Genomic DNA, 57,671 nt, shown 5'->3' with positions numbered 1-57,671 from the left:
ACACCAATTTATCTACTCGTCTTAATAAATATATCAGTGAAAGCGGGATCTGCTCACGTCGTGAGGCTGACCGTTATATTGAGCAAGGACTTGTCCTTATTAATGGCAAACGCGCCAGTATTGGCGACCAAGTATTTGCTGGCGATGAAGTCAAAGTCAATGGTCGATTGATTGAAGCACAGGATAATTCTGAGCTGGTGCTGATTGCGCTGAATAAACCCGTGGGTATTGTCAGTACCACAGATGATGGCGAAAAAGATAATATTGTTGACTATGTTAACCACAGCACCCGCATTTTCCCAATTGGACGTTTGGACAAAGATTCACAAGGATTGATTTTCTTGACCAACCACGGTGATTTAGTCAATAAAATCCTACGTGCGGGTAATGATCACGAAAAAGAGTACCTTGTGACAGTGAATAAACCGATCACTGATGAATTTATTCATGGAATGGGTGCGGGTGTTCCTATCATGGGACAAAAAACCAAGAAATGTAAGGTCAAGAAAGAAGCGCCGATGGTGTTTCGCATAACCTTAGTTCAAGGGTTAAATCGCCAAATTCGTCGTATGTGTGAATATTTTGGTTATGAAGTCACTAAGCTTGAACGTGTTCGTATTATGAATGTGAGCTTATCTGGATTACCAGTCGGTGAATGGCGAGACTTGACGGATGATGAGCTGATCAAACTCTTTGATGCGATTGAAAAATCAACGTCAGAAGCACCACCAAAAGCTAAGCAAAATAAGCCGAAGAAACAAATCAGCAGTAATGCAAAAGCTTTGGGTATTCATATTCCTCAAACAAAAACCAAAGAAACGGAAAATAACTCTCGTAAGCGTTTTGTTCAGCCGGGTCGAAAAAAGAAAAAACGTTAATTTCATTTTTGTAGATGCGATAAAAACAAAAAAACACCTGAAAGGGTGTTTTTTGTTTGTTCTATTTAGGCATCAATAAAGTTAGTCTAAATTCAACTCATCTAATTTATTTTGACGACGTTCAAGCACTATCGCGGCAAGTTCGGCATCCATAACTCGTTCAATTAAGGCGTCATAGTCTTCTTTAGAGAGGCAATAGAACAACGGAGTTTTGTTGTCATCACACACAAGCAGTGTGCTGTTATCTTCAAGTGCAGTTAAAGGAGATTGTTGAAACGTGTTTAAAGATATTTTTTCAGGGGAAAAATCTTCGTCAGACATGAAAACTCCACGATAAAGAAAAGGGCAATAGCGCATTGTAACGCTTTTTATTAAGGGAGCAATCCGTGCTCCTGCGAAAGATCAATATTATAGGTGATTAATTATTTCACCATTTTGTATTTCTGAATTGAGTATTTGTTGCTCACCTTTACTTCCAGTCAATGTGCCATTGAGTGTTGATATCACTGGGCTTGCACGTAAATTACCTTTCAATTTTAGTGTAAATTGACCTATTTCATCAGAGTAGGTTGTTTTTAAACCTAATGTATAAGGTATTGATAAAGGTACATTTAAACCATTAGTAATAAGTGAAAATTGGCGTTGTTGGTTAGATTGGATTAAGCCGGCTGAACCTCGAACAATGCCGTCACCAATAAATGCTGAATATTGCTCAATAATAGCGTTATCTTGCTGAGTGACAATTTTTAAATCAGGGCGACGTAATTCAATGCGATTTAATGTTCCACTATCTGCATTGAATACGGCTGAACCTTGCCATAATCCCCATTCACCTTCTTTTGCAACCATTAAATTTTGCAATTTTCCTGTTAAGTTGGTGAATTGAAATGGAAATTCCGGCGTGATATCAATCAAAATAGATTGGTTGATAGATAACTGTTCGATAGTGATATTTTGAATATTACTCTTGCTATCTATCGGTTTAGCTAAAAAATTGAGCCAATTTTCAGGTAACGTATATAAAAGACCTGATAGAGTGGCATCTTGGATCGTGATGGTTTTATTGTCTTTATTCCAATGACCAGCAAGCTTAATTAAGCCTTTTTCATAGCGCAAACTGAGGTTATCTAGATTGAGTTGATTGTTCTGCTGGTTGAGCTTTGCGATAAGATCAGTGAAATGCTCATCTTGAAAAACAAGGTCATTTGTATTGAGCTCGCCGGTTGTAAATGAAAGAGCGTTATCCCAATTAAATTGAGAAAATTGCCCATCAAAACCACTCATTGCCCACTGTTTCCCTTCGGCCGTAAAATCAACAATATTAAGCGCTCTTATGCTAATGCGTGGGTACTCAGAGAGAGACTGAATTAATTCATTAAAAGTTTGCGAAGATTGCCAGCGTAAGCCATTCATATAAACTTCATCAAACTTCCATTGATTATCTTGATACTGACCACTTAATGAGAGTGAGCCATTAAGTAAACGTGTTCCTAGTTTTTCTATTTGAATATTATTGGGCTGATATTGACCAGAAATAATAAAATTACTGAATTTATTATTATTTATCATTCCATCAGCAATAGAAAATTGAAAATGGCCTGCTCCAATAAAATCTTCCGATGTAGGTGCCCAAGGTGTAATTCCCCCCGTCACTTTGTTTGCTTCGAAAGAAAAATCCGCATTGGTGCTGTTTAAAATCATATTTTTAAATTGCAGAATATCAGCACTTAACGGTATTGATGGAGACTTATTGGTAAATTCAATATTGCCATTTTCTAATGTAATTTTTTGCAGATGGGAAGGAGTGGTAAAAAATTGCCAATCAAATCGGATTTGTGCTGATTTTGCCGATACTCTGGCTTTATCTTGTTTAGGATTAACGAGGAGATCATAAACAATAACTTGTTCGGGCTGCATAAGGTCATGTTCAATACCTGAGAAGCGAATATCGTAATCAGTGTATTCTGTTAGCCATTCGCTTGTCTTTTGCGCTCCCCACTGAGTCTGAATAAAAGCGTAAATTATAATAATAAATAAAATAACGATAAGTATCAGAGATATCATACTTTTCATCAGCCAGCGCATTGCCCTTCTCCTGTTTTATACTCCATCAAAACAGTATACAGTTATGCCTGAAAACTAGGCGATGCTCAAGTATTCATCACTAGATAAAACAAGATTATTTAACTGTCTATACATTTATGATAGCGGATATCTTGTTTCTCAATTCGATAGTGGATGGAGCCGTCTGATTTTGTAAATGGGTGCTGATATCCTCCAATATATTTTTTATAAAACTCTTACTCCATGGTTGTTTATTCTTTAATTCTTCGTTTATTAATTTATTGCCATAGTTAATCAGTTGAGAAATTAATTCATTAGGTTCAAGGCTACCTGAACGATAAGTATTGTAAAAATTAGGGAGAATACCCGCTTGTGTTGGTAAATATTGAAACTGATATGTTAGAAACCCTTCTTTATCTTTCTTTGTCTGATTATTAAGGTAAGGATTTTGTAAAAACGTCACCAAGTCTTTTTGAATATGTTCTAAGTTGAATTCAGGGATAGACTTATTTCCCAAATATGTAAACTTATGATTTGTATTAAATAACGATAAAATAGAATCTTTTAAATAAGTTAAAAATTGTCCTATTGTTTTTATATGATAGTTTTCAGTTGATGGGTGACTTTTAAGATATTTAAGTGCTTTATTATTAACAATATTAAGTGGTGTTGGCATAGTATCTCTCTTTTGTTGATAACGTGAGTAAACATACTAATTATCGCAATTTGAAGAGTGATGCATATGTAAAAAGACCCTATTTGAGGAGTAAAAATAATGCACTATTTTAATAACTGAAAAATAGCGCATTATTGTACTGTTGTAATTTATGACAACTACTTTTCTTGAGGGAAAATAAGATTAAGAATAATTGCCGTTAAGCCACCTGCAGCAATACCTGATGACAGCAATGTTTTTAGCCAATCAGGAGCAAATTGTAATATTTGAGGCTGCTGTGAAACGCCCAGCCCTACCGCAAGTGAAATTGCAAGGATCATGATGGCTCGGCGATTTAACGCTTCTTTAGAAACAATGCGTACACCAGACGCAGCTATCGTACCGAACATAACTAATGTAGCTCCGCCTAATACTGGTTCAGGAATTCTTTGCACAAATTCTGCAACAAACGGAAATAATCCTAAGATAATGAGCATTGCGGCAACAACATAGCCTACGTAGCGACTCGCAACACCAGTTAATTGGATCACACCATTATTTTGACCAAAACAAGAGTTTGGAAAGGTATTGAAAAATGCCGAAACCATAGAGTTAATTCCATTAGCCAATACGCCCCCTTTGATCCGTTTCATATACAAAGGGCCACTAACGGGTTGTTCTGAAACATCAGAAGTTGCCGTAATATCGCCTATGGTTTCTAGTGAAGTGATCATAAACACCAGCATTAAAGGAATAAGCAAGTGCCAATCAAATGACAGCCCATAATAAAACGGCTCAGGAATAGTCATAAAAGGTGTTTTTTGATGTTCTACTGGTGTGGGCAACATATCTAAAGCCCAAGCAAGAACATAGCCCACAGCCATTGCAATGACTAAAGAAGCAACGCGTAAGTAAGGATTTTTTTGTCGATTAAGTAAAATAATAACGATAAGAACAGAGCCTGCTAATAACAGGTTTTGTGGTGAACCAAAGGTATTATTTTCGATAGCAGCATAACCACCACCAATTGAAGTTAATCCAACTTGAATTAAAGAGAGGCCGATTATCATTACTACGACACCTGAAACTAATGGTGTAATGATACGTCTTGCTAAGTGAAGTACACGAGACAGGATGATTTCGGTTAATGAAGCGACCATTAATGTCCCAAAAAGGGCCGCCATCATTGTAGGAATATCTGCTCCACCATTTTTAAGTGCTAATCCTCCCATAATGAGCGGAGCAACAAAGTTAAAGCTTGTTCCTTGGATTGATAATAATCCTGAACCTATCGGTCCCCATGCTCGAATTTGAATAAGAGAGGCAATACCTGATGCAAATAAAGACATGCTAATAATACGTTGAGTATCGTGTGCAGGTAATCCTAATGCTTGGCAAATAAGGATCGCAGGCGTGATAACCGCGACAAACATAGCTAAAAGATGTTGGCAAGCAGCAAAAAGTGTTTGTGGTAATGGCGGTTTCTCTTCTAAAGCAAAAAGAAGTTCGCTATTTTTTTTAATTGAAACATCACTATTTTTAGGCAAATTTTGATTTTCTGAAGTAACCATGGTGTGAATTTCTTATTCGGCAAAAACAGTATTTTAATGATCTGCGCCACAAAAGCAATCGTTTGCGTGAAAATGATGTTATCAAAATGCATAAGAGGCGCTCACATTTTTATATGTTTTAACTTGTGTTTGTCTGCGTTTTTTTTTCTAATCGGGGATACCTGCTTTTGGCGTTGTTTATGGATGAACTTAGCGTCGTAGTATTTTTATATAAAATTAACAAATAAGACGGGGTACATAAATGTATCATCTTGATGTTTATGGCACGCTGGTTGCGGCCACTTTGGTTCTCTTGATCGGACGTAAACTAGTGAAATCTGTTCCTTTTTTAGAACGGTATACGATCCCAGAACCTGTTGCAGGTGGGCTACTTGTTGCAGTTCTTCTATTAGCATCTAAATCTTTTATGGATTGGGAAGTCAGTTTTGATCTCTCACTTAAAGATCCATTAATGCTAGCCTTCTTTGCAACAATTGGTTTAAACGCGAACCTTGCAAGCTTAAAAGCGGGAGGAAAAGCGCTTTTTATTTTCGTCTTCGTTGTTGTTGGGTTGTTATTAGTGCAAAACACGGTCGGTATTGCATTGGCGAAAATGTTAGGCCTTGATCCTCTTATGGGATTATTGGCTGGTTCTATTACATTATCGGGTGGTCATGGTACAGGGGCTGCTTGGGGTAAAACGTTCGTTGAAAGTTATGGTTTCATGAGTGCGTCTGAAGTCGCAATGGCGTGTGCAACCTTTGGGTTGGTTTTAGGTGGATTGATTGGTGGTCCAGTTGCGCGTTACTTAATCAAAAATATTCCAACACCAGGAATTGGTGCTGATGATCATGAAATGCCAACAGCCTTTGAGAAACCCACTACAGGTAGAATGATTACTTCAATGGTATTGTTAGAAACTATTGCGATGATCTCTATCTGTTTAATGGCCGGTACGTTCCTTTCTCAATTGTTAGAAGGCACGGCATTCTCACTACCAACCTTTGTGTGTGTTCTGTTTATTGGTGTTATTTTAAGTAATAGCCTTTCAATGCTTGGGTTCTACCGTGTTTTTGATAGAGCGGTGTCAGTTTTAGGTAACGTGAGTTTATCATTATTCTTAGCAATGGCATTAATGAGCCTGAAATTATGGGAACTGGCTTCACTGGCGATCCCAATGCTGGTTATCCTTGGTGTTCAAGCAGGTGTAATGGCACTTTATGCAATTTTTGTCACTTTCCGTGTCATGGGTAAAAACTACGATGCGGCGATTTTAGCAGCGGGTCACTGTGGTTTTGGTTTAGGAGCAACACCAACGGCGATTGCGAATATGCAAGCCGTTACAGATCGTTTTGGTCCTTCTCATCTTGCGTTCTTAGTAGTACCAATGGTAGGGGCATTCTTTATTGATATTGTGAATGCGATAGTGATCAAACTGTATCTACTATTGCCATTCTTTACGCCTATAGTTGCAGGATAGTTTGGTTGCTATAAATTAAAATAGCTTCAAAAACGTTAAAGAGCACCTCAATGTTGGATATCGGCATTGAGGTGTTTTTCTATGTGATATGTAACTTACTAATATTTCAAGATCGACCTGAAGCGAGTTTAAACGCACGCTAAGCCATGTAAAAGAGTAACTTTAAGCTTGGCTGTATTGTGTTTTAGCAGGTAGCCAGCGTTCGATTAAGGCTTGAGAATGTTTAGGATAGTGTTGATGCAGGTAACGAGCGATACGCTGAACTTCAGGAACAAGTCCTTGGTCGCGCAATAAATCAGCGACTTTAAATTGTGCATTACCCGTTTGCTTGGTACCTAAAAGCTCACCGGGGCCACGGATCTCAAGATCTTTTTGTGCAATCACAAAGCCATCATTGCTATCCCTTAATACCTGCAATCGCAAACGTGCCGTTTGAGTGAGTGGTGTTTTATATAACAAGACACAATGAGAGGCGATTGCGCCTCGGCCTACACGTCCACGTAGTTGGTGTAACTGTGCAAGGCCTAGCCGTTCTGGATTATCAATAATCATCAAACTGGCATTAGGCACATCAACGCCAACTTCAATCACTGTTGTTGCAACTAAAAGTTGGAGTTCATTTTCTTTAAATGCGGTCATTACGGCCTGTTTTTCTGCGGGCTTCATTCGCCCATGTACCAACCCTACTTTGATTTCAGGGAGTGCAATTGTAAGCTCATCATAGATAACTTGGGCTGCTTGCGCTTCAAGAACATCAGAATCTTCAATTAAGGTACATACCCAATAGGCTTGTCGCTTTTCTTCTGTGCAAGCCAACCTAATGCGTTCAATAATGTCATTACGGCGAGTATCAGGGATAGCGACAGTGGTAACAGGTGTGCGTCCCGGTGGTAATTCGTCGATGATAGAGGTGTCCATATCAGCGTAGGCTGTCATGGCTAATGTGCGAGGGATCGGCGTTGCTGTCATCACCAATTGGTGGGGATGAAAGCCTTGCTCTTCGCCCTTTTTCCATAATGCGAGGCGTTGATGTACACCAAATCGGTGTTGTTCATCAATAATCACTAAGGCTAGAGAGTGGAATTTAACTTGCTCTTGGAAAATAGCGTGCGTTCCAATAATGATCGATACTTCACCATTCGCAATGGCGTTTTGCTGTGCCTCGCGAGCTTTCCCTTTCTGCTTTCCAGCCAACCAACCCACTTGGATATCAAAAGGCTCAAACCATTTTCTAAACGTCAATGCATGTTGTTCTGCTAATAATTCTGTTGGAGCCATTAACGCCACTTGCTTACCATTTGCAATAGCACGTAATGCACTTAATGCTGCAACTAGCGTTTTACCTGAACCTACATCTCCTTGGATTAATCGCATCATCGGATAGTTTTTTTCTAAATCTGTTTCTATCTCATTGACGACACGTTGCTGAGCATTTGTCGGGGTAAAGGGTAGCATTGAGAGAAATTGCTGGCGTAATGTGGAAGTGCTTGGCATAAACAGTGGTTCTGCACGATAAGATTGCGCACCAGCTCTGGCATTGAGCATACCTAGATTGTGGGCGAGTAACTCTTCAATAATGAGTCTTTTTTGAGCAGGGTGCTGTCCTTTTTCAAGCTGTGCAAAAGCGATATCAGGGGGAGGATTATGCAGTGTACGTAATGCGGTGGCTAATGGAGGTAAACCATGAATAAATTGATCGGGCAATAATTCATTAATAGCACAGGTATCAAGTAATTCTAACGCTTGCTCTATCAGTTTTCGCAATGATGTTTGGCGTAAGCCTTCGGTTGTTGAATAAATCGGGGTGAGTGTTTCTTGTAGTTTAACCTCAGCACCTGCTACTTTGATTTTATATTCAGGGTGGATAATTTCAGGGCCGCGACTTCCTCGCTTTACTTCACCATAGGCGATGACTTGTTTACCTTGAGCAAGGTTATTTTTCATTGCAGCTGTAAAGTTAAAAAAGCGAAGCGTTAAAATACCTGAGCCATCAGAAATTTGGCAGGTCATCATTTTTCGTCGACCAAAACTGACTTCCGTTCTTAATACTTCACCTGAAACAGTGGCAGGGATACCGGGAAGAAGATCGCTAATAGCATAGAGGTGCGTTTGATCTTCATAACGCAAAGGAAGGTGGAGTAACAAATCCTCAATAGTCACAAGCCCTATTTTTGCCAGCTTGTCTGCCTGACTTGCACCTACGCCGTGAAGAGTGGTTAAGGGGATTGCATCAAGCAGTTTTCCTTTCATGGGATCAATACTCCGTCTTTTTTAATTTCCTAAGTTGCTTTTGTGTCATTTGCATTTCTGCCCACCATGACTCAGGTGCTTCAATTTCACCATGATCATTAATGTATGGGCGAGGCAGGCCTTTTCGACGAGAAACTTCTGCCAATACTGGGTATCCACCTTCAAATAGCAGAATTTGTTGTTCTTCTTCTGTTAAGGTGCTCTCTGTTCGATTATACATACCCGCAGCCTGACGTTGGCGTTGTGCTTCATATAAAATTAAAGCACTGGCAACTGAAACATTCAGTGATTGCACCATCCCCATCATAGGAACAATGATATCTTGATCGGCAAGCGCTATCGCATCTTGTGAGATACCGGTTTTTTCCTGTCCCATAATAATACAAGTTGGGCGAGTGTAATCAATCTCACGAAAATCGACGGCTTTATCTGAGAGATGTGTCGCAAGAACTTGCATACCTTGAGTACGAAAGACACCTACGGCATCAGTGATTGTGGGGTGTGTTTCTACATTAACCCAACTGTTACTTCCGGCTGCTGGTGATACGAGCATTCGCATTTTTTCTTCAGGCCAAATAGCATGAATTTTAGGAATACCCACGGCATCAGCTGTCCTTATAACAGCAGCCACATTATGGGATTTATGCACTTCTTCAAGGCAAATCGTCAGGTCAGGTTGCCGCATCGCCATCATTTGACAGATGCGGGCATATCGAATCGAATTCATGACTAGTTTTTATTACGGCTAACGCGCAGAACGTCTGGCATGATGCGAAGTTTACGCATGATATTGGCTAATTGAATTCGGTCTTTTGCTGTTAAGCGAATAAAAGCACAATACACGCGACCATCTTTCTCTTCTGTATTCATACTTTGAATACTTGAATTTGCATCATTAATAGCTGCGGTTAAGTTTGCTAAAGCACCTTGGTGGTTAATCATATCGACTTTAATTTCAGTAATGAAATCGCTGTTGATCTCTTTGTCCCACTCGACAGGCATGAATTTTTCAGGCTCTTTTTGGTAACCACGAATATTACGACAAGATTCATGGTGAATAACCAAACCTTTGCCCGGGCTAATATGTGCAACGATAGGATCTCCCGGAATAGGGCGACAACATTTAGCGAAGGAGATCAATACACCATCAGCACCTTTAATTGGGAGTTTAGGGGGGGCATCATTGGTTGTTTCAGTTTGTGCGTTTTCATCTTGATTTTGATTATCAATCAATAAATTACGCGCAACAACAACGCTCATGGTATTACCTAAACCAATTTCAGCCATTAAGTCGTCGATTGAATGAAGTTTCATCCGTTTCAACTCGCGCTCAATATTTTCTGCTGAAATATCAGCAAGCTTGTGCTCACCTAATGCGTGATTGAGTAAACGGCGACCTAAATTAATAGAGTCTTCACGTTTTAGGTTTTTCAGCAGTTGTCTAATTTTAGAGCGTGCTCTTGAACTGACGACAAAGTTTAGCCAAGCCGCATTTGGTCTTGCGCCTGGAGCAGTAATGATTTCAACCGTTTGTCCTGTGCGTAGCGATTGTGAAAGAGGATAAGGTTGTCTATCAACCCTTGCGCCCACGCAGGCATGGCCGATATCTGTGTGGACCGCATAAGCAAAATCGACAGGAGTCGCACCCGTTGGTAATTCAACAATGCGACCTTCTGGCGTGAAAACGTAGATTTCATCAGGAAAAAGATCGGATTTTACGTTTTCGATAAATTCAAATGAGCTACCTGCGCTTTGTTGCAATTCAAGTAGACTTTGCATCCAGCGTTGAGCTCTTACTTGTGCAGTTGTGCCCGGTTGTTCACCTTGCTCTTTATAAGCCCAATGCGCAGCAACCCCCATTTCAGCCATTTGATCCATATCTTCCGTACGAATTTGCACTTCAACGGGTACTCCATGAGGGCCAATTAGTGAGGTATGAAGAGATTGGTAGCCATTGGCTTTGGGGATGGCAATATAGTCTTTAACTCGACCGGGACGTGGTTTATAAAGACTGTGCATTTGCCCTAAAACCCGATAACAGGTATCGACTTCCTTCACAATAACGCGAAAGGCGTAAATATCCATGATCGAGTGAAAACGTTGCTCTTTTAACAACATTTTTCGATAGATAGAGTAAAGGTGTTTTTCACGACCGTTAACTTTGCATTCGATATGCGCTTCTGTCAGGCGACCTTCAATTTCAGAGAGGATTTTATTAATCATCTCTTTACGATTGCCTCGAGCAGCTTTAACGACTTCTTTGATTACACGGTAACGATTAGGATGTAGCGCCTCGAAACCCAGCTCTTCAAGCTCTGTTTTGATATGGTGTATACCTAAACGGTGTGCAAGAGGACTGTAAATTTCGAGTGTTTCGCGAGCAATACGGCGACGTTTGTCTGGACGTAATGATCCCAGAGTGCGCATATTGTGAGTTCGGTCTGCCAGTTTGATCAAAATGACGCGGATATCTTTTACCATCGCCATAATCATCTTACGGAAGTTTTCAGCCTGAGCCTCTTTTTTGTCTCTAAACTTCAATTTATCAAGTTTAGACACGCCTTCAACAAGATCGGCCACCGTACTACCAAATAGGTTTTCGATATCTTGGAAGGTTGCAGGAGTATCTTCGATAACATCATGCAATAGCGCCGCCATTAGCGTTTGGTGGTCTAATCGCATATCTGCAAGAATACACGCAACCGCAACAGGGTGAGTAATATAAGGCTCACCACTTGAACGAGTTTGCCCCTCGTGGGCATTTCGGGCGACGATAAAGGCTTTTTTAAGTTGTTCAACTTGCTCCGATGGCAAGTATTTTTGAACGATTTGATTCAGGCTTTCAAACAGGTACAAGGCAGACCTACCCCTATTTTATAAACGATTAACGACGACCTTCCGCAATCGCTGAAACAGCTTGTAATTCTGCTGCTTCTTGCTCTTGCTGCTCTTGACGTTCACGAGCATCAAGAATTTTACCGTTAATCAGGCCTTCTTCGATTTCACGTAGCGCGACAACAGTCATTTTATCATTTTCTTCTGGAACTAAAGGGTCTTTAGCGCCAACTTGTAGCTGACGCGCACGACGTGCTGCGACCAGAACAAGGTCAAAACGGTTACCAATTTTTTCTACAGCGTCTTGAACGGTTACGCGTGCCATATTTGTGTTACTCCACCATTAACGAAATGACTGGGCATAATACTGAAAGTTAACTCAGTCTGCCAATAATTTGCTGATTAAATCACCATGTCGTAGCGTTTGACGATCAAGGCGTAATTTTTCTGAACGAATAATTGATTGTAAATCAGCAAGCGCAGTATTGAAATCATCATTAATCAGCAAATAATCATACTCATTAAAATGTTCCATTTCCGATACAGCTTGTGACATACGTTTTGTAATCACTTCTTCGCTATCTTGGCCACGTCCACGAAGTCGGCGGTAAAGCTCTTCTTTTGACGGTGGCAGAATAAAAATACTGCGAGCTTCAGGCATCGCTTTACGCACTTGTTGTGCGCCTTGCCAATCAATATCTAAAAAGACATCAACACCACTGGCTAAAATTTCTTTGATAACTTTGCCTGATGTGCCGTAATAGTTACCAAAGACACAAGCATGTTCGAGGAAATCTCCGCTGTCTATCATGCTTTTAAATTCTTCTTCAGTAACAAAGAAGTAATGTTCACCATGGCTCTCTCCCGGTCGCATTGGGCGGGTTGTATGAGAGACAGAAACCTGCGTGTCATATAAAGGCTGTGTTTTTAACAGCGCTTGAATAAGACTTGATTTACCCGCACCGCTTGGGGCGGAAACAATATAAAGTGTTCCTTGGATCATGATGACTTTCTGAATTTGACTGGAGAATTAAGTATAAATACATGTTTAGGGAGTAAATCCCCCCATATAGTATACACATACAATGAATGACATACAGCGCCCATGTTTAATACAGAGCTATTTTTTTCTTATTACATTCTATTTTCTGAATATAGAAACAAGAGAAAAATTAAACTATGTCAATATTAACATACAATTAAAGGCTCAGTGATAGGAATTACCTTTTATCACAATAGCGAAAAGAGATTATATTTTGAGATACCCCACAGAATCAAAAAGAACCGCTGTCGTTAAAATAGCGATTCGTTAATCTTGATTCTCGTAATTAAAGACAGGTAGGCCCAATTTATAACGAATAGCGAGAAGTCGAGCTGTTAACCCAGCAATTAGGGTAATGATGATAATGACGTCTCTTGGTAACGGTGTATAAAACAGTAATCCCATATAAAGCCACGCAGCACCAAAAGCGATACCGGCATAAATTTCTTTTTGGAACACGAGAGGAATGGTATTACAAAGCATATCTCTTAATACACCACCAAAAGCACCTGTAATCACTGCGGCAATAGCAGCAATAATTGGGCCATACTCCATATCGAGTGCGATTTGTGCGCCGATAATAGAGAAAACCATTAGACCGATGGCGTCTAGGATAAGAAAGAGTCGCTGTAAGTGTTTCATCATGGGAGCAACCCACATGGTGATAACAGCAGCACATGCAACAGTGACAATATATTCAGGATGTTTTACCCAACCGAGGGGGTAATGGCCGAGTAGAATGTCCCTGACAGAGCCACCACCAATGGCAGTTGCAGAGGCGATAATAATAACGCCAAAAACATCCATTTTACGACGACCAGCAGCAAGTGCACCGGTCATGGCTTCTGCAGTAATACCAATAATATAGAGAACACTAAGTAACATGATTTTCTAATTTTTTGACTATTTAGTGAGGGTAGAGTAATTACCTTGCGAAAAAGTCTCGACTGAATTTTTTTAGTGCCAGGTAAAATTAATTAGTTTTTATAATGTGGAAATTTATTTCCCGATAAGGATAAATATGTCTTTTCAGGAACACCAGATTACGTTTGATAGCCGTCATCATCAGTTAACCAATATAAATGTTTGGACGCCAGATAGCCAGTGGTTAGTCTATGATGTACGTCCCAATGGAGGATCTTTTACAGGTCTAACCATAGAAAAAATTCATGCGAAAACAAAACAGCAACAGATAATTTACACAGCAACACAAGGGGCACATGTTGGTGTGGCTACAGTATGTCCAATTGAGCCTGTGCGTTATGCTTTTATTCATGGACCTGAAAACCCAGATGATGAATGGCATTATGATTTTCATCATCGTCGCGGAGTGATTGTTGATGGATCAGAAAACAATCGTGTATTTAATATCGACGCTTGTTCGTTGACATCACCTTATCAGGCTGGTGCTTTACGTGGCGGTACGCATGTTCATGTTTTTAGTCCTGACGGCACGCGTTTAAGCTTTACATATAACGATCATATTATGCACGAACTGGGTGGCGAATATGATCAACGTAATGTGGCTGTTGCTGTGCCACTGAAAGCGATTAATGTTGTTAAAAAACACCCTCGTGAATATGACGGTGAATATTTTTGCACTGTCATAAGCCAAACTGTCGCTCATCCACAAAAGGGGAGCGATGAAATTAATAAAGCTTATGAAGAGTGTTGGGTTGGTACTCAGGGGTATACAAAGGCTGATGGTTCACAACAACGTTGGGCTATTGCATTTATTGGCGATACCGTCAGTGAAACGGGTGATAAAGTTTCTGATATTTTCTTAGTGGATTTACCAGATGATAATCAGGCTTTCAGTATTGAAGGTGATAAACCACTGGCAGGAACCGAGACAACAATGCCAGCAGTGGCTAAAGGTATTCATCAAGTTCGCCTAACAAATACCGCAAATAGAAAATATGCAGGTGTTTTAAATCAGCCTCGTCATTGGTTAAGAAGCTCCCCACAAGGTGATGCGATTGCTTTTTTAATGAAAGATGATAACGGTGTTGTGCAGTTATATACCGTCTCGCCAAGTACGCAAGAAATAAAGCAAGTCACCTCGCAGGATTGGGATATTCAGTCAGCCTTTACATGGAATAGTAACGGACAATATCTCACCTTTATTTGTGATAATAGTGTGATGTTATGTAATGCAAAAACGGGTGAACTAACGCGATTAACAGAAAAAACAGCACAAGCACCAAGTAGTGATGCTGTTGTATTCTCTCCTGATGATCAATATATCGCCTTTATGCGTGATGTTGATGGTTATCGTCAGATATTTACGGTAGAGACTGGATTGTAGTTATTATTCTAAAAATAGAGCCTGTATTATATAGGCTCTAAAAATAGAATGAATTAGATTATAAGTGACTTTTTGATCAATCAAATTTACACGTCTCAGTGTAGCTCCGTTGGGTTTAATTTTGTTCCGCTCCCATTTTGATACACTCTCTTTTGTCATATTGAGTATTAAAGCAAGAGACGATTGCGGAATATTATTTTGTTCACGAATTCATTTTATATTTTCACCATTCATTGGAAAAAAAACCGGCATTGCTTTCACAATGCCGGTTTTGTGTTTTTTTGTATTTCTACAATTTATTGTAAAACAGAAATATCCGCGACTTTTAAGAACAGTTCACGCAATTGACTTAACATGGTTAAACGGTTGATACGAACCGCTTCGTCTTCATCCATTACCATAACTTTATCAAAGAAGTTATTGACCACATCACGTAATGATGCCAGTTCAACTAAGGCTTCTTGGTATTTGCGCTCTGCAAATAATGGCGCCAACTTATCTTGTAATACAGAAAGATTCGCCGCTAATTGAACTTCTTCTGGTGCTTTTAAGACGGAAGCTAAAACCGTGTCGTTTAGTTTTACGTTAGCAGATTTTGCTAAGATATTAGAAACACGTTTATTTGCTTCTGCTAACGCGGAGGCTTCCTCTAATGTGCGGAAATAAGTTACCGCTTTAACGCGAGCATTGAAGTCTGCAGGTTGTGTTGGGCGACGTGCTAATACAGCTTGAATAGTATCAATGCTGTAACCCAATTCTTGATACCAAGAACGGAAACGACCTAACATAAATTCAACCACATCACTGACGACATTTTTATTTGTCAGTTTTTCGCCGTAAAGGCGAACGGCTTCTTGCGTTAATTCTTCAATATCTAGCGGTAAATCTTGCTCAACGATAATACGTAAAACACCCAAAGATGCGCGACGTAGAGCAAATGGATCTTTATCCCCTTTCGGATGTTGACCAATACCGAAAATACCCGCAAGGGTATCCATCTTCTCTGCAATAGCGAGGGCGCTAGCAACAGGATTAGACGGTAATTCATCACCTGCGAAACGAGGCTGATATTGTTCTTTCAATGCAACCGCAACTTCTTCGGCTTCACCATCATGACGTGCATAATGCATACCCATAACACCTTGGGTATCTGTGAATTCGAACACCATATTGGTCATTAAGTCACATTTTGACAGTAAACCTGCACGGGTTGCTTTATTAACATCAGTACCCATTTTACCTGCGATAAAGCCAGCTAATGCCTGAATACGGTCGGTTTTATCACGCAGTGTGCCTAAATCTTTCTGGAATAATACGGTTTCAAGGCGCGGCAAGTTATCTTCTAAACGTTGTTTACGGTCAGTTTTAAAGAAGAACTCAGCATCCGCTAAGCGAGGGCGTACCACTTTTTCGTTACCACTAATGATCTGTTGTGGATCAGAAGATTCAATATTAGTGACGAAAATAAAGTTAGGTAACAATCCACCTTGTTTATCATAAACAGGGAAGTATTTTTGGTCACCTTTCATGGTGTAAACCAGTGCTTCAGCAGGCACTTCAAGGAATTTTTCCTCAAATTTTGCTGTTAGCACAACTGGCCATTCAACCAATGAAGTGACTTCTTCCACTAAGCTATCGCTTAAATCTGCGATACCACCAAGTTTTTCAGCGGCAAGGCGAGCATCATGAAGAATAATTGATTTACGCGTTTCGTAATCAGCAATCACTTTTCCGCGTTCATAAAGAATTTCAGGATACTGATCTGCATTATCAATAGTGAACTCAGCTTCACCCATAAAGCGATGACCACGAATAACGCGATCGCTTTGGATACCTAAAATTTCACCATCAATAACAGTATCACCTAATAATAAAGTGACGGTATGAACAGGACGTACAAAGTGAGTTTCTTTATCGCCCCAGCGCATTAATTTTGGAATTGGTAATTTTGATAATGCAGTGCTTACCATGCCAATCAGTAATTGGTTAACCGCTTCACCTTTTACTTCTGCACGATAAAATAACCATTCGCCTTTATCTGTTGATAAGCGTTCTGCTTGGTCAACAGTAATGCCATTGCCTCTTGCCCAACCTTCAGCCGCTTTGGTTGGTTTACCTTCAGCATCAAATGCTTGAGCAATGGCAGGGCCACGTTTTTCGATGGTTCTATCTGCTTGTGATTTCGCCATATTAGCGACTTTAATGGCTAAACGGCGAGGTGCTGCAAACCAAGATACATCACCATGAGTGATATTGGCGTTGTCCAGCTCTGCAGTAAAATTAGCAGCAAAAGATTCGGCTAAAGAACGAAGCGCTTTCGGCGGTAATTCTTCTGTGCCGATTTCCACGAGGAAAGTCTCAGTTGTCATGATAGCCTCTTACTTTTTACACATAGGGAAACCAAGCGCTTCACGAGAAGCATAATATGCTTCAGCAACCGCTTTGGTTAAAGTACGGATACGTAAAATATAACGCTGACGTTCTGTTACAGAGATAGCTTTACGTGCATCCAATAAGTTAAAGGTGTGTCCTGCTTTTAAAATACGTTCGTAGGCAGGTAAAGGCAGAGGTTTTTCTAATTCTAACAACTCACGAGCTTCTTTTTCATATTGCTCAAAGCAAGAGAATAAGAAGTCTACATCTGCGTATTCAAAGTTATAAGTTGATTGTTCAACTTCGTTTTGATGATAGATATCGCCATAGGTGGTTTTACCTAATGGGCCATCACACCAAACTAAGTCATAAACGCTATCAACACCTTGAATATACATGGCAAGACGTTCTAAGCCGTAAGTGATTTCACCTGTAACCGGTTTACACTCTAATCCACCCACTTGTTGGAAATAGGTAAACTGCGTGACTTCCATGCCGTTGAGCCAAACTTCCCAGCCTAAGCCCCAAGCACCCAGTGTTGGGTTTTCCCAGTTATCTTCCACAAAACGAATATCATGGATTGTAGGATCTAAACCTAACTCTCTTAATGAGCCAAGATAAAGCTCCTGAATATTATCAGGCGATGGCTTAATGATAACTTGGAATTGGTAATAGTGCTGTAAACGGTTAGGGTTTTCACCGTAACGTCCGTCTGTTGGACGACGTGAAGGCTGTACATAAGCCGCAGCGATAGGCTCTGGGCCTAATGCTCGTAAACAAGTCATTGGATGTGATGTGCCTGCGCCCACTTCCATATCTAATGGTTGGACAATGGTACAGCCCTGGCGAGCCCAGTAATCCTGTAGTGTCAGGATAAGACCTTGAAAGGTTTTGGTATCAAACTTTTGCATGTTATATCCGCATGGCGATACATAGAATAAAAAGAAAGGTTTCAGTATACCTTCTAGACGAAAGATATACAGCAAGGAATGCGGGCAATTTTCCCTCGATCAAAAAAATAATCCTTTAATTGACTTTATGACTATGCTCAAAGAATTAGATTGAATTTTTTTTACCTATTTACATGTATATTTATACAGTATATAAGTGATGCTATTGAAAGTTATTGATAACAAGGAATAAGTGAATGAGTAAACAACGCTGCGATTGGGTAACCAATGATCTTGAATATTTGGCATATCACGACGATGAATGGGGAAAACCTGAACGAGATAAATACAAGCTTTTCGAAATGATTTGCCTTGAAGGTCAACAAGCTGGGCTATCTTGGTATACCGTACTCAAAAAAAGAGAAGGTTATCGTCGCTGTTTTTTTGGTTTTTCACCTGAAAAAATTGCCAAAATGACAGAGAAAGATGTCGAAGCTTTATTACAAGATCCCGCTATTATCCGTCATCAAGGAAAAATTAACGCCATTATTAATAACGCGCGTGTTTTTATGGCAATGGAAGAGCAAGGTGAGGATTTTAGCCAGTTTATTTGGCAATTTGTTGATAATAAACCAATTGTTAATCAGTGGGATGATATATCCCAAGTACCTGCATCCACTGAAATCTCAGATAAAATGGCAAAAACGTTAAAGAAAAAAGGTTTTAAATTTGTTGGTACAACAACTTGCTACGCTTTTATGCAAGCTGTTGGTATGGTGAATGACCATATTCTCTCCTGTTTTTGTCGCCAAGAAGAGAGTGAAAACACCAATAAAAATTAAAATGTGAGTTGAGTTATCTTTAATTTAAGAAATTATTGGTTTTATATTTCAATATTTAAATCTGTATTAATATTCCTATTTTATCATTTCCATTATAACTATTGATGCAGATTAAAGCTCGCGGTATGGTATTTCTTAACGAGAAAGCAACATAGAAGATACCTGCAAAGATGACTCAATTATCACAATTCGGGCAAAAATTTGCTCAGCACTCAGGCATTGCTCGCTTGATGCAAGATTTAAATGAAGGAATACGGACACCGGGTGCCGTGATGTTGGGAGGTGGTAATCCTGCGCATATTCCTGAAATGGACAACTATTTTCGTCAATTACTTAAAGAGATGACAGAAAATGGCACGTTAAGTGATGCTGTTTGTAACTATGATGGTCCGCAAGGCAAAGATGCTATGTTACAAGCGTTGGCGACATGCTTAAAAGAGAAGCTGGGTTGGAATATTTCGGCGAAAAACATTGCATTAACCAATGGTAGCCAAAGTGCTTTTTTCTACCTGTTTAATTTATTAGGTGGCACAACTAAAGATGGGAAAAAACGAAAAATTCTTTTCCCTATAGCGCCTGAATACATTGGTTATACTGATTCTGGATTAGAAGAAGATCTGTTTGTTGCGAATAAGCCAACAATAGAAATGTTGCCGAATGGGCAATTTAAATATCATGTTGATTTTGCTCATCTTGAAATTAGTGATGATATTGCGGCTATTTGTGTTTCAAGACCAACAAACCCAACGGGTAATGTGATTACAGATGACGAAGTTGAAAAGCTAGAGATTTTAGCTAAACGACATAATATCCCTCTGATTATAGATAATGCTTACGGTGTTCCTTTTCCGGGTATTATTTTTACTCAAGCAACACCTCGTTGGGATGACAATACTATTCTCTGTATGAGTTTGTCTAAACTAGGTTTACCGGGGGCACGTTGTGGCATTATTATTGCCAATGAAGAACTGATTTCAGCCATTACAAATGTTAACGGTATTATTAGTCTCGCACCTGGTGGAATTGGACCAGCAATGGCATTAGAAATGTTAAAACGCGATGATTTAATGCGGTTATCTCAAGATGTGATAGGGCCTTTTTATCATCAACGAGTACTTGAAACTATTAATATTATTCGTCGTTATTTACCTGAAGAGCGTTGTCTTATTCATAAGCCTGAAGGTGCGATATTTTTATGGCTTTGGTTTAAAGATTTACCGGTTTCTTGTGAAGAGCTTTACCGTCGTTTGAAAAAACGTGGTGTATTAATGGTGCCGGGACATTACTTCTTTCCGGGATTAGAAGATTCATGGGATCATGCTCATCAATGTATGAGAATGAATTATGTACCAGAGCCTGAATTGATAGAGAAAGGAATAAAAATTCTGGCTGAAGAAATCGAGAACATCTATCAGCCAGTGAATATCTAATAAAAATGCCCCTTCAGCGAGAAGAAGGGGCAAAGACAATAACGAGGACTTTTGAGCATAAGTTTGACGGAAAGAAATTGATTACTAAAAATTTAGTAATCCGTCTCAATCTAAATTTCTTAGCACGAGAACTATTAAAACAGACATTTATAAAATCTATGGCTTAAATAAGAGCTATTCATTGCCTTAATTATCACTCTGCTAAGCTAAATGTGGATTTTGATAACAACTTCGGTTCAATTATTTAATATATTTATTATTTTCACTACAAAGTCCATATAATCAGTGCCATTAATTGTGGTGTTATGATGCGTAAAAACATAGCCAAGGGATAAACTGTAGCATAGGAAAGTGAGGCTGCCCCACTTGAGCTATGAATTGAATTTGCGAAGGCTAATGCAGGCGGATCTGTCATTGAACCTGCTAACATTCCACAGAGGCTTAAATAATTAAGTTTAAAGAAGACTCTGGCGATCACCCCAACAATCAATAACGGTAATAACGTAATCAAAATGCCGTAGCCAATCCAACTCAAGCCTTGACCATCAATTAATGTTTCGACAAATTCACCGCCAGAGTTTAATCCTACCACCGCAAGAAACATGACAATACCGAGCTCTCGCAATGCCAAGTTAGCACTTGGAGGCATAAACCAATAGAGTTTACCAAATGTGCCAATACGTCCTAAAATTAAGGCCACAACAAGGGGACCACCGGCTAGTCCTAGTTTAAGTGCCACAGGAATACCAGGAATAAAAATAGGAATAGAGCCAAGTAAAACCCCTAAACCGATACCAATAAAAACAGGAAGCATTTGAACTTGTTCTAATTTCTGACGAGCGTTACCTAACAGGGCTGTAATGGCTTCAATAGACTCAGGGCGTCCAACGACATTAAGAATATCCCCGAACTGTAACATACTATTATTGCTTGGAATAAGTTCGATACCCGCGCGGTTCAATCGAGTCACGACAACATCGTATTTTCTTTTAAGATCCAGATCTTTTAAACGCTTACTGAGAACGGAATCATTTGTTACAACGATCCGTACTGATTGCAATAAATTTGTTGATGTTGAAAGTGAAGCATCGACCTCTTCACCAAGTACTAGGCGTACTTTATTGAGATCTTCTTTTGAACCCACAATATGCAGTAAATCTCCCAACTGAATAATTGTTGATGGCATAGGTACCATAATATTATCTCCACGCTTTAAGCGAGAGCAGACAATGGCATCTTCATTGAGCAGAGGAATATCTTGCATTAATAAGCCATCTAGATTGGGGTTTTTAATTGCAATATTAATGGTATGTAGTGCATCTTTAGTGTTGTTTTGTTGGTTGCTAAAGGCTTTTGCTTCTTCATCAATGTTGATTTTAAAGAACACACGAATAAGCCACATAACTAGCAGAATGCCACAGATCCCCATAGGGTAAGCCATGGCATAGCCCATCCCCATTTGTCCCACTGATGCTGGGTCGACATGCAGATCAGTCAGTATTTGTTGTCCTGCCCCTAAAGAAGGGGTATTGGTAACCGCACCAGAAAAAATACCCAAAATAATAGGTAAAGGAACATCAAATAGGTGATAAATAGATGCGGTTATGATTGAACCAAGAAGAATAATTAGGATAGCAAAGGCGTTTAGTTTTAAGCCCGAAACACGTAGTGAGGAGAAAAAACCAGGACCGACTTGGATACCAATAGTATAAACGAAAAGAATAAGCCCAAATTCTTGAATAAAATGAAGGGTTTGTGCATTAAGTATGAAATTATAGCGCTGAGCAAAGTGGCCAATAATAATTCCACCAAAAAGAACACCGCCTATTCCTAGGCTAACCCGATAAATTTTGATATTGCCAATCCAAAGACCTAGAGCGCCTGCTAATGACAACATCACCATTGTTAATGCAATATCACTCATAAAAAAGATCCTGTACCCAAAAAATAAAAAAGAAGAAATTTGAGCTAAAACGATAAACCTATTTTGGCAAAGAATAATGAAAGTCGCTGTGTCTTATCGCACAGATTCAACATATATAGAGATCAAACTAACAAGAAAGATAAATATAGCGTTAAAGTGTTAATTTAAAATAATGAAGGTTGAATTTTAATATCATCAAAACATAATCATTAATAATATTATTATGATTTTTTTAATTAGAGAAAATGAAACTTTCTTACACTAGAACTATTTATTTACTGACTAAAAAATTAAGCTTTTTTATCTCATCTTTCTCTTGTCCTGTAAGAGAAAACAGGTTTAACTATATGATAAAAAGCGTTGATTACAGCTCTCGTTTTATAGGTGCCCTATGATATTCAGAACGACAAGTAAAAATTTAACATTAGTCACATTTTTGACGACATTACTGACAGGTTGCTCAAGTGTTATGACTCATGCAGGCCCGAATAAAGAACTTTATTCAGGGACAAAAAATAACATGACAATGTTAAAAGATGATGAAACAGGATGGGCAATGAAGCCATTGGTTATTCTCGATTTCCCTTTTAGTGCCGTATTAGATACTTTATTATTACCATATGATTATTATACTCAAGGTGATGATAAAAGTGATAATTCACCTAAGGAACGTATAAAAAGATTGGAAAATACAACTGCGAATAATAATCATGAAAATAAGAATTAATATAAAAATTAATGACTAAATAATAAATAAGTAATTATATTTAGTCATTATCTATTTGATTATTTATGTAAAGCTGTTTCTTCTTTAGGACCAAACATTTTATTCAAACTATTAAGCTCTTGCATTTCCTTGTCACATATAACTTTTTGTTCTGCCTGAGGTGCTGTCATTATCTGTTTTTTGCTTTGCTCGAAGTTAGCCTTAATCTCCGGCATATTATGTTTTAGATCTTCTCTTTCAGAAATGTACTGAATAAATTTATCCGCCTCTTTAAAGTACACTTGGCAAGCATGAACTGTAGATGCTTGAGCTGGAAGTGCGATTGACAATAAAAGTAATGCGACACCCCACCAACATTGTTTCATTCTCTAAATTACCCACCTTATTTGACATAATCGAATTATATAAAAAGTACACTAATTAGACGATAATAATTAAGAATAAATTTGTTATTTTTTTTCATATTTTATGGATAACGTAAAGAAAGCCATAGTAAAGCGAAGAAAGAAAGCTAAGCTTGTTACAATAACGCTAAAAATCACCTCTTGTTTATGATAAAAAAGTTAAAAATCAACCATTTTGGTCGAAAACCATACGAACAGTCAGGTGATACTAAAAAAGTATTGACGGAGTGGGTTTCTGGCAGTAAGATGCACCTCGTTTTCGGCGAGTAGCGCAGCCTGGTAGCGCAACTGGTTTGGGACCAGTGGGTCGGAGGTTCGAATCCTCTCTCGCCGACCATATTAAGAAACCCCGCTTTTAAAGCGGGGTTTTGTCGTTTTGGGCATCTCTTCATCAATCATCTCTTTTTACTTTCTGATAGATAGGCATGGTTGCATTATTGGCACCTATCTAGGTAAAAGACGTTTTTTATAAATCTTTTTTGTTTCTCTTTACATATACATAACACTCCTATTCCCTGTATAAGAGTGTAAATTGAATGCGTATTGAGTTGTCTATTTTAATCTACTGTATTTTATGGTGTTGTGCCTTTTTCTCTGTAGCGAATGAAAGTCATATTGATCTTTCCGTACCAGTAGATTTACCAACAGAGACACAACTTAGAGATGACTTACTACAACAAAATGACAGTGTCTCTTTAGTGAATTTAGCGCAACAAAATAAAATGGAGTTTGTCACGCCTTCTTTGCCATGTTTTTCAATCAAACAGGTAAAAATTCATCATTTGGAGAAGTTTTCTTCTCCATCATTACAACGCCAAGTGGCGAAATGGCAAGCAGCATTAATAGGGCATTGTCATTCGCAATCATTATTAGAACAAGATATCAATATTCTTAATGCGATGCTTTATGATGCTGGCTATGTGACGAGTAAAGTGGGTAACGTTGATCTTTATGCTGATGACGAGGTATTGGATATCACATTAAATGTCGGGAAAGTACAAGACATTGTTTCTAAAACGTCGACAGATAAACACTATTTGATCTCACAGGCGATGCCTATAAAAAAAGGCGATATTTTAAATATTAAAGATATTGAACAGGGCGCTGAAAATTTCAAAGCCATTCCTAAAAATAATGTCAAAATTCAGATAGAACCATCATCAAAAGAAAATGAGTCGATTATTTCTCTTTCTCAAGTTGGAAAAAGGACAATAGCGGGCTCGGTATCGATTGATAATAAAGAGCAAAAAATTTACGGAGATCTATTTGGTACTACAAGGCTAAGCTTTGGTAATTTAGCGCAACTTAATGACACATTAATGGTTATTCTTTCAAGTCAACTTGATACCTTAAAATCAAGAGGTATCAAAAAGCAGATCTTTTTATGGCAGGTACCTTATCATTATTGGCGTGCGACATTATTTGGTTATGATATTGGATCAAACCGTAGAATATCGGAAACGACAAAAAAGTTACAAAAAACGCGTCAACAACTTCTTTCCTTTGAGATCCAGCGTCAGTTTAGACCCTCAACGCAACGTACAGTGACTTTAAAAGGGGGAATTCAGTATTACACTTACCGAAATGAAATGTCAGGCTATCGCTTATCAGTACATGAGCGTCGTAGCCCTTATGTTAATGCGGGTATTGAGCAAAATTATCGTTTTATGAGAGGGGGTTATCTTAATACTAAATTTAATTATAAGCAGAGCGTTTTTATTCCTGGCGCTAAACTGTCTCCGATAGACTCGCTTAATGGTGTGCCAATTTTTAATATTAATTTAGAAGCGTTAATTCCTTTTAAAATTAATTCACAGCTATTTTTTTATCAGCCAGAAATAATGTTTCAACTAACTCGATCGGATATTGATGGGTTACTTGATAAAGCAAATATCGGCGGTTTATATAGTGTGTATGGTTTTGAGTCAGGCAAAGGCTATTCTGATGCAAATCAGTTTGTTTCCCGACATAAGGTCACTTGGCTTACACCCTTTAATAACCAAATGCTATTCACTGCAATAGATTATGGTTCCGTCTCAGAAGAGAGAAAAAACGTTTTTTATAATAAAAATAAATATTTGATTGGTGCAGCAACAGGGCTAGAAGGGAGCTTTAAACAGCTGAGTTATCAGTTAATATGGAGCATACCGTTATCGGCACCTTCTAGTAGAAAAGCAACAGGATCACAGTTCAATTTCAACGCCCAATTTAACTTCTGATTTTGGTGGTTTATCTTATATTTTTTACTATTGATTTTGTAAATCATTTGATAAATAACTATATATTATTGGCTTATATAGCATTCTAGTAGTTAAAAAGAGAAAAAGGCATTTTTCTCTTTTTAAGTTAGCTTAGTATTGCACTGATTATCTTCTATGTAGTGGTGTTATTTTTTAGGGCTAACAGAATAAACCATCCATTTCTTTGTTTCATTTCAATATATTCGTTTAATATTTAAGCGTTCAATCACAAATTATGGCTTTTTTTAAAACAGTTATTTCACTTAAGGATTTTTTAATATGTGGTTTTTTTGACTAGATATTAGCCAGATACTTATTTTTTTATTCTGAGTTTGTTCGATATTTGTTTCATTTGTGTTTATAACGAGTTCTTTTTACCTTCTAATGCCTTATTGACGTAAGGGAATACAGTTGGTTAATTGAACAATGACAAAATAAAAAGGTATTCCGTTTTTAAATAGGAAACCAAAACACAACAGAACAATTTCGGAGAGTAATGATGAAAAGCTCCAAAAAACAGACAGGAATTTTGACCGCCACAATTGGATTGCTTGCATTCGCTATTTCTGCGGGTGTACAAGCCAAAACATTGGTGTATTGCTCTGAAGGTTCACCTGAAGGATTTAACCCTCAGTTATTTACCTCTGGCACAACCTATGACGCAAGTTCAGTGCCTATTTATAACCGTTTAGTTGAATTTAAACTGGGTACAACAGAAATTATTCCAGGCTTAGCTGAAAGCTGGGATGTGAGCGATGATGGAAAAGTGTATACCTTCCATTTGCGTAAAGGGGTGAATTGGCATAGTAGTAAGACCTTTAAGCCTACCCGTGAATTTAATGCGGATGACGTGATGTACACGTTTATGCGTCAAATGGACCCACAACATCCTTACCATAAAGTGTCTGGCGGAAGTTATGAGTACTTCTCAGGAATGGATATGAACAACATGATCGAGAAGATCGAGAAAGTTGATGATCATACTGTTCGTTTTGTTCTAACTCGTTCAGAAGCCCCTTTTATTGCTGATATGGCGATGGACTTTGCATCCATATTATCTGCTGAATATGCGGATAATATGATGAAAGCAGGTACACCTGAGAAAGTAGATCTCGATCCTATCGGTACAGGGCCTTTTCAATTACAGCAATATCAAAAAGATTCTCGTATTCTTTATAAAGCCAATGACCAATATTGGGGTAAAAAACCAGATATTGACCGTTTAGTCTTCTCTATTACACCTGATGCCTCTGTACGATATGCAAAACTGCAAAAAGGTGAGTGTCAGGTAATGCCTTTCCCAAATCCTGCTGATATTGCGAAGATGAAACAAAATAGTGATATCAATTTGTTAGAACAACCCGGTTTAAATGTGGGTTATATCTCGTTTAACGTTGAGAAAAAACCACTGGATAACCAAAAGGTTCGCCAAGCATTAAGTATGGCTGTGAATAAAGACGCCATTATTGAAGCGGTTTATCAAGGTGCTGGCCAGAAAGCGAAAAATCTTATTCCACCAACAATGTGGGGTTATAACGATGATATCGTCGATTATGAATATAATCCTGAAAAAGCTAAAGCACTGCTAAAAGATGCGGGCCTTGCTGATGGCTTTACCATCGATTTATGGGCAATGCCAGTACAACGCCCTTATAATCCAAATGCACGTCGTATGGCTGAAATGGTACAAGCGGATTGGGAAAAAATTGGCGTTAAAACCAAAATAGTAAGTTACGAGTGGGGTGAATATCTCAAACGTGCTAAATCCGGTGAACACCAAGCGGTTATGATGGGTTGGACAGGCGATAACGGGGATCCAGATAACTTCTTCGCTACGCTATTTAGTTGTGCAGCAAAAGAGCAAGGTTCGAACTATTCAAAATGGTGCTATAAGCCATTTGAAGATCTGATCCAACCAGCACGGATCACCGCCGATCACGACAAACGTGTTGAACTCTACAAACAAGCTCAAGTTGTGATGCATGATCAAGCACCTGCTCTAATTATTGCTCACTCGACCGTTTATGAACCAGTGAGTAAAAAAGTAGAAAACTACGTGGTTGATCCATTAGGCAAACATCACTTCGAGAATGTCTCTCTTAAATAAGAGCAATACCTAATTGTTGGGTTGCTTTAAGTACGGTGTCTTTCTTGATGAAAGACACCGCTATTCAATAATAACGAATACATTCAGTACACTGTGAGCGCAGAGGACTTTCCTCTGATTTATCAGCGCTATCTTTTAGCTGATGTTTGAAAAGAGAATTAGGATATGCTGCAATTTATCCTTCAACGTTTGGGACTTGTGATCCCTACGTTTATCGGAATTACATTACTGACATTTATTTTCGTTCATCTTATTCCCGGTGATCCGGTCATGATTATGGCGGGTGAGCGTGGACTTTCTCCAGAACGACATGCTTATTTAATGGCAGAATTAGGCTTGGATAAGCCGTTATGGCAACAATACCTCAATTACCTAAATGGTATTTTTCATGGTGATTTGGGGATTTCGTTAAAAAGCCGTATTCCCGTCTGGGATGAATTTTTACCACGTTTTAAAGCCACTTTAGAACTTGGCGTTTGTGCCATGATCTTCGCGGTTTCAGTCGGTATTCCCGTAGGTGTTTTAGCTGCGGTGAAACGTGGCTCTATCTTTGATCATACTGCGATTAGTGTGTCATTAGCCGGTTATTCTATGCCCATCTTCTGGTGGGGGATCATGTTAATCATGTTAGTGTCTGTAAAATTAGACTTAACCCCTGTTTCTGGCCGCCTCGCTGATAGTGTCTTTTTAGATGACAGTAATCCTCTTACCGGATTTATGCTAATTGATACCTTTATTTGGGGTGAAGAAGGGGATTTTATTGATGCTATCCATCACATTATTTTACCTGCCATTGTATTAGGAACCATTCCTTTAGCTGTGATAGTGCGTATGACACGTTCTTCAATGCTTGAAGTATTAGGTGAAGATTATATTCGTACTGCTAGAGCAAAAGGCTTAAGTCGTGCTCGTGTTATTCTTATCCACGCACTACGCAATGCGATGTTACCTGTTGTCACTGTAATTGGATTACAAGTTGGGACAATGCTGGCTGGCGCAATCTTAACAGAAACCATCTTCTCATGGCCGGGATTAGGACGCTGGTTAATTGATGCCTTACAACGACGAGATTACCCCGTAGTTCAAGGTGGTGTGCTGTTAATTGCAACGATGATTATTTTTGTCAATCTGTTGGTTGATGTTCTTTATGGCATTGTGAATCCACGTATTCGCCATAAAAAATAAGGAATGCATAATGACTGAAAATAAAGTTACACCGGTCATCAATGCACCGGCTCCCATGACACCCTTCCAAGAATTTTGGCACTATTTTAAACAAAATAAGGGCGCAGTTGTTGGATTAATTTATATCGTGATTATGTTGCTGATTGCGCTATTTGCAGGCTTTCTTGCACCTCATGCACCGAATGAGCAATTTCGTGATTTCTTATTAGCGCCTCCTGTTTGGCAAGAAGGGGGAAGTTGGCAATTTATTCTAGGTACTGATGATGTTGGCAGGGATATTCTTTCTCGCTTAATGTTTGGTGCTCGCCTTTCGTTATTAGTTGGCTGTATCGTTGTCGTACTATCACTTATTTTAGGAATTATTCTAGGACTGGCGGCGGGTTATTTCGGTGGACTTGTGGATATCGGCATTATGCGAGTGGTCGATATTATGCTGGCATTACCCAGTTTATTATTAGCATTAGTGTTGGTAGCCATTTTTGGGCCTTCTATTGTTAATGCGTCTATTGCATTAACTTTTGTCGCCTTACCGCATTATGTCCGATTAACACGAGCTGCTGTTTTGATTGAAGTAAACCGTGACTATGTTATTGCGTCTCGCGTTGCTGGTGCAGGTTCACTGCGTCAAATGTTTATCAATATCTTACCTAACTGCCTTGCACCTTTAATTGTTCAAGCCTCTCTCGGTTTTTCTAATGCAATCTTAGATATGGCGGCATTGGGCTTTTTAGGCATGGGTGCGCAACCACCAACACCTGAATGGGGAACCATGTTATCTGATGTGTTGCAGTTTACACAAAGTGCATGGTGGGTTGTGACGTTTCCTGGTTTGGCGATTTTGTTTACCGTATTAGCCTTTAACTTAATGGGTGATGGTTTACGGGATGCGCTTGATCCGAAATTAAAGCAGTAACGGAGTAAGAACATGGCATTACTAAATATTAATCAACTATCTGTTCACTTTGGTGATGAAGATACTCCGTTTAAAGCGGTAGACCGAATTAGCTATCAAGTTGAAGAAGGGCAAGTGGTCGGTATTGTAGGGGAATCAGGTTCAGGTAAATCAGTCAGCTCATTAGCGATTATGGGGCTTATCGATTTCCCAGGGCGAGTGAGTGCACAAGAGCTCTATTTTGATGGTAGAGATCTTATGAAAATTTCTGAATCAGAGCGACGCAATTTAGTTGGTGCTGATGTTGCGATGATTTTCCAAGATCCGATGACAAGCTTGAATCCTTGCTTTACGGTTGGCTATCAAATTATGGAGGCGTTAAAAGTACATCAGGGAGGAAGTCGTAAAACGCGTAAGCAGCGTGCTATCGACCTCTTAACGCTGGTGGGTATTCCCGATCCAGCTTCTCGCTTAGATATCTATCCACACCAGCTTTCGGGGGGAATGAGTCAGCGTGTTATGATCGCAATGGCAATCGCTTGTCGCCCTAAATTATTGATAGCTGATGAACCGACTACGGCACTGGATGTGACTATTCAGGCTCAAATTATAGAGCTTTTGCTTGATTTACAAAAACAAGAAAATATGGCGTTAGTGTTGATCACCCATGATCTAGCATTAGTGGCAGAAGCTGCCGACACCATTATTGTGATGTATGCGGGGCAAGTGGTGGAATCCGGAAAAGCATCAGAAATTTTTAAAGCGCCTCGCCATCCTTATACACAAGCATTATTAAGAGCACTTCCGGAGTTCGCGAGTAATAAAGCGCGATTAGCATCGTTATCGGGCGTTGTACCGGGACGCTATGATCGACCAACAGGTTGTTTACTCAATCCACGTTGTCCTTATGCTCATGATGAATGCTATAAAACTGAACCTGCTTTAAGAGAATTGGGAACACATCGCGTGAAATGCCATACACCGTTAGATAATACAGGGAGACCTACTCATGGTTGAAGTTAATCCAAATGTCACTACTCCCTTATTAAAGGCGGTCAATTTAGCCAAGTATTACAGCGTAAAAGGCGGGCTGTTTTCAAAAGAGAGAACAGTGAAAGCGCTTGATGGTGTCTCTTTTGAATTAGAGCGCGGTAAAACATTGGCGGTTGTTGGTGAATCAGGTTGTGGAAAATCGACATTAGGTCGATTATTAACCATGATTGAAATTCCTACTTCAGGAGAGCTTTCTTACCGTGGACAAAATCTGTTGATCAAAGATAAATCAGCAGAGAAATTGCGTCGCCAAAAGATCCAAATTGTATTTCAAAATCCTTATGGATCATTAAACCCGCGTAAAAAAGTAGGGCAAATTTTAGAAGAGCCTTTATTGATCAATACAACATTGAATGCCTCTGAACGTAAAGAGAAAGTATTATCAATGATGGCTAAAGTGGGATTAAAGACAGAGCATTATAGTCGATACCCACATATGTTTTCTGGTGGTCAACGTCAGCGTATTGCTATTGCTCGTGGTTTGATGCTTGATCCAGACATTGTGGTAGCGGATGAGCCTGTTTCTGCGCTGGATGTATCAGTTCGTGCTCAAGTACTGAATTTGATGATGGATCTGCAACAAGATATGGGACTTTCTTATGTTTTTATTTCTCATGATCTGTCGGTTGTTGAGCATATTGCAGATGAAGTTATTGTAATGTATTTAGGACGTTGTGTTGAAAAAGGAACAAAAGCTCAAATTTTTGAAAATCCACAACATCCTTATACGCAGGCATTATTATCAGCAACCCCAAGATTGACGCCTGAATTAAGACGAGAGCGTATTAAATTAACAGGAGAATTACCAAGCCCGTTAAATCCACCACCAGGTTGTGCTTTTGCAGCACGTTGCCGTCGTGCATTTGGGCCATGCAGTCAATTACAACCAACTTTAAAAGATTATAATGGCCAACTTATTGCTTGTTTTGCGGTGGAGCAAGATAGCGTGATAGTTTAAATAAAATAAATTTATCTCATTAAATAAGAACAATATACTTATTTATATTGTTCTTATTTTTTTCATTAATAATGTTTAATAAATTTTAACTAAATAATCTAATAATAATTTTATAAATATAAAATATTATATTTATGTGAGCTTTTAAAATGTAAATCTCAATGATATTAAAGGGAAATAATGCTTTTTATTAAGAAGTACATTACGCTTAGTATTGCGTTTTAACTTTAAAATAAGGGGTTTGCAGCGTTTAATTTTATATACTTTGGTGTTTTTTAGTGAATTGTATCTTTTTATTAAAATAAAGTAGATTAGTTGTAAATAATAAGAAGAGAGTAAGGTTTTATTTTTATTTTACTATTTTTATCTTATAACTATACTCAAATAATAATTATTATATATTTATCTACTTCCATTTTAATGGATAAGCGCTTTTTATAATGTTATTTTCTTTATTGAGAGTGATACATAATCGAAAAAATACAGTATAATCCCCTTTGTTCAAGCATGGTTACCGGAAATAGCAACGATGAAACCTCATCTTAAACATTCATTAACAATAAAACAGATGGCCGCTGTTGCGGGCGTTACGTTGGTGACTATTGCTATTTTTATCAGTATTCAACTTGTTTATTTGATTGATCAACGCCGCGAAGATTATCAAAATCAGCTTTTTAATGCCGGTGTCAGTATTCAGCAACCACTCGCTGATGCATTGTTACGATCAGATTTGAACGATGCTAAACAACAAATAGTTGCACTAAAAGCGACGGGTATTTTGGGTAAAGCGATTGTTATGCAACCTGAAAATGTGCAAGTGATGAATTTAGATTTTGCACCTAAGAAAGAAGTCTCTGAATTCTCAAGTTGGCTTTTTGGTATTCCCGTTGAAGCTGTTATTCCTTTACAGCCTTTAGGTATTACTTCAACAGATGATAAGTCCTATGGTGGTCATCTCATTTTACAGGCTGACACAAATCGTTTTTATCGTTTTACCAGTAATACTGTTGCATTAATGCTAACAACATATCTGTTGATGGGGCTTATTCTAACGGTTGCTATTAGTTGGTGTATTAATCGTATTGTTGTAAAACCGTTACGCCAAATTGCCGTCACTCTCAATAAAGATAGCCAAGTTTCAGCGTTATCTTGTCCAAAATCACATTGTGATGATGAGATTGGTTTGCTGGTTAAAGGATATAATCATCAAAAATCTGATCAAAAATTGCCGAAGGTCTGAACCTTCTTACGCCATAATGAGTCTAATCACTATAGTGATTTTATTTCATGTTTCTGTGGTGATAAAGAATGATAATACAAAAAATAGATATCCAACATCTAACATGTCTTTTGGCACTTATTGTTAAACCTCATAAGTGGTTTAATACCAAGGATTAATACAATAGAGGTTCACATGCAGGGTGTAATGACACGAATTTTATTGGGAAGCGTTATGTTTGGCGCTGTTGTTTGCCAAGTTCAAGCGGAGGCTTTACAGCCTGATCCTGCTTGGCAAGAAGGGCGACTAGCAAATGGCTTTCAGTGGCAAATCTTACAAACACCGCAACGCCCAAATGATAGAATACAGATCCGTTTATTAGTTAATACGGGATCTTTGTCAGAAAAAAGCAGTGAAACGGGTTTTTCATCCTTAGTGTCCAAACTCAACGTTTTGGAAAATACAGGTTTAACACCAGAAAAACGTGATAATTTATGGAAAAATGCGTTAGATCCTGACTATCCGTTGCCTCCAATGATCGTTTCATATGATTTTACTGTTTATAATTTAAGTTTACCGAACAACCAGCCTGAGCTGTTAAAGGATGCTTTTGCATTGTTAGCAGGTATTGCTAAACCCGCACAATATACTGAAGATGCGGTTCGTAACGCAGTTCAATCGCCACTTCCGATTGCAACGTTTCCTCTTAACATTGAAGATCCTATCTGGCGTTCACGTCTTGAAGGCTCTAATTTAAAAGGCCGCAATCCGGGAAAACCTGTTAATCAATCTGTAAATACTAAAGAGTTGTCAGATTATCAGCAGCGTTGGTATACCCCGGATATGATGACGCTTTATGTTGCAGGTAATGTTGATAATCGATTATTGACTGAAAGTATTAATCAAGCCTTTTCATCGCTATCAGGAAAGCGTGTAACACCCGTTCCAGTACCTGTCCTTGCCGATATGAAACCTGAAACGTTATATGTGCAAGAGCCTATGCGTGTAAAAGACCAAATTGCTTTAATTTGGGATTTAGACTGGTCGCCAGTAAAAGACTCTGACACGTTAAACAAATATTGGTTAAGTGATTTAGCTCGTGAAGTGATTTTTGTGCATTTAGGTCGTAGCCTTGAACAACGTAAGGAAAACGACAGCACTCAGATTAACATTGATTGCCGAGTACAATATAAACGTGCAAGTTGTTCTTTAAATCTTGATACTGTCACAGCGCATATTCCTGCATTAGCATCATGGGTGGGAGAAGAATTGGGTCGCTTGCGTAATCAAGGCATCAGCGATGAGTTATACCAAGAGCTGCAACAAGAGAAACAGCTGCAGTTAACTCAGTTGTTTGCACGTTATGCAAAAACCAGCACAGCGATTTTAATTAATCAGCGTCTGTTATCTCAACAAAGCAATATTATTGATATTCCACCTGAACAATATCAACGTTTACGCCAAGCATTTTTAGCGGGTTTAACAAAAGAGACATTAAATCAGGAACTTTCAAGAATTCTATCTGAAGATATTACTTTTGTATTAACACAAAGTGGTGAAACGCCAACCGTAAATTTAGGTGAATTACGTATTCAATTTGAAAAGCAAGTTCATCCAGAAACGGCAAATACACCTGCACCTGCTGTAACAACGTCAGTGGTAACAACAGCGAAATAGTAATAGAACAGAAATAGACAGATATTGAAAAAAATATCTGCTATAAAATAAACAAAAAGCTAAAAGTGTTATTGATACATTTTTGGCTTTTTGTTTTTTGATATTAAAGGCGTTTAAATGCTTCTTTAATAATGGTAATCAAATCTTCACGGTTATTTCTTTGAGTTATAAAACCTGCAATAGCAATCTTTTTTTCAGGTAAGTAGTAAGCTGCCGAGCCCCAATAACCAAGGTGATAGTAAAGTGTGCCTAGGTCAGTTTCTTCGGCCATTAGACCTAAACGATAATTTGTCGCACCTGTATGTGAACCTTGCCATTTCATCTCTTTTAAGGTTGATGGATGCAAGTAAACTCTATCTTCGAAGAGATCAGCTGTAAATTTAGCTAACTCAAGGGTTGTCATCACAAGCCCGCCACCGCCAAAAGCATCCATTGATGCATCAATATGAGTACCTTCATGCTCACCTGCAAATTGTCTAGCTCGTACTTTAGGATGCTTAGGTTGTTGTTCTAAACCCTCCCACCACGTTTGTGGTAAATCTAAGTCTTGAAAATGCAATAATTCACGAACGGCTGTGGCCATATTTTTTCTCATAAACTTAGAAAGGATGTCACCTAATAAAATGTATCCAGTATCTGAATAAATGAAGCGTTTTCCGGCTGGAATAATGGGAAAGCCTTGTTGAGCATAGCGTGCTATTTGCTCTTCTCGTGTCCATTTATGAGAGGGATCTTTAATCACTTCTTCAAAGTAAGCTTCATTTGCATGGTCGAGTAATCCACTGCTATGGCTTAATAAATGGCGTAGTGTAATGGTTTTAAGATCATAGCCTAGCTCTAATAATGTCTGTTGATAATTCGCACTTAAATATTTAGTTATATCATCATCAAGGGATAAAGCATCCTGCTCCCATAAACGTAAAAAAGCAGCGGCGAGAAAGGTTTTCGTATTACTAGCGATGCGAAATGGGGTATCTACAGTTAATTTTTTCTGGGTACTTTCGTCAGCAAATCCGTGAGCCATACCAAAAGGGTATTGAATGCCTGCACCTGTAATATAGATAGCGCTTGCTGAAGGTAAAGCATGAAAAGCATCAGTCATTGATTTAACCATAGTTACTTCCTTATCTGTCAGGAAAATAAATCAGCAAAAAGGGTGTACTTGACACCCTTTATTTATATTGCAGAAATTTTTTATTTACTTTTTGTTGCTGCTCGTAATTCTGTTACTGTTTTACCGCCTATTCCCCAGTTATCTGTTTCAACTTCATCAATTACTACAACGGTAGTTGCTGGATTTTTGCCTAATACATCAACCAAAAGTTGTGTTGCTCCCGCAATGAGTTGCTCTTTTTGCTCAGCGGTTGCACCTTCGCGTGTAATTTTAATATTAACGTATGGCATTGTTTTTCCTTATTACGTTATTTATAGGCGGTTAATGTAGGGAATTAACCATATAGTTTTATCATAAAGTTAAGATGTTGATTGCGTTTCAACCAACTGTTCTTTGCGCATATTTGGGCCATCAGTGGCGATCCAAGCGGCACAAAAGAGTGTTAATCGGGCAAAAAAGTAGAAGAAAGCCATCAAACCTATCACTGAACCAAATGCAGCACCTGAAGGTGAGCTTGCTATTCTTGGTAGCATCCATGTCATAACGGATTTTAAAATTTCAAAACCAATGGCAGCGATAAGCGTGCCTTTCATAAGTGAAATTCGTTTGGGTTGATGGCGAGGTAAGATCCACAATATCCATAAAAATAGTAAATAGTTTGCAGTAATGGAAATAGTTAAACCTATTGTTGTCCATACTGGCGTTAGCCATTCAATACCGTCTAATCCCAATATATGAACAATCATTCTTTGGGCCGAACCCGCTACAGATGTGAGTGTAATAGTGAAAATTAACGCAAAAAGTAAGCCAATTAGCGCTAAAAAGTCACGAAAATAGCGGAAATAGATTTTCTCTTGCTCTTCTTTGTTTCTTTCCCATACGGGGCGTGATTGCGCCAAAATAGCTTGGCGTAAATTACCCACCCAATTAACACCAGAATAAAGAGCAATCGCTAAACCGGTTAAACCAACGGTTGTACGCTGGCGAACAGCGGTATCAATACTTTGTTGGACCGTAGATGCAAGTGTTGGATCGTCAATGCTATTTGCGACACCTGTGATTAATTTAGCGAGCAAATCGGGATTTGAGGCTAAAACAAAACCGGCACAGGCAAAGGAAAGCATTAATACAGGGATTAATGATAAAAATGAGAAATAAGTGATAGCGGCACCAAACTGATTTCCCATTCTGTCAGTAAAGCGCTCTGCGGCACGAATAAGATGTGCAATAAAAGGAATATTGGTAATGAAATGACTAATTTTTATTCCAATACCGATGGCTTTTTTTCCACCATGTAATCCTTTTTCCAGCCCTTTCTTGAGTGGCTGAGTCAGTTGAGTTTTTTCGTTCTCTGTTTTGGGTTGTTGCTCTTCTGACATATATCCTCTTTAATTAGATCAGTCCATTTTTAATAAATTAGTGGCATTACTATAATTTCTACTCAAAAATAGCATAGCTTAATTTCTATTACACACCTTATGCTTCTTATCATTAGCCACTATTTTAAGCGATCTATTTGTTTGTTCTGGCTTAAGTGTAGATGATGCTCTGCCAAAAGGTGTCGGTAATCTTGTACTTAATAAAAGATAAAAAACCAATACAGCAATTCTGATATTAAGTTTGGTTTAATAAGAGAATGGCTACTCACTTATTGTTTTATTCTGTGTTTCACAGTCAAATAATGAGTAGGCATTAATTACTGATGATAACTACTTTGTCAGTAGATTTAATTCTTCTTCAATAGCTTTTAATTCTGCTTTTTCTTCAGCTAGCTTTCTTTCTTGTTTAGCAATTTTATCTGCATCACCCTTAAGTTGTGCTTCTTTTAATTCGAGCTCGCGCTCTTTGATATCAAGTTGTTTTTCACGTAATTCAAGGCGCGTGTTTTCAACCACTCTTTCTGGTGTGCAATAGCGCTCAACATTTTGTAATGCTCGCTCTAAGCCTTGGATACGGTATTGATTACCGTGTGCTTTCGCATATTCCATCTGTTTTTGGATATTTTGTTTTTTAATCTCGCAGCCATTTATTGAGCTGTTGGCATACGCACTGCTAATGGAGAGTGTTAATGCAATTGCGGTAAAGAGTACTTTTTTCATTTTAATATCCTATTTAAACTTAAGTGAAATATGGACTTATCATAACGGTTGGGTACTAAGACACAACGTTTCTTTCGCTTTCAATGAAGAAGTTCGGCTTTTTCTGATACACTGAGTTCAATCACTATTTCAGAGTAAATTAATTACTAAGCTATACTTATTTCTAACGGAAGATAAAGAATGCTGAGCTATCGCCATAGTTTCCATGCTGGCAACCACGCCGATGTTTTAAAACATATTGTTCAAACACTCATCATTGAGTCTTTAAAAGAGAAAGAGAAACCTTTCCTTTATCTTGATACTCATGCTGGCGCTGGACGTTATCAATTAACCAATGCTCATGCGACTCGCACCGGTGAATATTTAGAAGGGATTGCGCGTTTATGGCAGCAAGAAGAAGTGCCAGAGCTTATTTTGCCTTACCTTGAAGCGGTTGGAGAATTAAACGCAAATGGGGAACTGCGTTATTATCCGGGATCACCTCTGTTAGCGGGTAAATTACTAAGAGAACAAGATTCTTTAATGCTAACAGAATTACATCCAACAGATTTTCCTTTATTACGCACAGAATTTTCTCGTGATGAGCGAGCTAGAGTTTCTCGTGAAGATGGTTTTGGCCAATTAAAATCTAAGTTACCTCCGCCAAGTCGGCGTGGATTCGCATTAATTGATCCACCTTATGAACTTAAACAAGACTATTCTGCCGTTGTTAAAGGTATTGTTGAAGGTCACAAGCGATTTGCGACGGGAACTTATGCGATTTGGTATCCCGTTGTTCATCGTCAGCAAATTAAACGCATGTTAAAAGAGCTTGAAGCAACAGGGATCCGTAAAATTTTACAAATTGAATTAGCAGTGAAACCCGATAGTGATCAACTCGGGATGACGGCATCTGGCATGATTGTGATTAATCCACCTTGGAAATTAGAATCACAAATGAAATCAATACTTCCTTGGTTACATAAAACCTTAGTTCCTGAGGGTATTGGACATACATTAGTTGAGTGGGTTGTACCAGAATAAGCATCTTTATTATTGTTTTTGTCTATTACTGTAAAAGCTAAAATCTGACGAGCTATGTTTTAAATTTTGTCATAATAGATATCATGATATGAAAGGCTTAGACTGTGAGTTACCTATTTTTCTACAGATAAATGGATCAGATAAATGACGAGCAAACATTACGATTACATCGCCATCGGTGGCGGTAGTGGCGGTATCGCGTCAATTAATAGAGCAGCAATGTATGGACAAAAATGTGCATTAATTGAAGCGAAAGCATTAGGTGGCACTTGTGTTAACGTGGGCTGTGTACCTAAAAAAGTGATGTGGCATGCGGCGCAAATTGCTGAAGCTATTCATCAATATGGCCCTGATTATGGTTTTGACACTACGGTGAACCGTTTTGATTGGGATACACTCATCAGTAGCCGTTCTGCTTATATTGACCGAATTCATCAATCTTATGACCGTGTCTTAGGTAATAACAAAGTTGATGTTATCCAAGGTTTTGCTCGTTTTGTTGATGCCAATACTATTGAAGTCAATGGTGAAAAGATCACAGCGGATAATATTCTAATTGCAACAGGTGGTCGTCCTGTTCAGCCTAATATTCCAGGTGCTGAATATGGTATTAATTCTGATGGTTTCTTTGAATTAAAAGCTTTACCAAAACGCGTTGCTGTTGTTGGTGCTGGTTATATCGCTGTTGAACTTGCTGGTGTGTTAAATGCTTTAGGTAGTGAAACTCATTTATTTGTGCGTAAACATGCGCCACTGCGTAATTTTGACCCATTAATTGTTGAAACACTGTTAGAAGTGATGGAAACCGAAGGGCCTAAGTTACACACACATGCCATTCCTAAAGCTGTGATTAAAAATGCAGATGGAAGTTTAACGCTACAACTGGAAAATGGTACAGAACAGATTGTTGATACCTTAATCTGGGCGATTGGTCGTGAACCTGCAACAGATAATTTGAATCTGGCAGTAACGGGTGTTGAGTTAAATGAAAAAGGTTATATCAAAGTCGATAAATTCCAAAATACCAATGTAAAAGGGATTTATGCGGTTGGCGATAATACGGGTGCGGTTGAATTAACGCCAGTTGCTGTTGCCGCAGGGCGTCGGTTATCCGAGCGTTTATTTAACAACAAACCTAACGAACATTTAGACTATTCAAATATTCCAACCGTTGTATTTAGCCATCCTGCTATTGGTACTGTTGGTTTAACAGAGCCTCAAGCGATTGAGCAATATGGTGCAGATCAAGTTAAAGTGTATAAATCGTCTTTCACCGCAATGTATAGTGCTGTGACTCGTCATCGTCAACCATGCCGTATGAAGTTAGTTTGTGTTGGTGCCGATGAAAAAATTGTTGGTATTCATGGTATTGGGTTTGGTATGGATGAAATGCTACAAGGTTTTGCTGTGGCTCTGAAAATGGGAGCAACGAAAAAAGACTTTGATGATACTGTTGCAATCCACCCTACAGCGGCAGAAGAATTTGTTACGATGAGATAAGCACGTAATACGGCTTACTTTGATATTAATATGCAAAAGCTAGAGTTTAACGCTCTGGCTTTTTTATTGAAAATTTTGACTTAACCTAGCTTTATTTCGAACTCAAACCTCCTCTTTCTATGCATCTTCCCAAAAGCATATTCGTCTACTTACTGACCAATAAACCAGTTATTAAGTGAATTTACTTATTTTGTAAAAATAAGGTTATTACAGGATTAGGAGCATCTTTTTATTTATGCAATTGTGCTATCGATTTTGCTTGTTTTGTAAATAATTTTTTACAGACCCTCCTTGTTATTTGTATCAAAATGTTAATTATTTAAACAATTACTTTTTCTATTTAAAACTTATTTCATTCTTATTATCTCATTATTTATCAATATGTAATAAAGATAAAGTTCTCATTGTTATTTCATTGAGTGATGAATTTCTATGAAAAAAAACGATTGAAGTAACCATATTGTATCTATGGATATTGTTATTCTAAGAAATGGTTAACAAATAATTATAATTATTAACAATATAATAAACTATGGTATTATTCAATTTTAAGGCAATAAATGAATGACATTATAAATATAAATGGTAAATCCATTACTGAGGTAGAAGATGAAAATTTCAAGGAGAAAGCTGCTTTTAGGTGTTGGTGCTGCGGGTGTTTTGGCCGGTGGTGCTGCATTAGTTCCAATGGTGCGCCGTGATGGCAAATTCGTTGAAGCTAAATCTAGAGCATCATTTGTCGAAGGTACAGAGGGTGCGCTGCCTAAAGAGTCTGATGCAGTGATTATTGGTGGTGGTATTCAAGGTATCATGACTGCTATCAACCTTGCAGAACGTGGCATGAGTGTCACTATTTTAGAAAAGGGCGAGATTGGCGGTGAACAATCTGGCCGTGCATACAGCCAAATTATTAGTTATCAAACATCATCAGAAATTTTCCCATTGCACCATTACGGGAAAATCTTATGGCGCGGAATGAACGAGAAAATTGGTGCTGATACTAGTTATCGTACACAAGGTCGTGTAGAAGCGCTTGCTGATGAAAAAGCATTTGATAAAGCTCAAGCGTGGATCAAAACAGCAAAAGAAACTGCGGGATTTGATACACCATTAAATACTCGCATTATTAAAGGTGAAGAGTTATCAAACCGTCTTGTTGGTGCTCAAACACCATGGACAGTTGCTGCTTTTGAAGAAGACTCAGGTTCTGTTGATCCCGAAACAGGAACACCTGCATTAGCACGCTACGCTAAACAAATTGGCGTAAAAATCTATACTAACTGCGCGGTAAGAGGCATTGAAACTGCTGGTGGTAAAATTTCTGATGTTGTAACAGAAAAAGGCGCAATTAGAACATCTCACGTTGTTCTTGCTGGTGGTATTTGGTCACGTTTATTTATGGGTAACATGGGCATTGATATTCCAACGCTGAATGTTTACTTATCACAACAACGTGTATCAGGTGTTCCTGGCGCACCTCGTGGTAACGTGCATTTACCGAATGGTATTCACTTCCGTGAACAAGCTGACGGTACTTATGCTGTCGCACCGCGTATTTTCACCAGTTCTATTGTAAAAGATAGCTTTTTATTAGGGCCTAAGTTCATGCACCTATTAGGTGGTGGTGAGCTGCCATTAGAATTCTCTATCGGTGAAGACTTGTTTAATTCATTCAAGATGCCAACATCTTGGAAATTAGATGAAAAAACACCGTTTGAACAATATCGTATTGCAACAGCAACACAAAATACTGAGCACTTAGATGCGGTATTCCAAAGAATGAAAGCTGAATTCCCAGTATTTGAAAAATCACAAGTTGTGGAGCGTTGGGGTGCTGTTGTTAGCCCAACATTTGATGAATTACCAATTATCTCTGAGGTTAAAGAATACCCTGGTCTTGTCATTAATACGGCGACGGTATGGGGTATGACCGAAGGCCCAGCAGCAGGTGAAGTTACTGCTGATATCGTAACGGGCAAAAAACCAGTTATTGATCCAACACCATTTAGTATGGATCGCTTTAAGAAGTAAATAACCCCTTGTTTTACTGTAAATTAAACATGTTAAGGAGTTTTCATGCGTTATAAAAGTTTACTTGTTGCCCTGCCTTTTATCTTTGGTGTAGCAAGCGCGAATGCGGAGGGTGTTGTGCACCATAAATTAAACGGTATGCCTATTTCAGAATCTGTTGAAGTGAGTGCAGGTAACAACCTTGTATTCTTAAGCGGTAAAGTACCTGCTAAGAAATCAGCAGATGCACCAGAAGGCGTATTAGCGTCTTATGGTAACACTGAAGAACAAACTATCAGTGTATTAGAACAAATTAAAACTCACTTAAATGAACTTGGCCTAGACATGAAAGACGTTGTTAAAATGCAAGTCTTCCTAGTTGGTGGTGAAGAAACTAAAGGTGAGATGGACTTTAAAGGCTTTATGGATGGTTATTCTAAGTACTTTGATGCTTCGAAAACTGACCAACTGCCAGCACGCTCAACTTTCCAAATCGCTAAACTGGCGAATCCAGCATGGCGTGTAGAAATTGAAGTAATTGCGGTTCGTCCTGCAAAATAAGAGCGATAGCTTTTACTCAATTTTGACGTAAAACACAATCCACTAAAACGCTAGAGAAGGGTAACTTTCTTTGGCGTTTTTTATTTCATTTATAGCCTTTAAACTATAAGGGGTAAATTAAGTATTTTTACAGGGTTTCTAACTACTTTCACCTTGAATAAACTTCACTGGAATAACAGAAACGTTATCTGTTATTTCTTTATTCTCAATTAATGTACTAATCACTTCTACGCTTTTTTCAGCCAGTTTTTCAAAGGGTTGTTCAATACAGGTTAACTGGCGCAGTGTTTGATTTAACCAAGGGCTACCATCGTAAGCAACAATTTTTAGTTGCTCTGGAATGGTAATATTTCGCCTTGTGGCTTCATTAAACAATGCCATGGCAGGAATATCAGCAGCAAAAATAGCATCGATATCTGTATGCAAAGAAAGTATTTTTGTTGCGAAAGAGTGAAAATAGTCTTTCTCTTCTTCTTTCCAATTTATTTTGCAAGGAATGGGATTAATACCTGCCTGAATAAGCGTTTCTTTAAAGGCTAAACAGCTTTGATATGAAGGGGTTGATGATAAATAACTTGAGTTATCTTCAATATAGAGGATTTTCTTGCAACCTTTTTGAATAAGGTGTTCTGCTGCTAATCGACCCCCCGTGTGGTGATCAGAACAAACTAATGGAATATCACGAAGATGGCGATCTAGTGTGACTACAGGTCTTTGAATATGCTGATATTCACTATCATCCAATAACAGATATTCTGCAATAATACCGTCGATCTGACCACGTTTAAGCATATCAAAAAATATACGCTCACGTACTTTGCTATTTTGGGTTGCACATAACATCATGCTATAGCCATTTTCAGCGAGTTTATTTTCAATAAAACGGGTTACTGTCGCAAAATAAGGGTATTCAAGGCTATTAATAATGACACCAACAACTGCACTTTTTTGTTGATATAAATTTCTTAGCCAAGTATCAGGAATATAATCTAATTCCTCTACCGCTTTTTTAATTTTTTCTCGTGCAGCTTGAGATACATAACCACTGTTATTTAATGCTCTGGAAACAGTACTTGCTGCGACATTTGCTTTTTTTGCGACATCACGGATCCCGGCCATTGAATATGCTGTTGCTCCTTTCAATTCGTTGATGTCCTAATATATCTTAATATGATTATTACAAACCCATTTTTATTGAGGTAATTGTGTTTTTTTAGTATGAGCTATTTCACATTTTAGTATGTTAATTACCTTACCCTCCTTTTTAGTGCTTATAGTATCTTATATTAACTATGGAACTGTTCCATATATACTAATTACCTTGGTGAGGTGAATATGTCTAAAACTTGGTGGAAAGAAGCAGTGGTCTATCAAATTTATCCCAAGAGTTATTATGATAGTAATGGGGATGGTGTTGGGGATTTAGCAGGGATCACAGAGAAATTAGATTATATTCAGTCACTCGGTACAAATGTTATTTGGCTATGCCCCATTTTTAAATCGCCAATGAAAGACAATGGTTATGATATTGCTGATTATTCTGTTGTCGATCCTATCTTCGGTGATAATAATGCATTAGATAAACTGATTAGCGAAGCTAAAAAACGTGATATTAAAATTTTATTAGATTTAGTATTAAATCACACTTCTGATGAGCACCCATGGTTTAAATCGGCAATTGAAGATCCTAATAGCCCATATAATGATTATTATATTTTTAAACAATGGGATAAGCCGACTCCTCCTAATAATTTACGCACTTATTTTGATTGCTCTGTTTGGAGTCGTGTTGGAAAAACTAATCGTTGGTACTTTAATTCATTTGGTCCGGAACAACCGGACTTAAATTGGGAAAACCCACAATTACGTAAAGATATTATCGACATGATAAATGTCTGGATCAAAAAAGGGGTTGCAGGATTTCGCATTGATGCGATTGGTAATTTAAAAAAATCCCCTGAAGCCTTATCTGAATATCAATTTGAACCTGATAAAGATGATGGTACTGCATCTTTAGTGCCTTGGGTTTTAAATCAACCAGGTATTGATAAATTCTTAACTGAATTAGCCGAGAAAACTTTTAAGCCTGCGAACAGTATGACCGTTGCAGAAATTGATGTGCCAGAAAAAGATTTACGTGCTTATGTCGGCGAGGATGGTTATTTCTCTATGGTATTTGATTTTAGCATTGCCGATTTAGATATCCGCAATGAAAAGCCATTTACAATTAACCCAATTACAGGTGAAAGATTAAAACCTGTATTTATCAAAAGCCAATTAGATACTCAAAGAGTAGGGTGGGGAGCGCCTTATTTAGAAAATCACGACCAACCTCGTTCATTAAATAAATTTCTCCCTAAAGGTGCTATTAATCCCATTAGTGCCAAAATGTTAGCAACATTTTTATTAACGCAACGGGGCACGCCTTTTATTTATCAAGGGCAAGAGATTGGCATGACAAATTGCCCGATGACATTAGAAGAACATGATGATTTACATGTGTTTAAATTACATGAGTGGGGTAAGAAATTAGGTTACAGCGATAAGCAAATCATTGAATACTTTAATGACCGTAGCCGTGATAATTCAAGAACACCTTTCCAATGGAATAGCGAAGTAAATAGTGGTTTTAGTACAGGTAAACCATGGTTAAAAGTTAATCCTAACTATGTCGATATTAATGCACAGAAAGAAACGCAAGATAATCACTCTCTTTTCGCTTATTACCAGCAATTGATTGCATTAAGACGGCATTCAGAGATCAGTGATATTTTGATTTATGGTGAATTTTTGCCATTGGATTCACCAGAAAATGTGATTGCTTTTAAGCGTACTTATGAAGGTAATTCAATCAATATTTATTGTAATTTTAGTGGTGAAGAAAAGGCACTAACCATTAAAGCTAAGGATATCTATTTGCATAACAGCCCAATAGTGAAAAATGCGCACGGCGACCTTATCCTTCAGCCTTATCAAGCGATTATTTTGAAATAAAAATAATTACTTTAATGGATAGGTTCTGATCTTCATTGGAACCTATATTTATTAATCCATCCATTAGCTATATTTTATTGGTGATATTGTTTAAATTAGAAATCAATATTAGACATAAACTAAATTATCTTATTTTTATTACTAGAAAAAACATGAATATTTCCCCAGCTATTGTTCACAAAGTAATCCAACGTATTACGACAGAAAGAAAATCTTATGACAAAGCGAAAAAGCGCTACTATAAAAAGCTAAGTCCAGATTTTTCACCTTTATCTCTATTCAAGATAAATGAAAACACAATTTCAAAATGCTTAGCATTTCTACTTAATCCAATAGAAACGCATGCTCAGGGTAAATTATTTACTCAAAATTTCTATAAACATTTTATTAAAAATAATAAATATCAGTCTGTAAAATCAGTCTGCCTTGAACAGGCAGTTGAACGAGACGATAGTTATCGCCGTTTAGATATTTTTGTTGAAACATCTGATTTATTGATAGGTATTGAGAATAAACCATGGGCTGAAGATGAAGAAAATCAGTTATATGATTATGGCTGCTGGTTGAAAAAAAGAGCAGGAAGAAGTCGAAAAAAATGGATCTTATTTTATTTAAGTAATTCCGAATATAGCGAGTATTCTTTATCTAAAGATACAGATAAAGAGATAAAAGATAATATTCACCATGTTACTTATTATGAAATTATTAAATGGTTAGAAGAATGTTCCTATAAAATAGAGTCAATTCAGGTAAAAATGTTTATTGAATCTATTATAAAATTTATTAATTCAGAAATTAATTACGAGTTAAATATGGAATTGCAAGACGAAATAGTAGAAAGAATATTAGAAGATAATGATGCAATTAGCTCTGCTCTTTTAATTTCTAAAAGCATAGGAAATATTAAGTTGTCAATAATGAATGAGTTTATAACTCATATTATAAATAAAACAGATGAGCTCTCTATAGATTTTTATTTTGATGAAGAAGACTTTAGAAAAGGGAAGAAAGAGTCTGGATTTTATGTCGATTTTAACGATGATAGCCTTTATTATTTGGTGTTTAAATTTGAGAGTTCAAATTTAAGAGATTTTTATTGGGGCTTTGAAAGAAAAAATGAAGCACCAAAAAGAAATAAATTAAAGAACTACACTGAAATTCAAAGTGAAATTGAACGAATATTTCCTGACTATTATGTTGAGTGTCAACTAAATGCTGAAAATTATCCTTGGTATGCATATTCAGAAGAAAGCCTCAATATTCCACAGAATTGGAATGCTGATGATAATATTTGGCTAATGTTGAGAGATTTTGGCGAAGACAGCTTTGCAGAAACTGTGGTGACTATTATTAAAACAATCAATGACGAATTTGATTTAGAATTATTAGAATAGTCTTTAGGAGACTGTCATTTATGTGGGCTATAAAAATAGCCCACAACGATCATTTATTGTTTTTAAGCCAATCTGTAATAAATTCTGCAATAGCTTCGGGTGCGTTGATATCTAGTAGTGGAAAATCCACACTTAAATCACAATCACAATCACAATCACAATCACTGGCGATGGCAATAACATGCTCATCGAGTAAATCATTAAAATCACGCTCGTTGATGTGGCGATAAAGTGCAATTTTAGGAATGGTTTCGCCTTTAAATCCTTCGACTAAGATTAAATCTAGTTTACTTGTATCAAAACGAGATGCGAGGTAATACAAATCTAATTCTGGTAGTTCTGGGGTTTCTGTCATTAATGCCCAACGTTGTTGGCTTGCGACTAATGTCTGATCTGCACCTGCTTTTCTAAGCTCGTAGCTGTCTTTGCCAGGCTTATCCACATCCATATCATGATGAGTGTGCTTGATCATGCCTACACGAATTTCTCTTTTGCGTAATTGTGGAATAAGTTGTTTTAGTAATGTTGTTTTACCGGTTCCACTCCATGCCGTGATCCCTAAAAGGGGTAGATCAACTTGCGCCATATTTTTCATTCCTATTTTTTAATTTATTGGCTTTTTCAATATCGTCAGGGGTATTTAAATTAATAAAAGCACTTGCTTGATCCGCGAATAAAACAGGATGTGCATTTATTTGCTTCATAAACAACATTAATTTTCGATCGCCTTGTGCTAAATAAGCTTCTAGCATAGGAATAATACGACGATTTAGTAGTGCTAAGGTAGGATGTTCTCTTTCACCATCATCAACATAAACGGCTAATGCTTCGCCTCTTTGTTCATAGAGTTTTTCAACTAAATTAAGAGGGAAATAGGGAACATCGCAAGGCACAAAGGCAACCCAAGGTGTTGGGGCTTGCTTTAATAATGTGAGCATGCCAGCTAAAGGCCCTGAAAATCCTTCTATTTCATCTGTAATAACAGGATATTGGCTTTGGCGATATTGTTCTAAATTGCGGTTAGCACTAATCAGTATGTTATCAACTTGAGGTGCTAGTTTTTGGGCTATATGGCGGTATAAAGGCTGTCCATGTAGAATTTGAAGTCCTTTATCAGCGCCACCCATTCGTGTTGCTTGACCACCCGCAAGTATACCACCTGTAATATTCTTCATTTTCATATTCAATATTTGTGAATAAATTGGCTAAAATTTCCGAACGATTTTTATCAAGTAAAGACGATATACTAATAAAAAATATCGACATAATGAGATTTCATGTAAAGCGACAGCAATTTTTATCAAAAAAGCGTAATATTTACGCATATTGACAGAGGTTTCCTTTTTCTATCGGATAATAATTGGTACTTTGTTGTTGTAATTAATAATAAGGATTTTTTGTATGAAATGTCACCGTCTTAATGAAGTTATGGAATTACTGCACCCAGTTTGGGAAGAAAATTCTGATTTAAACTTAGTTCAATTATTGCAGAAACTGGCTGATGAAGCGGGTTTTAAAGGTCAATTATCTGATCTGACTGATGATATTTTGATTTACCATCTGAAAATGCGTGGTTCAGCACCGACAGAAGTGATACCAGGACTAAAAAAAGATTACGAAGAAGATTTTAAAACCGCTATTTTACGTGCTCGTGGTGTGATTAAAGATTAAATTCAGGATAGAAAATGGAAATGTCTGCCTCATTTAATTTTCAGGGCCTGTCACCTGACAACATTTGGGACGCGTTAGTTAAAATTGGTTTTTATCCTGAGTCAGGGTTAACAGAATTAAATAGCTATGAAAATCGTGTTTTTCAATTTATGGATGAGCATCGACAACGTTATGTGGTGAAATTTTATCGTCCTCAACGCTGGTCGTATGAACAAATAAAAGAAGAACATGAGTTTGTTTTAGCATTAAAGGAGGCTGAGATATCTGTTGCTGCTCCTTTAATGATTAATAGTGAGACGGTTCATCTTTCTGATGGTGGCTTTTATTTTGCAATCTTCCCTAGTATAGGGGGAAGAGCCTATGAAACTGATAATTTATTTCAGTTAGAAGAAGTTGGACGCACATTAGGGTGTATTCATCAAATAGGCCGAAAAAAGAGTTATGAATATCGACCGACAGTTTCTATTGCAGAATATCTGATAGCGCCAAAATTAGAATTTGAAAGTAGTGCGTTAATTCCTAATAACCTGAAACCTCAATTTATAGAGGTTATAGATAAACTTATTCATGATGTGCGTCCTAGAATAGAGGACTCTGCATGGCAAATGTTACGGCTACATGGTGATTGCCATCCTGGTAATATATTGTGGCGTGATGAAGTTGTAATGGTTGATTTTGATGATTCCCGAATGGGACCTGCAGTACAAGACTTTTGGATGTTATTAAACGGCTCACGGCAAGAGCAGGTTATACAATTAGATACGATCCTTGAGTCTTATTATGAATATCAAGATTTTGATTTACGTGAATTGTCATTAATTGAACCATTAAGAGCAATGAGAATGGTGCATTATCTCGCGTGGGTATTAAAACGTTGGAATGATCCTGCTTTTCCTCGTGCTTTTGTTTGGTTTCAAGAACAAGATTTTTGGTTTAAACAATTAGCCTTATTCAAGGGACAAGTGGAGCAACTAAATGAGCCTCCTTTACAACTTAGTCCAATGTATTAATTCTTAGGAGACGATGAGAAATGAAAAAAATTTGGCTGGCGTTAGCAAGTATGGTGTTAGCATTCAGTGTTTCTGCTGCTGATATATCTGAAGGAAAACAGTACACTAACCTTTCTAAACCTGTTGCGGCTGCGCCTGATGTTGTTGAGTTTTTCTCTTTTTATTGCCCACATTGTTATCAATTTTCTGAAGTGTATAAAGTCAATAGTACTGTTGAAAAGAATGCGCCAGAAAATACCAATGTTGTCCGCTATCACGTTGATTTTTTAGGGCCTTTGGGTAAGGACTTAACACGTTCTTGGGCTGTAGCAATGGCCTTAGATGTTGAAGATCAAGTTTCTCCTGTTTTATTTAAAGGTATTCAAGAAACTCAATCTATTCGTTCTGTTGATGATATCCGTAATGCTTTTATTAAGGCCGGCGTTAAAGGCGAAGATTATGATGCGGCAATGAATAGCTTTGTGGTGAACTCTTTAGTTAGCCAACAACAAAATGCTGTTGCGGATTTTCAAATCAATGGTGTGCCTGCCATGATAATTGGTGGTAAATATAAAATGAAAAATGATGGTATTAGCGCAAAATCACCAGAAGAGTATGCAAAGACATATTCTGATATTGTGAATCAGTTATTGCTGAAAAAATAATATAGGCTTAATTTTTTCCTATGTAGACTAAGTAAAAGTATATAGGTTCTTATATGAAAAATAGCACTCAAGAAATAGGAGTGCTATTTTTTTACTTTCATAATTTTGTCATAATATAACTATCCACATTAATAAAAAATACAGATATTAATTTATAATATCTTAATAAATTTGCTAAGTGATTGATTTTTTAATTATGTTAATAAATTGAAAAGGAAGCTAACTTATTAATATAGAGAGGGTTACAAAACTACTCACAGAGTTATCCACAGGTTTTCTTGATGTTGGTTACAAAATAAATTCTTAATAAAAAAGATGACACTAATATGAACGTTAATATTAATGATGAGTAAATGGCTCTTTCTTAAATACTTTCTAAATTACACAATAAGTTGACTGTTTATTCTTTGTTTTTAATTGAAATTAGATTAATGGATATCTACTCTGATAAAAATGACCTTAATGAATATTAACTTATCATTCATACTTATTCTTTTTGTTAAGTCCGGTTAATAATAAATAATTGAGTATTTAAGCCGAATTTCTGCATTTAAGAACAGGTAATATTCGTCTATTGGGCTGTGATGTGGCATTCTAGTCATATCAACGAACCTCAGAACAATGATGAACAGATTATGGTCCAGATAGCAGAAAACCCCTTTATCCTTGTAGATGGCTCCTCATATCTTTACCGCGCCTATCATGCATTTCCACCTCTAACCAATAGCCAAGGTGAGCCAACAGGTGCGATGTATGGCGTGTTGAACATGCTACGTAGCCTGATAATACAGTATAAACCAAGCCATGTTGCGGTTGTGTTTGACGCTAAAGGTAAAACATTCCGTGATGAATTGTATGAGGAATATAAATCTAACCGTCCTCCAATGCCGGATGATTTACGCGAGCAAATAGCACCTTTGCATGAAATGGTACAAGCAATGGGTTTACCCTTGTTATCTATTTCAGGTGTGGAAGCAGACGATGTCATTGGAACACTGGCACTAAAAGCGGCAGCTGATGGCCGTGATGTTTTAATCAGTACTGGCGATAAAGATATGGCGCAATTAGTAACGCCAAAGATCACGCTAATTAACACTATGACCAACGTTATTTTAGGTCCTGATGAAGTTAAAGAAAAATATGGTGTTCCTCCTGAACTGATTATTGATTTTCTCGCATTAATGGGCGATTCATCCGATAACATCCCTGGTGTTCCGGGAGTGGGAGAAAAAACTGCATTAGGTCTTTTACAAGGGCTTGGTAGTTTAGATGATATCTATCAACAGCTTGATAATATCGCAACGTTGAGTTTCCGTGGTGCTAAAACACTTGGCGCTAAAATGGCAGAGCATGAGAAAGTGGCAAAACTTTCTTATAAGTTGGCAACAATTAAAACGGATGTTGAACTCGATAAAACGTTTGATGATTTAGTGGTTAGTGAGCCAAATTTAGAGCAATTACTCGAAATGTTCACGCGTTATGAATTTAAACGCTGGATAAGTGATCTTCAAAATGGTGGGTGGTTAGCACAACGTAGTACACAAAAAGTTGCTGTGCCTTATACCTCTGAAGCTGTTAAATCCAAAGAAGCCTCTGCATCAGCTAATTTTCCTGTTATTACACAAGAGAATTATGAAGCTATCTTGACACATGAAAGCTTAGCACGATGGGTTGAGCTTCTCAAAAAAGCACCCGCATTTGCATTCGATACAGAAACGGACAGCTTAAATAATATTGATGCACATTTAATTGGCATGTCGTTTGCGATTGAGCCAGGCAAAGCAGCTTATATTCCGTTGCGTCATGAGTATTTAGATGCACCAGAGCAACTTCCTGTTAATGATGTGCTAGCGGCATTAAAACCTATTTTAGAAGATAAGAACATTCTAAAAATTGGGCAAAATTTGAAGTTTGACCGTGGCATTATGGAAAATGAAGGCATCGAATTAAACGGTATCTATTTTGATACGATGTTGGAGTCTTACGTATTAAATAGTGTCAGCAATCGACATGATATGGATACGTTGGCTGAAAAGCACTTAAATCATAAAACTACAACATTTGAAGAGATTGCGGGTAAAGGTAAAGGCCAACTGACTTTTAACCAAATTGAGGTTGAGCAAGCAACGTTATATGCTGCTGAAGATGCGGATATCACTTTATTACTCCATCAAGCGCTATATCCTCAAATAGAAGCCATTGAGCCTCTTAAACATGTTTACCGCGATATTGAAATGCCATTAGTCCCAGTGCTTTCTAGAATGGAACGCAAAGGGGTATTAATTGATGCTCAAGTGTTAGCTGTTCAATCTCAAGAAATCACACAGCGTTTAGCTGAAATTGAAAAAGAGACGTTTGCGCTAGCAGGACAAGAATTTAATCTCTCTTCACCTAAACAGTTACAAGAAATTTTATTTGATAAACTGCAATTACCTGTTATTAAGAAAACGCCAAAAGGGGCGCCATCTACCAATGAAGAAGTATTGGAAGAGTTAGCACATAGCCATGAACTGCCCCGTTTGATTTTAGAGCATCGTGGTCTTGCGAAACTAAAATCTACCTATACGGATAAATTGCCATTGATGGTTAATAGTAAAACGAAGCGTGTACATACTTCATATCATCAAGCAGTGACGGCAACAGGTCGTTTATCTTCTCGCGATCCGAATCTTCAAAATATCCCAGTGAGAAACGAAGAAGGACGCCGTATTCGCCAAGCCTTTATCGCACGTGAAGGTTTTAAAATTGTTGCAGCCGACTATTCACAAATTGAATTACGGATCATGGCGCATTTATCGCAAGATAAAGGCTTGTTAGATGCCTTTGCTCAAGGTAAAGATATTCACCGTGCAACGGCATCTGAAGTGTTTGGTATACCTTTAGAAGAAGTCACTTCTGAACAACGTCGTAGTGCGAAAGCCATTAACTTTGGTCTTATTTATGGTATGAGCGCTTTTGGCTTATCGCAGCAGATTGGTGTTGAGAGAAGAGAAGCTCAGCGTTATATGGATCTCTATTTTGAGCGTTATCCTGGTGTATTGGATTATATGGAGCGCACACGTAAACAAGCTTCTGAACAAGGCTATGTTGAAACGTTAGAGGGTCGTCGCCTCTATTTACCAGAAATTAATTCAAAGAATGCAATTCGTCGTAAAGCTTCAGAACGTGAAGCGATTAATGCTCCAATGCAGGGTACAGCTGCGGATATCATTAAAAAAGCAATGATTGCTGTGGATAATTGGATTTGCAATGAATGCCCTGCTGATGTGCATATGATTATGCAAGTACACGATGAATTGGTGTTTGAAGTGCGAGAGTCTTACCTAGAGAACGCAAATATCATGATCCATAAATTGATGGAAAGTAGTATGGAATTAGCTATCCCATTAAAAGTCGAAGTGGGTGTGGGTAATAACTGGGATGAAGCACATTAATTTTTAAATATTATTCTTGTTTAAAGTAGAAAAAAGAAAAGCTCGGTTAATTACCGAGCTTTTTTATGTCAAAACTTATAAAAATATGAAAAAGAGATAAGTGAATTATTAAGCAACTTGTGAATCGATCAGTTTGCTTAATTTCTTCTGTTTTTTCTCAATACGTTGACGTTTTAACGGAGATAAATGGTCAATAAAGAGTTTACCATCAAGATGGTCTAACTCATGTTGAATACAGCCTGCAAACAAATCAGAGGCTTCAAGTTCAATTTCATCACCATTTCTATCTAATGCTCTCACCTTTAAGAAGCGGTAACGTTCTGTTGGGGCAAAAGAATCTGGAATAGATAGACACCCATCCATCATATCCATCACTTCATCTTCAGTGCTGATAATTTCAGGATTAATAAGTGCAATCGGTTGATCTCGGTTTTCAGAAACATCAATTACAACAATGCGTTTAGATACATTAACCTGAGGTGCTGCTAAGCCAATACCTCGTTCTGCATACATGGTTTCAATCATGTCATCGATTAATGTGCGTATTTCGTCATCTACTTTTTCCACTGGTACTGCGACTCTGCGCAGACGCTCATCGGGAAAACGCAGGAGCGGTAATACAGCCATGGATACCTCATTTTATCGCTAATTACATATTTACTACGGTCTCGCGGTAAGCGTATCACAAAATCATTAAGGAGAAACCGCACCTTTTGTGTGATTTGTTCTATTTTTAATCATATTCATGCGAGTGATTAAAGTCTCATAATTATGTAATTAAACTACATTTATTTATGATTTGAATACATAAATGCATAGCTGAATCGTGTCTGCCTGTGAAAAAAAATTACAAAAGGGCTTTTATTAACCAATAAAATAGAGTACATTATCTCTCGTAGGGTACAGAGGTAAGATGTTCTATCTTTCAGACCTTTTACTTCACGTAATCGGATTTAGCTGAATATTAGCTGCCCCAGTCGACTTTATTTCGGCTGGGGCATTTTTTTGCCTAAAATTTGCTGAAGTGGTTTGTGCTAGAAGTGAAAGGGGAAAGGTGATTTTCCCCTAATCAATAAAAGATCAGTCAGTTTTGGGAGGGAAGAAGAGATTAAACGTTATTGTCGTTTACAGGTGCTTCTTCTTTGTCTGAAAACCATTCATTAAGCGTGTTACGTAGTTTATCAATGCCAATTTTTTTCAATGATGAAAAATATTCTACGCGGATATCACCTACTTTATTTGCTAGCTCTTCACGTACGCTCATGAGCTGCTTTTTACGCGCGCCTGATGCTAGTTTATCTGCTTTAGTCAGTAAAACGAGAGTCGGAAGCTCTGAGCCAACAGCCCAATCAATCATTTGCATATCGAGATCTTTTAATGGATGACGAATATCCATTAAAATAACTACACCTTTTAAGCACTCTCTTTTTTGTAGGTATTCACCTAAAGAGCGTTGCCATTTACGCTTCATTTCTTCAGGAACTTGGGCGTAACCATAGCCAGGTAAATCAACTAAGCGTAAACCTTCTTCAATTTGAAAAAGGTTGATTAATTGCGTACGGCCTGGCGTTTTACTGGTTCTGGCTAATCCGTTTTGTTGGGTTAACGCATTTAAAGCACTGGATTTACCGGCATTAGAGCGACCCGCAAAGGCAATTTCAATTCCTGAATCTGGTGGTAAATGGCGGATATCAGGTGCACTGATGATGAAATGTGCTTTTTGGTAATTAAATTGGGTCATTATGGTATAAACCTCTCTGAAATAATGCGGCTTTTCATGCATACTCATTTCAATTTTGCATGAAAATGAATATCTAAAATATCTATTTGCTCTATTTTGGCGCAATTTAATGACTTATAACAGCGATTAAAAATTAAAATTTACTCCGCTATAGCGTAATTAGACTTATTGAGCGTAAATAAAGGTAAATGATTGGCACTATTTACCTCAGCGAATTAGAATCGCTGCATATTAAGTAAGTTGTAGACTATTAAAGTAAAGGATCCCTGCATGTTAAAACGTTTTCTTGTCACCTTCGTTACCGCTTGCACTTTAACAACAGCGACTTTTGCAATGGCAACGGGAGAAACCTTCGTTAAATTAGTCACCTCTGAAGGCAATATTGAAATATCACTGGATAATAAAAAAGCCCCAATAACAACGAAAAATTTTATTCAGTATGTCGAAGATGGATACTATAACGGCACCACTTTTCATCGTGTTATTCCTGGTTTTATGGTTCAAGGTGGTGGTTTTACTGCTGATTTACAGCAAAAACAAACCAGAGCACCAATTAAAAATGAAGCCGACAATGGATTACGTAATGTAAAAGGCTCTATTGCCATGGCGCGCACGTCAGATAAAGACAGTGCAACCAGCCAGTTCTTTATTAATGTGGCTGATAATGCATTTTTAGATCATGGCCAACGTGATTTTGGCTATGCTGTTTTTGGTAAAGTTGTGAAAGGAATGGATGTCGTTGATAAAATTTCACAAACGCCTACTCGGAATATTGGACCTTACCAAAATGTGCCAGTAAAAACGGTCACTATTTTATCTGCGGAAGTTGTAAAACAATAAACGCATTATTAGGATAGGATATTTACTTATTCTAATAAGATAGAAAGCATATAAACCGGAATGAATGTTTTCATTCCGGGGTTTTTAGTACGAAAAAAATATTTTTATCCTTCTTTTTTTCGTGTGATCTCCTACAATAAGTATTCATTACACTATTAATCACTCTATTCATCATTAATTACCGTCATTCTTGTTATTGCGCAATAAACCAGCAGGTTTTCTTGCTTACTATTCATATTTTATACCTGTGCTATGATAATCGGCTTTGTTGTACCCAAGTCGGTTAAACAACGAGCTATTTTGGCAAATCTACACTCGCTTTAAAATAGTAATAAAATAGATAATGATAAGAAAATCAGTCGGATAGGCTAATATGCTGTTACTTATTGATAATTACGACTCGTTTACTTACAACCTCTATCAGTATTTCTGTGAATTGGGTGCTGAGGTTGTTGTTAAGCGTAACGATGAGATCGGACTTAAAGAGATAGAAAAGATGATGCCAGCACATCTAGTGATCTCGCCAGGACCTTGTACTCCTGATGAAGCTGGGATCTCTCTTGAGGCTATACAGCGGTTTGCCGGTGAAATTCCTATTCTTGGCGTTTGTCTTGGACATCAAGCAATAGGGCAAGCTTTTGGTGCGTCGGTTG

At 37.8% G+C, this 57,671-nt stretch carries 50 protein-coding genes and 1 tRNA gene (2 of these 51 cut by a window edge); 27 read left to right on the top strand and 24 right to left on the bottom strand.

Annotation, left to right across the window (positions count from 1 at the left end):
* Window positions 1-878, top strand: partial view of a 23S rRNA pseudouridine(2604) synthase RluF gene (gene rluF, locus DK861_RS02095; protein ID WP_109399113.1) — the 3' portion only. The gene continues 4 nt to the left of window position 1, outside the view; 878 of the gene's 882 nt are visible here — the last part of the coding sequence; its start codon lies beyond the left edge, outside the window; its stop codon occupies window positions 876-878.
* A gap of 81 nt (window positions 879-959) precedes the next feature.
* On the opposite strand, the gene DK861_RS02090 is transcribed toward rluF, so the two are convergent.
* The 4 genes from DK861_RS02090 to DK861_RS02075 form a co-directional block, all read right to left on the bottom strand.
* Window positions 960-1,199 carry a hypothetical protein gene (locus DK861_RS02090; RefSeq protein ID WP_072068827.1) on the bottom strand — a complete coding sequence of 80 codons (240 nt, stop codon included), beginning with the start codon at window positions 1,197-1,199 and terminating at the stop codon, window positions 960-962.
* 87 nt (window positions 1,200-1,286) lie between these two features.
* The gene (locus DK861_RS02085) at window positions 1,287-2,963 is read right to left on the bottom strand and encodes an AsmA family protein (protein ID WP_109399112.1); all 1,677 of its coding nucleotides are present in this window, start codon (window positions 2,961-2,963) and stop codon (window positions 1,287-1,289) included.
* Window positions 2,964-3,069: 106 nt separating this feature from the next.
* Window positions 3,070-3,618 carry a hypothetical protein gene (locus tag DK861_RS02080; RefSeq protein ID WP_109399111.1) on the bottom strand — a complete coding sequence of 183 codons (549 nt, stop codon included), beginning with the start codon at window positions 3,616-3,618 and terminating at the stop codon, window positions 3,070-3,072.
* Window positions 3,619-3,776: 158 nt separating this feature from the next.
* The gene (locus DK861_RS02075; RefSeq protein ID WP_109399110.1) at window positions 3,777-5,168 is read right to left on the bottom strand and encodes a uracil-xanthine permease family protein; all 1,392 of its coding nucleotides are present in this window, start codon (window positions 5,166-5,168) and stop codon (window positions 3,777-3,779) included.
* Between the two features lie 241 nt (window positions 5,169-5,409).
* On the opposite strand from DK861_RS02075, the gene gltS reads away from it, so the two are divergent.
* Window positions 5,410-6,627 carry a sodium/glutamate symporter gene (gene gltS, locus DK861_RS02070; protein WP_072064843.1) on the top strand — a complete coding sequence of 406 codons (1,218 nt, stop codon included), beginning with the start codon at window positions 5,410-5,412 and terminating at the stop codon, window positions 6,625-6,627.
* A gap of 162 nt (window positions 6,628-6,789) precedes the next feature.
* Here the strand turns inward: gltS and recG are convergent, their stop codons facing one another.
* From recG to DK861_RS02040, 6 genes are all read right to left on the bottom strand, one after another.
* The gene (recG, locus tag DK861_RS02065; RefSeq protein ID WP_109399109.1) at window positions 6,790-8,877 is read right to left on the bottom strand and encodes an ATP-dependent DNA helicase RecG; all 2,088 of its coding nucleotides are present in this window, start codon (window positions 8,875-8,877) and stop codon (window positions 6,790-6,792) included.
* A gap of 4 nt (window positions 8,878-8,881) precedes the next feature.
* Complete coding sequence (gene trmH / locus DK861_RS02060; protein ID WP_109399108.1) at window positions 8,882-9,604, bottom strand: tRNA (guanosine(18)-2'-O)-methyltransferase TrmH; 723 nt, start codon at window positions 9,602-9,604, stop codon at window positions 8,882-8,884.
* A gap of 2 nt (window positions 9,605-9,606) precedes the next feature.
* A complete protein-coding gene (gene spoT, locus DK861_RS02055; RefSeq protein ID WP_109399107.1) occupies window positions 9,607-11,733 on the bottom strand; it encodes a bifunctional GTP diphosphokinase/guanosine-3',5'-bis pyrophosphate 3'-pyrophosphohydrolase in 2,127 nt (708 codons plus the stop codon).
* Between the two features lie 28 nt (window positions 11,734-11,761).
* Window positions 11,762-12,037 carry a DNA-directed RNA polymerase subunit omega gene (rpoZ, locus tag DK861_RS02050; RefSeq protein WP_006534607.1) on the bottom strand — a complete coding sequence of 92 codons (276 nt, stop codon included), beginning with the start codon at window positions 12,035-12,037 and terminating at the stop codon, window positions 11,762-11,764.
* Window positions 12,038-12,091: 54 nt separating this feature from the next.
* The gene (gene gmk / locus DK861_RS02045) at window positions 12,092-12,715 is read right to left on the bottom strand and encodes a guanylate kinase (RefSeq protein WP_006534608.1); all 624 of its coding nucleotides are present in this window, start codon (window positions 12,713-12,715) and stop codon (window positions 12,092-12,094) included.
* A 306-nt stretch (window positions 12,716-13,021) separates the two neighbouring features.
* On the bottom strand, window positions 13,022-13,639 hold the full coding sequence (locus tag DK861_RS02040) for a trimeric intracellular cation channel family protein (protein ID WP_006534609.1): 618 nt from the start codon (window positions 13,637-13,639) through the stop codon (window positions 13,022-13,024).
* 136 nt (window positions 13,640-13,775) lie between these two features.
* Between DK861_RS02040 and DK861_RS02035 the strand changes: the two genes are divergently transcribed.
* On the top strand, window positions 13,776-15,062 hold the full coding sequence (locus DK861_RS02035) for a DUF3748 domain-containing protein (RefSeq protein ID WP_109399106.1): 1,287 nt from the start codon (window positions 13,776-13,778) through the stop codon (window positions 15,060-15,062).
* Between the two features lie 3 nt (window positions 15,063-15,065).
* Here the strand turns inward: DK861_RS02035 and DK861_RS18380 are convergent, their stop codons facing one another.
* The 3 genes from DK861_RS18380 to glyQ form a co-directional block, all read right to left on the bottom strand.
* A complete protein-coding gene (locus tag DK861_RS18380) occupies window positions 15,066-15,272 on the bottom strand; it encodes a helix-turn-helix domain-containing protein (RefSeq protein WP_275425641.1) in 207 nt (68 codons plus the stop codon).
* Between the two features lie 86 nt (window positions 15,273-15,358).
* Window positions 15,359-17,431: a glycine--tRNA ligase subunit beta gene (glyS, locus tag DK861_RS02025; protein WP_109399105.1), complete on the bottom strand. Its 2,073-nt coding sequence runs from the start codon at window positions 17,429-17,431 to the stop codon at window positions 15,359-15,361.
* 9 nt (window positions 17,432-17,440) lie between these two features.
* Window positions 17,441-18,346, bottom strand: a complete 906-nt coding sequence (gene glyQ / locus DK861_RS02020; RefSeq protein ID WP_004246832.1) for a glycine--tRNA ligase subunit alpha — start codon at window positions 18,344-18,346, stop codon at window positions 17,441-17,443.
* Window positions 18,347-18,582: 236 nt separating this feature from the next.
* Here glyQ and DK861_RS02015 point away from each other — a divergent pair, with 236 nt between their 5' ends.
* A complete protein-coding gene (locus tag DK861_RS02015; protein WP_109399104.1) occupies window positions 18,583-19,167 on the top strand; it encodes a DNA-3-methyladenine glycosylase I in 585 nt (194 codons plus the stop codon).
* 170 nt (window positions 19,168-19,337) lie between these two features.
* On the top strand, window positions 19,338-20,597 hold the full coding sequence (locus DK861_RS02010) for a valine--pyruvate transaminase (protein WP_109399103.1): 1,260 nt from the start codon (window positions 19,338-19,340) through the stop codon (window positions 20,595-20,597).
* A gap of 265 nt (window positions 20,598-20,862) precedes the next feature.
* Here the strand turns inward: DK861_RS02010 and DK861_RS02005 are convergent, their stop codons facing one another.
* Window positions 20,863-22,521, bottom strand: coding sequence for a putative transporter (locus DK861_RS02005; protein WP_109399102.1), 1,659 nt, complete (start codon window positions 22,519-22,521; stop codon window positions 20,863-20,865).
* A gap of 391 nt (window positions 22,522-22,912) precedes the next feature.
* On the opposite strand from DK861_RS02005, the gene DK861_RS02000 reads away from it, so the two are divergent.
* Window positions 22,913-23,248: a YceK/YidQ family lipoprotein gene (locus tag DK861_RS02000; protein WP_072064830.1), complete on the top strand. Its 336-nt coding sequence runs from the start codon at window positions 22,913-22,915 to the stop codon at window positions 23,246-23,248.
* A gap of 59 nt (window positions 23,249-23,307) precedes the next feature.
* On the opposite strand, the gene DK861_RS01995 is transcribed toward DK861_RS02000, so the two are convergent.
* Window positions 23,308-23,613: a DUF5339 family protein gene (locus tag DK861_RS01995; RefSeq protein ID WP_109399101.1), complete on the bottom strand. Its 306-nt coding sequence runs from the start codon at window positions 23,611-23,613 to the stop codon at window positions 23,308-23,310.
* 299 nt (window positions 23,614-23,912) lie between these two features.
* On the opposite strand from DK861_RS01995, the gene DK861_RS01990 reads away from it, so the two are divergent.
* The 9 genes from DK861_RS01990 (at window position 23,913) to DK861_RS01950 (ending at window position 34,983) form a co-directional block, all read left to right on the top strand.
* A tRNA-Pro gene (locus DK861_RS01990) sits at window positions 23,913-23,989 on the top strand.
* Between the two features lie 199 nt (window positions 23,990-24,188).
* A complete protein-coding gene (locus DK861_RS01985; RefSeq protein ID WP_109399100.1) occupies window positions 24,189-25,871 on the top strand; it encodes a ShlB/FhaC/HecB family hemolysin secretion/activation protein in 1,683 nt (560 codons plus the stop codon).
* A 520-nt stretch (window positions 25,872-26,391) separates the two neighbouring features.
* Window positions 26,392-27,999, top strand: coding sequence for a dipeptide ABC transporter periplasmic-binding protein DppA (gene dppA, locus DK861_RS01980; RefSeq protein ID WP_109399099.1), 1,608 nt, complete (start codon window positions 26,392-26,394; stop codon window positions 27,997-27,999).
* Between the two features lie 165 nt (window positions 28,000-28,164).
* A complete protein-coding gene (gene dppB / locus DK861_RS01975) occupies window positions 28,165-29,184 on the top strand; it encodes a dipeptide ABC transporter permease DppB (protein WP_072064823.1) in 1,020 nt (339 codons plus the stop codon).
* 10 nt (window positions 29,185-29,194) lie between these two features.
* Window positions 29,195-30,097 carry a dipeptide ABC transporter permease DppC gene (gene dppC, locus DK861_RS01970; RefSeq protein ID WP_072064820.1) on the top strand — a complete coding sequence of 301 codons (903 nt, stop codon included), beginning with the start codon at window positions 29,195-29,197 and terminating at the stop codon, window positions 30,095-30,097.
* Window positions 30,098-30,109: 12 nt separating this feature from the next.
* Window positions 30,110-31,093 carry a dipeptide ABC transporter ATP-binding protein gene (gene dppD / locus DK861_RS01965; protein WP_072064818.1) on the top strand — a complete coding sequence of 328 codons (984 nt, stop codon included), beginning with the start codon at window positions 30,110-30,112 and terminating at the stop codon, window positions 31,091-31,093.
* Complete coding sequence (gene dppF / locus DK861_RS01960; RefSeq protein WP_072064816.1) at window positions 31,086-32,087, top strand: dipeptide ABC transporter ATP-binding subunit DppF; 1,002 nt, start codon at window positions 31,086-31,088, stop codon at window positions 32,085-32,087. Before dppD ends, dppF begins: the two co-directional genes overlap by 8 nt.
* Window positions 32,088-32,616: 529 nt before the next feature.
* On the top strand, window positions 32,617-33,327 hold the full coding sequence (locus DK861_RS01955; RefSeq protein WP_109399098.1) for a HAMP domain-containing protein: 711 nt from the start codon (window positions 32,617-32,619) through the stop codon (window positions 33,325-33,327).
* Between the two features lie 174 nt (window positions 33,328-33,501).
* Complete coding sequence (locus tag DK861_RS01950) at window positions 33,502-34,983, top strand: insulinase family protein (protein WP_109399097.1); 1,482 nt, start codon at window positions 33,502-33,504, stop codon at window positions 34,981-34,983.
* Window positions 34,984-35,086: 103 nt separating this feature from the next.
* Here the strand turns inward: DK861_RS01950 and DK861_RS01945 are convergent, their stop codons facing one another.
* The 4 genes from DK861_RS01945 to DK861_RS01930 form a co-directional block, all read right to left on the bottom strand.
* On the bottom strand, window positions 35,087-36,097 hold the full coding sequence (locus DK861_RS01945; RefSeq protein ID WP_109399096.1) for a serine hydrolase domain-containing protein: 1,011 nt from the start codon (window positions 36,095-36,097) through the stop codon (window positions 35,087-35,089).
* An 80-nt stretch (window positions 36,098-36,177) separates the two neighbouring features.
* On the bottom strand, window positions 36,178-36,387 hold the full coding sequence (locus tag DK861_RS01940) for a 4-oxalocrotonate tautomerase family protein (protein WP_006534633.1): 210 nt from the start codon (window positions 36,385-36,387) through the stop codon (window positions 36,178-36,180).
* A 69-nt stretch (window positions 36,388-36,456) separates the two neighbouring features.
* Window positions 36,457-37,476 (bottom strand): inner membrane protein YhjD, encoded by a 1,020-nt coding sequence (gene yhjD / locus DK861_RS01935; protein WP_109399095.1) that lies wholly within the window; start codon window positions 37,474-37,476, stop codon window positions 36,457-36,459.
* A 330-nt stretch (window positions 37,477-37,806) separates the two neighbouring features.
* Window positions 37,807-38,196 (bottom strand): DUF1090 domain-containing protein, encoded by a 390-nt coding sequence (locus tag DK861_RS01930; RefSeq protein ID WP_109399094.1) that lies wholly within the window; start codon window positions 38,194-38,196, stop codon window positions 37,807-37,809.
* Between the two features lie 180 nt (window positions 38,197-38,376).
* Between DK861_RS01930 and DK861_RS01925 the strand changes: the two genes are divergently transcribed.
* The 4 genes from DK861_RS01925 (at window position 38,377) to DK861_RS01910 (ending at window position 43,290) form a co-directional block, all read left to right on the top strand.
* Window positions 38,377-39,219 carry a 23S rRNA (adenine(2030)-N(6))-methyltransferase RlmJ gene (locus tag DK861_RS01925; protein ID WP_006534636.1) on the top strand — a complete coding sequence of 281 codons (843 nt, stop codon included), beginning with the start codon at window positions 38,377-38,379 and terminating at the stop codon, window positions 39,217-39,219.
* A gap of 144 nt (window positions 39,220-39,363) precedes the next feature.
* Window positions 39,364-40,719, top strand: coding sequence for a glutathione-disulfide reductase (gene gorA, locus DK861_RS01920; protein WP_072064809.1), 1,356 nt, complete (start codon window positions 39,364-39,366; stop codon window positions 40,717-40,719).
* A 609-nt stretch (window positions 40,720-41,328) separates the two neighbouring features.
* Complete coding sequence (locus DK861_RS01915; RefSeq protein ID WP_109399093.1) at window positions 41,329-42,750, top strand: FAD-dependent oxidoreductase; 1,422 nt, start codon at window positions 41,329-41,331, stop codon at window positions 42,748-42,750.
* A gap of 45 nt (window positions 42,751-42,795) precedes the next feature.
* On the top strand, window positions 42,796-43,290 hold the full coding sequence (locus DK861_RS01910) for a RidA family protein (protein ID WP_006534642.1): 495 nt from the start codon (window positions 42,796-42,798) through the stop codon (window positions 43,288-43,290).
* Between the two features lie 138 nt (window positions 43,291-43,428).
* Here DK861_RS01910 and DK861_RS01905 read toward each other — a convergent pair whose 3' ends face one another.
* On the bottom strand, window positions 43,429-44,433 hold the full coding sequence (locus DK861_RS01905; protein ID WP_139053358.1) for a LacI family DNA-binding transcriptional regulator: 1,005 nt from the start codon (window positions 44,431-44,433) through the stop codon (window positions 43,429-43,431).
* A gap of 192 nt (window positions 44,434-44,625) precedes the next feature.
* On the opposite strand from DK861_RS01905, the gene DK861_RS01900 reads away from it, so the two are divergent.
* Both DK861_RS01900 and DK861_RS01895 read left to right on the top strand, forming a co-directional pair.
* A complete protein-coding gene (locus DK861_RS01900) occupies window positions 44,626-46,284 on the top strand; it encodes an alpha-glucosidase (RefSeq protein ID WP_109399092.1) in 1,659 nt (552 codons plus the stop codon).
* A gap of 152 nt (window positions 46,285-46,436) precedes the next feature.
* Entirely contained in the window at window positions 46,437-47,678 is a 1,242-nt protein-coding gene (locus tag DK861_RS01895; RefSeq protein ID WP_109399091.1) for a PD-(D/E)XK nuclease family protein, read from the top strand.
* A gap of 49 nt (window positions 47,679-47,727) precedes the next feature.
* Here the strand turns inward: DK861_RS01895 and mobB are convergent, their stop codons facing one another.
* On the bottom strand, window positions 47,728-48,264 hold the full coding sequence (mobB, locus tag DK861_RS01890; protein WP_109399090.1) for a molybdopterin-guanine dinucleotide biosynthesis protein MobB: 537 nt from the start codon (window positions 48,262-48,264) through the stop codon (window positions 47,728-47,730).
* Complete coding sequence (gene mobA, locus DK861_RS01885) at window positions 48,251-48,859, bottom strand: molybdenum cofactor guanylyltransferase MobA (RefSeq protein ID WP_072064801.1); 609 nt, start codon at window positions 48,857-48,859, stop codon at window positions 48,251-48,253. The genes mobB and mobA overlap by 14 nt, the downstream gene beginning before the upstream one ends.
* Window positions 48,860-49,079: 220 nt before the next feature.
* On the opposite strand from mobA, the gene DK861_RS01880 reads away from it, so the two are divergent.
* The 4 genes from DK861_RS01880 (at window position 49,080) to polA (ending at window position 54,437) form a co-directional block, all read left to right on the top strand.
* Window positions 49,080-49,349 (top strand): YihD family protein, encoded by a 270-nt coding sequence (locus DK861_RS01880; RefSeq protein WP_072064800.1) that lies wholly within the window; start codon window positions 49,080-49,082, stop codon window positions 49,347-49,349.
* Between the two features lie 14 nt (window positions 49,350-49,363).
* On the top strand, window positions 49,364-50,359 hold the full coding sequence (locus DK861_RS01875; protein ID WP_006534652.1) for a serine/threonine protein kinase: 996 nt from the start codon (window positions 49,364-49,366) through the stop codon (window positions 50,357-50,359).
* Between the two features lie 20 nt (window positions 50,360-50,379).
* Entirely contained in the window at window positions 50,380-51,003 is a 624-nt protein-coding gene (dsbA, locus tag DK861_RS01870; RefSeq protein WP_109399089.1) for a thiol:disulfide interchange protein DsbA, read from the top strand.
* Window positions 51,004-51,638: 635 nt separating this feature from the next.
* Entirely contained in the window at window positions 51,639-54,437 is a 2,799-nt protein-coding gene (gene polA / locus DK861_RS01865; protein ID WP_109399201.1) for a DNA polymerase I, read from the top strand.
* Between the two features lie 108 nt (window positions 54,438-54,545).
* Here the strand turns inward: polA and def are convergent, their stop codons facing one another.
* Window positions 54,546-55,064, bottom strand: a complete 519-nt coding sequence (def, locus tag DK861_RS01855; protein ID WP_006534655.1) for a peptide deformylase — start codon at window positions 55,062-55,064, stop codon at window positions 54,546-54,548.
* A 481-nt stretch (window positions 55,065-55,545) separates the two neighbouring features.
* A complete protein-coding gene (gene yihA, locus DK861_RS01850; RefSeq protein WP_072064795.1) occupies window positions 55,546-56,178 on the bottom strand; it encodes a ribosome biogenesis GTP-binding protein YihA/YsxC in 633 nt (210 codons plus the stop codon).
* Between the two features lie 270 nt (window positions 56,179-56,448).
* On the opposite strand from yihA, the gene ppiA reads away from it, so the two are divergent.
* Both ppiA and DK861_RS01840 read left to right on the top strand, forming a co-directional pair.
* Entirely contained in the window at window positions 56,449-57,018 is a 570-nt protein-coding gene (ppiA, locus tag DK861_RS01845) for a peptidylprolyl isomerase A (RefSeq protein ID WP_072064793.1), read from the top strand.
* A 373-nt stretch (window positions 57,019-57,391) separates the two neighbouring features.
* Window positions 57,392-57,671, top strand: partial view of an aminodeoxychorismate synthase component II gene (locus DK861_RS01840; protein ID WP_109399088.1) — the 5' end (the start) only. Its footprint extends 296 nt past the window's final position; only the first 280 of its 576 coding nucleotides appear in the window; it begins with the start codon at window positions 57,392-57,394; the stop codon falls past the right edge of the window.

Source organism: Proteus sp. TJ1640, assembly GCF_003144445.1.
Lineage (GTDB): Bacteria > Pseudomonadota > Gammaproteobacteria > Enterobacterales > Enterobacteriaceae > Proteus > Proteus penneri.
The sequence above is the reverse complement of the archived record's forward strand: the minus strand, read 5'-3'. Positions and strand labels throughout refer to the sequence as shown.

Bases quoted from the DNA above. Each gene is read 5' to 3' on its own strand.
- DK861_RS02015 (WP_109399104.1), top strand. From the start codon at position 18,583: ATGAGTAAACAACGCTGCGATTGGGTAACCAATGATCTTGAATATTTG.
- mobA (WP_072064801.1), bottom strand. From the start codon at position 48,859: ATGAAAATGAAGAATATTACAGGTGGTATACTTGCGGGTGGTCAAGCA.
- DK861_RS01875 (WP_006534652.1), top strand. From the start codon at position 49,364: ATGGAAATGTCTGCCTCATTTAATTTTCAGGGCCTGTCACCTGACAAC.
- recG (WP_109399109.1), bottom strand. From the start codon at position 8,877: ATGAAAGGAAAACTGCTTGATGCAATCCCCTTAACCACTCTTCACGGC.
- rpoZ (WP_006534607.1), bottom strand. From the start codon at position 12,037: ATGGCACGCGTAACCGTTCAAGACGCTGTAGAAAAAATTGGTAACCGT.
- yihA (WP_072064795.1), bottom strand. From the start codon at position 56,178: ATGACCCAATTTAATTACCAAAAAGCACATTTCATCATCAGTGCACCT.
- gmk (WP_006534608.1), bottom strand. From the start codon at position 12,715: ATGATCCAAGGAACACTTTATATTGTTTCCGCCCCAAGCGGTGCGGGT.
- DK861_RS02000 (WP_072064830.1), top strand. From the start codon at position 22,913: ATGATATTCAGAACGACAAGTAAAAATTTAACATTAGTCACATTTTTG.
- trmH (WP_109399108.1), bottom strand. From the start codon at position 9,604: ATGAATTCGATTCGATATGCCCGCATCTGTCAAATGATGGCGATGCGG.
- DK861_RS01950 (WP_109399097.1), top strand. From the start codon at position 33,502: ATGCAGGGTGTAATGACACGAATTTTATTGGGAAGCGTTATGTTTGGC.
- yhjD (WP_109399095.1), bottom strand. From the start codon at position 37,476: ATGTCAGAAGAGCAACAACCCAAAACAGAGAACGAAAAAACTCAACTG.
- DK861_RS01880 (WP_072064800.1), top strand. From the start codon at position 49,080: ATGAAATGTCACCGTCTTAATGAAGTTATGGAATTACTGCACCCAGTT.
- gltS (WP_072064843.1), top strand. From the start codon at position 5,410: ATGTATCATCTTGATGTTTATGGCACGCTGGTTGCGGCCACTTTGGTT.
- DK861_RS01910 (WP_006534642.1), top strand. From the start codon at position 42,796: ATGCGTTATAAAAGTTTACTTGTTGCCCTGCCTTTTATCTTTGGTGTA.
- dppB (WP_072064823.1), top strand. From the start codon at position 28,165: ATGCTGCAATTTATCCTTCAACGTTTGGGACTTGTGATCCCTACGTTT.
- gorA (WP_072064809.1), top strand. From the start codon at position 39,364: ATGACGAGCAAACATTACGATTACATCGCCATCGGTGGCGGTAGTGGC.
- DK861_RS02090 (WP_072068827.1), bottom strand. From the start codon at position 1,199: ATGTCTGACGAAGATTTTTCCCCTGAAAAAATATCTTTAAACACGTTT.
- DK861_RS01930 (WP_109399094.1), bottom strand. From the start codon at position 38,196: ATGAAAAAAGTACTCTTTACCGCAATTGCATTAACACTCTCCATTAGC.
- glyQ (WP_004246832.1), bottom strand. From the start codon at position 18,346: ATGCAAAAGTTTGATACCAAAACCTTTCAAGGTCTTATCCTGACACTA.
- glyS (WP_109399105.1), bottom strand. From the start codon at position 17,431: ATGACAACTGAGACTTTCCTCGTGGAAATCGGCACAGAAGAATTACCG.
- def (WP_006534655.1), bottom strand. From the start codon at position 55,064: ATGGCTGTATTACCGCTCCTGCGTTTTCCCGATGAGCGTCTGCGCAGA.
- DK861_RS01900 (WP_109399092.1), top strand. From the start codon at position 44,626: ATGTCTAAAACTTGGTGGAAAGAAGCAGTGGTCTATCAAATTTATCCC.
- dppC (WP_072064820.1), top strand. From the start codon at position 29,195: ATGACTGAAAATAAAGTTACACCGGTCATCAATGCACCGGCTCCCATG.
- DK861_RS02005 (WP_109399102.1), bottom strand. From the start codon at position 22,521: ATGAGTGATATTGCATTAACAATGGTGATGTTGTCATTAGCAGGCGCT.
- DK861_RS02075 (WP_109399110.1), bottom strand. From the start codon at position 5,168: ATGGTTACTTCAGAAAATCAAAATTTGCCTAAAAATAGTGATGTTTCA.
- DK861_RS01945 (WP_109399096.1), bottom strand. From the start codon at position 36,097: ATGGTTAAATCAATGACTGATGCTTTTCATGCTTTACCTTCAGCAAGC.
- DK861_RS02080 (WP_109399111.1), bottom strand. From the start codon at position 3,618: ATGCCAACACCACTTAATATTGTTAATAATAAAGCACTTAAATATCTT.
- dsbA (WP_109399089.1), top strand. From the start codon at position 50,380: ATGAAAAAAATTTGGCTGGCGTTAGCAAGTATGGTGTTAGCATTCAGT.
- DK861_RS01915 (WP_109399093.1), top strand. From the start codon at position 41,329: ATGAAAATTTCAAGGAGAAAGCTGCTTTTAGGTGTTGGTGCTGCGGGT.
- ppiA (WP_072064793.1), top strand. From the start codon at position 56,449: ATGTTAAAACGTTTTCTTGTCACCTTCGTTACCGCTTGCACTTTAACA.
- DK861_RS01955 (WP_109399098.1), top strand. From the start codon at position 32,617: ATGAAACCTCATCTTAAACATTCATTAACAATAAAACAGATGGCCGCT.
- polA (WP_109399201.1), top strand. From the start codon at position 51,639: ATGGTCCAGATAGCAGAAAACCCCTTTATCCTTGTAGATGGCTCCTCA.
- DK861_RS02035 (WP_109399106.1), top strand. From the start codon at position 13,776: ATGTCTTTTCAGGAACACCAGATTACGTTTGATAGCCGTCATCATCAG.
- dppA (WP_109399099.1), top strand. From the start codon at position 26,392: ATGAAAAGCTCCAAAAAACAGACAGGAATTTTGACCGCCACAATTGGA.
- DK861_RS02010 (WP_109399103.1), top strand. From the start codon at position 19,338: ATGACTCAATTATCACAATTCGGGCAAAAATTTGCTCAGCACTCAGGC.
- DK861_RS01895 (WP_109399091.1), top strand. From the start codon at position 46,437: ATGAATATTTCCCCAGCTATTGTTCACAAAGTAATCCAACGTATTACG.
- DK861_RS01940 (WP_006534633.1), bottom strand. From the start codon at position 36,387: ATGCCATACGTTAATATTAAAATTACACGCGAAGGTGCAACCGCTGAG.
- DK861_RS01925 (WP_006534636.1), top strand. From the start codon at position 38,377: ATGCTGAGCTATCGCCATAGTTTCCATGCTGGCAACCACGCCGATGTT.
- DK861_RS01985 (WP_109399100.1), top strand. From the start codon at position 24,189: ATGCGTATTGAGTTGTCTATTTTAATCTACTGTATTTTATGGTGTTGT.
- DK861_RS02085 (WP_109399112.1), bottom strand. From the start codon at position 2,963: ATGCGCTGGCTGATGAAAAGTATGATATCTCTGATACTTATCGTTATT.
- mobB (WP_109399090.1), bottom strand. From the start codon at position 48,264: ATGGCGCAAGTTGATCTACCCCTTTTAGGGATCACGGCATGGAGTGGA.
- DK861_RS02040 (WP_006534609.1), bottom strand. From the start codon at position 13,639: ATGTTACTTAGTGTTCTCTATATTATTGGTATTACTGCAGAAGCCATG.
- dppD (WP_072064818.1), top strand. From the start codon at position 30,110: ATGGCATTACTAAATATTAATCAACTATCTGTTCACTTTGGTGATGAA.
- dppF (WP_072064816.1), top strand. From the start codon at position 31,086: ATGGTTGAAGTTAATCCAAATGTCACTACTCCCTTATTAAAGGCGGTC.
- DK861_RS01995 (WP_109399101.1), bottom strand. From the start codon at position 23,613: ATGAAACAATGTTGGTGGGGTGTCGCATTACTTTTATTGTCAATCGCA.